Origin of the sequence: Micromonospora sp. DT178, assembly GCF_049841695.1 — a bacterium.
In the GTDB taxonomy this organism is placed as follows: domain Bacteria; phylum Actinomycetota; class Actinomycetes; order Mycobacteriales; family Micromonosporaceae; genus Micromonospora.
In genome coordinates, this window is record NZ_JBNCKV010000003.1 from 1 (window position 1) to 57,054 (window position 57,054).

The window sequence follows — 57,054 nt, forward strand, 5'->3', positions numbered from 1 at the left end:
ACGTCCGAGATCTTGGTAGGTAACGGCCCCCCAAAGGGCGCTTACCTACCAAGATCTCCCGAGCACCCGAGCACCCGAGCACCCGAGCACCCGGGCAGGCGAGCACCCGGGCAGGCGGGCAGGCGGGCGTCGATCATGCAGTTGTGGCGCCCCACAAAAGGCGTAATTCAGGGCACGACGCCCACCACACCCGACGACCCGACCCCCCGACGCCACACCCCGAACACCGGCCGGACCTCCGCAGGACACCCGGCCAGAACCCACCGTCGCCCGCGATCCCGCCCCACCGTGGTACCCGCGGGACTAGCCTCGACAGGAGGGCCGGGCGCGACGCCTGCGGAGGTGATTCGGATGGGCGCAGCCACCGACGCGGCGGTGCTGGTCGGGCTCGGCACGGAGCGCAACCTGCCGATGGTCAGGCTTGCCGCGCAGGAGGCCGCCGCGCACGGCCGTCCGCTGTGCCTGCTGCACGCGTTCAACTGGGCGGCCGCGCTGAAGGCGCCGTCGATCGCAGGACCGCGCGCGGACGCCGAGGAGCTGATCTCCCGGGCCACCGAGATCGCCCACGAGGTCGAGCCGGCGCTGCCGGTCGGCGGCGAGATCGTCGAGGGCGCCCTCGTCGCCACCCTGGTCCGCCGGTCGGAGCAGGCGTTCCTGCTCGCCGTCGGGGACGGCGGCATGGCGACCAGCGGTGAGTGCGTGTCGGTCGACGCGCCGGCGGTGCAGCTCGCCGCCCGCGCCGGCTGCCCGGTGCTGGTGGCCCGCCGGGAGCCGCCCCCGCAGGGGCCGGTGCTGGTCGGCGTGGACGGCTCCGACAGCTCGCGGGACGCGCTGGAGTGGGCGTTCGAGTGCGCGGCCCGGCGGGAGGCGCGGCTGTTGGCGGTCCGCGTCGTCGAGTCGGAGGAGGGCGGGGAGGATCCCGAGCTGCTCGCCGGGTTGGTGGCGCGGTCGGCGCGCCGGTTCCCGTCGGTGGCCGCGGAGTGCCACACGATCCGGGGCGACCCCGGCACCGTCCTGGTGGAGCAGTCCCGCTCGGCGCAGGTGGCGCTGGTCGCCGCCCGGGGCGACGAGCCGTGGCGCGGCATGCTCGGCGCGGTGAGTCAGGCGCTGCTCTACCACTCCCCCGCACCGCTGATCGTCGTGCGCGGGCTGACGGGGATTCCGGGGGACGGGCGCAACGCCCAGCGTCCACAGGACCAACGGCCCTGATCCACACCGACGCCGACCGGCGATGCTGAGGCCGGCCCGGACGAATCCGCGCGCTGAGGATGCAGGATTCCCCTACCCGCGAGAGGCTCATGCAGTATGGACACCGCTCTCGACCTGCACAGCCCCCTGACCGAAGACGAGCTGCGCCGGCTGGACGCCTACTGGCGGGCGGCGAACTACCTGACCGTCGGGCAGATCTACCTGCTGGACAACCCGCTGCTGCGCGAGCCGCTGGCCCCCGAGCACGTCAAGCCGCGCCTGCTCGGCCACTGGGGCACCAGCCCCGGCCTGAACCTGCTCTACGCCCACCTCAACCGGGTCATCGTCGCCCGTGACCTGTCGGCCCTGTTCGTCACCGGCCCCGGTCACGGCGGCCCGGCGATCGTCGCCAACACTTGGCTGGAGGGCACCTGGAGCGAGGTGTACCACCACATCGGCCGCGACGAGGCCGGCATGGCACGGCTGTTCCGCCAGTTCTCCTTCCCCGGCGGCATCCCCAGCCATGTGGCGGCGGAGGTGCCGGGTTCGATCCACGAGGGCGGCGAGCTGGGGTACGCGCTCAGCCACGCCTACGGCGCGGCGTTCGACAACCCCGACCTGCTGGTGGCCTGCGTCATCGGCGACGGGGAGGCGGAGACCGGCCCGCTGGCCGGGAGCTGGCTGTCCAACGTCTTCCTGAACCCGGCCCGGGACGGGGCGGTGCTGCCGATCCTGCACCTCAACGGTTACAAGATCGCCAACCCGACGGTGCTGGACCGGATCGACGAGGACGACCTCCTGGCCATGATGCGCGGCTTCGGCTACGAGCCGTACGTGGTCGCCGGCGACGACCCGGCGACGGTGCACCAGGCCCTCGCCGGCACGCTGGACCGGGCGCTGGACGAGATCGCCGCCATCCAGCGGCGGGCCCGCTCGGGCGGCGCCGTCGAGCGCCCCCGTTGGCCGATGATCGTCCTGCGTACGCCGAAGGGCTGGACCGGGCCGCGCGACGTCGACGGCAAGCAGGTCGAGGGCACCTACCGCGCGCACCAGGTGCCGCTGTCCGAGGTACGCAAGAACCCGGAGCACCTGGCCGAGCTGGAGCGCTGGCTGCGCAGCTACCGGCCGGAGGAGCTCTTCGACGCCACCGGCGCACCGGTCGCCGAGCTGGCCGAGCTGCCGCCCCGCGGCGAGCGGCGGATGAGCGCCAACCCGGTCACCAACGGCGGGCTGGTGCTGCGTGACCTGGCGCTGCCGGACTTCCGCGAGTACGCCGTCGACGTGCAGCGGCCGGGCGAGACCGTGGCCGGTGCGACCGGTGCCCTCGGCCCGTGGGTACGCGACGTGATCACCGCCAACCCGCAGACGTTCCGCCTCTTCGGCCCGGACGAGGTCGCCTCGAACCGGCTCGGCGCGGCGTTCGAGGTCACCGGCCGGGCCTGGATGGCCGGCACCGTGCCCGGCGACGACCACCTCTCCCCCGACGGGCGGGTGATGGAGGTCCTCTCCGAGCACCTCTGCCAGGGCTGGCTGGAGGGCTACCTGCTGACCGGCCGGCACGGCATCTTCACCAGCTACGAGGCGTTCATCCACATCGTCGACTCCATGCTGAACCAGCACGCGAAGTGGCTGAAGGTGACCCGGGGCATCCCGTGGCGCGAGCCGGTGGCTTCGCTGAACTACCTGCTCTCCAGCCACGTGTGGCGGCAGGACCACAACGGCTTCTCCCACCAGGACCCGGGCTTCATCGACCACGTGATGAACAAGAAGGCCGAGGTGGTACGCGTCTACCTGCCGCCGGACGCCAACACCCTGCTCTCCACCATGGACCACTGCCTGCGCAGCCGGCACTACATCAACGTGGTGGTGGCCGGCAAGCAGCCCGCCCCGAACTGGCTGTCGATGGACGAGGCCGTCCAGCACTGCCGGCGCGGCATCGGGATCTGGGACTGGGCCAGCACGGACGCCGGAAGCGAGCCGGACGTGGTGCTGGCCTGTGCCGGGGACGTGCCGACCCTGGAGACGCTGGCCGCCGCGGACCTGCTGCACCGGCACCTGCCGGAGCTGAAGGTGCGGGTCGTCAACGTGGTCGACCTGATGCGGCTCCAGCCGCCGACCGAGCACCCGCACGGGCTGTCGGACAAGGAGTTCGACACCATCTTCACGCGGGACAGGCAGGTCATCTTCGCGTACCACGGCTATCCGTGGCTGATCCACCGGCTCACCTACCGCCGCACCAACCACGCCAACCTGCACGTGCGCGGCTACAAGGAGGAGGGCACCACCACCACGCCGTTCGACATGGTGATGCTCAACGACCTGGACCGCTTCCACCTGGTCATCGACGTGATCGACCGGGTGCCGGGGCTGGCCGACCGGGCCGCCCACCTGCGGCAGGAGATGGTCGACGCGCGGCAGTCCTGCCGTGACTACACCCGCGAACACGGCGAGGACGACCCGCGGGTCGCGGAGTGGCGCTGGGTCCGCGAGACGGACCCGGGACTACGGGGGGACCAGTGAGCGCGAGGAGTGAGTTCGGTTGTCCGGCGGTCGTGAACGAAAGGTGGACCCGATGAGCGGCAACGAGATCCTGGTCGGCTACGACGGCTCCGCCGACGCCACCGCCGCGCTGGAGTGGGCGCTGGAGGAGGCCGGCCGCAGCGGGCGGCCGGTGCGGTTGGCGTACGTCTTCGAGTGGCTCACGGTGACCGGCTGGATCGGCCCCGGCGTCGCTCCCGGCATCTGGCCGGACGACACGGCCCGCCGGCAGGTCGAGGAGCTGGTCCGCAAGGCGGCGGCGGACGCGTCCGCCGCGCATCCGGAGCTGACCGTCACGGGCGAGGTGTTCGACGGGCCGTCCGCGCTGATGCTCCAGGAACGCTCGGCGCAGGCGGACCTGCTGGTGCTGGGCACCCGGGGGCACGGCGGGTTCGGCGGATTGCTCGTCGGTTCGACCGCGGTCGCGGTCACCGCCCACGCGCACTGCCCGGTCGTGGTCGTCCGCGGCGAGGCCGCCGCCGGTGGGCGCACCGGGCACGTGGCGGTCGGCGTGGACGGTTCCGAGTGTTCGCTGCTGGCGCTGGGCTTCGCGTTCGAGCAGGCCGCCGCCCGACGGGTACCCCTGCACGTGGTGCGGGCCTGGCACCCGCCGGCCGGCCAGCGCCCGCCGGCGGGTCCTGACGCGCGGGAGGCCACGGCGGCCGACCGGGCCGAGCTGGACGAGCCGCTGGCCCGGTGGGGCGCGACGTTCCCCGACGTGCCGGTCAGCGTGGAGGTGACGGAGGGCCGCCCGGCGTCCCTGCTGGTCGACGCCAGCCGCGACGCGTGTCTGGTGGTGGTCGGCACCCGGGGCCGGGGCGGCCTGAAGGGGATGCTGCTCGGTTCGGTCAGCCAGCAGCTCATCCAGCACGCGCAGTGCCCGGTGGCGGTGGTCCGGGAACGCTGAGGAACTCAGGGGGACCCCGCCGTCGCGTTGCGGCGCGCGGGGTCCCTCCGTCACGGGTCGCCCTCGGCCGTGCTCACCGGGTCTCGGCCGGTTCGGCCGGGCTGAGCGAGAAGTAGTCCTCCTCCTCCTGGGCGAGGTGCAGCCGCAGGATCGCCTCCAGGCCGTAGAGGGTGGCGAGCAGGTCGGTGAGCTGGTCCCGGCGTAGCGGGCCGTCGCCGGCCTGCGCGAGGTGGGCGCCGAGCCGCTCCACCAGCCGCCGGATCTCCACGTGGGCGCGGCTCATCGTCGAGGTCGCCTCGGCGCTGCCCAGCGGGTCGGCCAGCGCCGGGTAGAGCTGGCGCTCCTCGGCCGCCTCGTGCGGCAGCACCTCCCCGGTCAGCCTGCGGTGCGTCCCGCGCAGCGCCGGCAGGCACTGCGGCGCGTCCGGTGCGGTGGCGACCAGGTCGGCGGTGTCCCGCAGGGCGGCAAGCACGTCGCGGACGCCGCCGTGTTCTGCCGCGTACCGGTCGAGCAGTTCGCGGGTGCCCGGCGGCACGTCGCGCCGGCGCAGCCCGCCCCCGAGGGCGCGCAACGCGTTGAGGATCACCAGCACGTCGATGCCCTCCTGGAGGAAGGCGCCGGCGACCGGGGGCAGCCGGCCGAGGGCGGCGGCCAGCATCGCCAGCACCGCGAGGCCCATCCCGACGGTGGCGCTCTGCACCGCGATCCGGCGGGCGTACCGGGCGATCTCGACCGCGTCGGCGATCCGGTCGAGCCGGTCGACGGTGAGCACCGCGTCGGCGACGTCGGCCGAGGCGGTCGCCCCGGTGGCGCCCATGGCCACGCCGACGTGCGCCTCGGCGAGGGCGGGGGCGTCATTGACCCCGTCGCCGACCATCACGGTGACCGCCCGGTGCGCCTCCTCGCGTACGCGGGTCGCCTTCTCCCCCGGCGAGCACCGGGCCACCACGTCGTCCACGCCGACCACCCGCGCGACCTGGGCGGCGACGTCGGGCCGGTCCCCGGTCACCATCACGATGCGCCGCAGCCCCGCCTCGCGCAGCCGGCGCACGGTGCGGCGGGCGTCGGGGCGTACCGGGTCCTCCAGCAGGATCGCCCCGAGCGGGCCCCGCTCGCCGCTGACCCAGACCACCGAGCGGCCGGCCAGCTCGGCCCGGGACCGGGCCCGCCCCGCCCAGTCGGGCAGGTCGCCGTCGAGCTGACCGACCCGGACCTGCCGCCCGTCGACCGACCCCCGTACGCCCCGGCCCGGCTCCTCGGTCACGCCCGCCGGCTCGGTCAGCGGCAGGCCCCGCTCGCGCGCCTGCGCCACCAGCGCGCGGGCCAGCACGTGCGGGGAGAGCTGCTCCACCGAGGCGGCCAGACGCAGCACGTCGTCGCGGTCGCCGTCGGGGGCGGCCACGACCTCGGCGGCGCGGGGGCGGCCCGCCGTCAGCGTGCCGGTCTTGTCGACCAGCAGGGTGCCGGCCCGGCCGAGCAGTTCCAGCGAGCCGCCGTCGCGGACCAGCACCCCGCGCCGGGCGGTACGCGACAGCCCGGACACGATCGCGACGGGGGTGGCCAGCAGCAGCGGGCACGGGGTGGCGACCACCAGCACGGCCACCGCCCGGACGAACTCGCCGGAGAGCAGCCAGCCCAGTCCCGCCAGGACCAGGGTGAACGGCACGAACGCGGCGGCGTACCGGTCGGCGAGGCGCACCATCGGCGCCTTGTGGGCGGTCGCCTCCTCGGCCAGCCGGACGATCCCCGCGTACGTGCTCCCCGCCGCGTCGCGCGTCGCGCGCATCGAGAAGCCGGCGCCGGCGTTGACCACGCCGCTGGCCACCTGCTCGCCGGCCGCGCGCCGCACCAGCCGGGACTCGCCCGTCACCACGGACTCGTCGAGGGTCACCGGCTCATCGACCTGCCCGTCGACCGGCACCACGTCACCCGGGCCGACCAGCAGCCGGTCCCCCGCCGCCACCCGGTCCAGCGGCACCTCCTCGACGCCCCCGCCCGGGGCGCGCCGCCGGGCGGTGCGGGGGGCGCGGGCGAGCAGCGTACGCAGGTCGCGGGTCGCCCGCCCCTGGGCGTACGCCTCCAGCGCCCGCCCGGTGGCCAGCATCACCGCGATCACCGCCCCGGCCAGGTACTCCCGGACGACCAGCGCGCCGACCAGGGCCAGTACGGCTATCACGTCCACCCCGAACTGCCGGCGCCACAGCTGCCGCAGCACCGACCAGGCGGCGGGCGCCAGGGCGGCCACGGTGGCGGACGCCCACACCACGTCGGCCGCGTCCCGGCGGTCGGCGAGCCACAGCGCCGCCCCGGCCAGCACCAGCACCGTCACCCCGGCCAGGGGCGCCCAGAGCAGCAGGCGCGACCGGTCCCGCCGTACCGGCTGCTCCGGCACGCACTCCCGCGGTTCCGTTCCCACCTGCGGATCGTCCCAGCGTCCACCGCGCCCGGGAGGGCGTCCGCGCGAACCGGCAGGGGCGAGATGTCCTGCCGCGCGGGGACCTGCGTACCGTGCGTCGGCACGGGGGCATGGCGCAGGATGGAGCGGCAACCCCGCCCGGGGCACCGCCGGGCTGGGGCACGATGGGGAGAAACGGAAAGGTCGTAACGATGAGCCACGAGACGCCGGCGACGGGCCGTCCGCTGACCACCGCACTCGCGGAGGCCGCCGCGACTGCCGGGCACGCCCCGTCGGTGCACAACAGCCAACCGTGGCGGTGGCGGGTGCTGCCGGACGCGCTGGAGCTGCGGGTGGTCCGCGATCCCCGGCTCACGGCCACCGACCCGGAGGGCCGGCTGCTGGCGTACAGCTGCGGGGCGGCGCTGCACCACGCGCGGGTCGCGCTGACCGCGGAGGGCTGGACGGCCGTGGTGGAGCGGATGCCCGACCCGGCCGACGAGGACCTGCTGGCCCGGCTGACCGGAATGGCCCGCGCGGAGGCCGACCCGGAGGCCATGCGCCTGGTGCAGTGCATGCAGGTGCGGCACACCGACCGGCGCCCGGTCAGCGACGAGCCCGTGCCGACCGCCGCTCTCGGGGAGATCGCCTCGGCGGTCGCCGCCGAGGGCTGCCAGCTCCAGTTCCTCGACCGCGACAACGTCCTGGAGCTGGCCGCTGTCGCCAGCCGCGCCGCCTCGGTCGAGGCGGAGGACTCGCAGCTGCGCGAGGAGCTGGAGTACTGGACCAGCCGCAGCGGCACCGGCACCGGCCTGCCGCCGGAGGTGCTGCCCGCGGAGGCGCCGCAGACCACCGTGCCTGCGCGCGACTTCGGCCGCCCCGGCACCCTGCCGGTCGGCCCCGGGCACGACCGGGCCGCCGTGTACGGGGTGCTCTACGGCGACGAGGACGAGCCGGACAGCTGGCTGCGCGCAGGCGAGGCGCTCTCGGCCGCCTGGCTGACCGCGACCCGGCTCGGGATCTCCGTGGTGCCGCTGAGCGGGGTGGTGGAGGTCGCGGGCACCCGGCAGACGCTGCGCGGGCTGCTGGCCGGCCTCGGCTACCCGTACCTCGTGATCCGGCTGGGGCTCGCGGACCCGGCACACGCCGGCCCGCCGCACACCCCGCGCCTGGAGGCCACGCAGGTGGTCGACACCTCGGCGGTGCGCTCCACCGGCGCGTAGCGCAGCCGGGACACGGCCACCGGGCGGGGCTACCATCGCCCGGTGGCCGCCAGCGAACCGAACCCCCGCCCCGAAGCGCACGTGACCCCCTCGCTGGGGCTCAGCCCGCTGTCCCGGGTACGGCTCGACGAGCTGCTCCAGGAGATGCTGGACCGGGTCGGCGAGGTGGTGACCAGCCGGGAGCGGCTGCGTGCCCTGCTCGACGCGGTGGTCGGCATCGGCACCGACCTGGACCTGCGCAGCACCCTGCAACGCATCGTGGAGTCGGCCTGCGAGCTGGTCGGCGCCCGCTACGGCGCGCTCGGCGTGATCGGCCACGACCGCCTGCTGCACGACTTCATCACCTACGGCATCGACGCGGAGCTGCACGCCAGGATCGGTGACCTGCCCCACGGGCGGGGCGTGCTCGGCCTGCTCATCGACGACCCCCGCCCGCTGCGGATGCCCGACATCACCCGGCATCCGAAGTCCTACGGGTTCCCGCCGCACCACCCGCCGATGCACAGCTTCCTCGGCGTTCCCGTGCGCATCCGCGACCATGTCTTCGGCAACCTCTACCTGGCCGAGAAGCAGGGCGGCGCGGAGTTCACCGAGGACGACGAGGAGATCGTCGTCGCGCTCGCCGCCGCCGCCGGCGTGGCGATCGAGAACGCCCGCCTCTACGCGCTGGCCCACCGCCGCGAACGCTGGCTCGCGGCGACCGCCGAGATCACCACCGTGCTGCTGGGCGAGGTGCGCCGCACCGACGCCCTGACGCTCGTGGCGCGGCGCGCCCGCGAGGTCGCCGAGGCGGAGGTCGCCCTCGTGCTGCTCTACGACCCCGACGCCGAGAAGTTCACCGTCGAGGTGGTGGACGGGGCCGACGAGCAGGCCGGCGCCCTCGTCGGCACCGCGCTGCCGGCGGCCGAGACAAGCTTCGCCGCCGCCGTCATCGAGGGCCGGCACGACCAGGTGGCGGACCTGGCCCACGCCGCGCCCTGGCCCGCGCTGCTGCGCACCGGCCCGGCGATGGTCGCGCCGCTGGCCACCGCCGACACCCTGCACGGGGTGCTGGTGATCGCGCACCGGGCCGACCGGGCGCCCGTCGCCAACGACGACGACATGGCCCTGCTGGGCAGCTTCGCCGGCCAGGCCGCGCTGGCCCTGGAGCGGGCCCGCGGGCAGGAGGAACGGGAGCTGCTGGTGGTCCTGGAGGACCGCGAGCGCATCGCCCGGGACCTGCACGACGTGGTCATCCAGCGCCTCTTCGCCACCGGCCTGCAGTTGCAGAGCGCCGCCCCGATGACGACGAAGCCGGAGGTCGCCCGCCGGATCAACGCGGCGGTCGACGACCTGGACGCCACGATCAAGGACATCCGCCGCACCATCTTCGAGCTGCGCACCCCGATGAGCGCGGCGCTGCGCACCGAGATCCGGGAGGCGATCGAGGTGGCCGCGGAGTCGCTGGGCCACCGGCCCCGCCTGGAGCTGACCGGGCCGATCGACAGCGCCGTCCCCGACGCGGTCCGCCCCGACCTCACCGCCGTGCTGCGCGAGGCGCTCTCCAACGCCGTACGGCACGCGCGGGCCGACCGCGTGGCGGTGGCGGTGCGCGCCGACGCCGGCCGGGTGACCGTGACCGTCACCGACGACGGGGTGGGCTGCGACCCGGCCGCCGCGCGGGGCGGCCTGGTCAACCTGCGCGAGCGCGCCGAGCGCCACGGCGGCGAGTTCGAGGTACGCCGGGCGGAGCCCCGGGGCACCGAGGTGTGCTGGTCGGTGCCGCTACGCGACTGAGCCCGCAGCCGTCAGTGGGACTTGCCGAGCAGGCGCGTGGCGAGGACGGCCGCCTGGGTGCGCCGCTCCAGGCCCAGCTTGGCCAGCACGCTGGAGACGTAGTTCTTCACGGTCTTCTCGGCCAGGAACATCTTCCCGGCGATCTCCCGGTTGGTCAGGCCCTCGGCCACGTACTCCAGGATCCGCCGCTCCTGCTCGGTCAGTGACTTCAGCTCGCGCGGCTGCTCGACGCCGCTGCGGATGCGCTCCAGCACCCGGGTGGTGATCGCCGGGTCGAGCAGCGACTGCCCGGCCGCCACCCGCCGCACCGCGTCGACGAGGTCGGTGCCGCGGATCTGCTTCAGCACGTAACCGGACGCGCCGGCCATGATCGCCGCGAAGAGCGCCTCGTCGTCCTCGTACGAGGTCAGGATCAGACCCTTGATCGAGGAGTCCACGGCCCGCACGTCGCGGCACACGTCGATGCCGTTGCCGTCGGGCAGCCGCGCGTCGAGGATCGCCACGTCCGGCCGCAGGGCCGGGATACGCCGGGCCGCCTCCTGGGCGAGACCGGACTCGCCGACCACCTCGATGTCCCCGCTGCTCTCCAGCAGGTCGGCCAGGCCACGACGGACGACCTCGTGGTCGTCGAGCAGGAACACGCGGATCATTCCTCGTTTCTACCCGCTGCCGACCCCTTCCCGCACGGGTCGAAGGTCCCGAACCGGCATCACCTGCCCCGACCCACGCCACCCGCGCCGGAGTCCCCGGCCGGCGGCGGGTCGGTCGGGCCCGTGGGATCGGGACGTCCGGCCCTGCCCGGGCCACGCTCCGGTGACGCACCGTGGACACGTACCACTCGCCGGCGCACGACTGCCACGGAAGGAGCACGACCATGGAGACCGGCTTCACCGTCGAGCAGCTACGGGCCGCCGCCACCTACGCCGTACGCGCGCCGTCGCTGCACAACACCCAGCCGTGGCGGTTCCGGCTGCGCGACGGCGGCATCGAGGTGCTGGTCGACCCGGACCGGCGGCTGCCGGCCACCGACCCCACCGGCTGGGGCGTGCGGATCGCCTGCGGGGCGGCGCTGTTCAACCTGCGGCTCGCCCTGGCCGTGGCCGGCACCCCGGCGACGGTGCGGCTGCGCCCCCACCCGGCCGAGCCGGACGTGGTGGCCCGGCTGGTGCCGGACGTGCCGCGCCGCCCCACCCCCGCCGAGCAGGCCCTGCACGCGGCCATCCCCCGCCGGTTCAGCAACCGCGCGCCGTTCTGGCCCGACCCGGTGCCCGCCGACGCCCGCTGGCGCCTCACCGAGGCCGCCCGCGCCGAGCAGTGCTGGCTGGAACTGGTGGTCGGCGTCAGCGCGGTGAACGCGTTCGGCGAGATCGCCCGCAGCGCCCACCGGGTGCTGGAGCGCAGCCCCGAGTACCGGGCCGAGCGCCAGGAGTGGGTACGCACCACGCCCGCCCCGGACGGCATTCCGGCCGCGTCCGGCGGCCCGCAGGGCGAGCCGCAGGACCTGCTGCCCTCGCGGGGCTTCGGCGGCCTGGACCGGGCCCCGGGGCGGGACTTCGAGCCGGAGCCGCTCGTGGCGGTGCTCGGCTCGCCCGGCAACACGGCCGTCGACCAGGTCGTCGCCGGGCAGGCGCTGCAGCGGGTGCTGCTGACCGCGACGGACTCGGGGCTGGCGGCGTCGATGCTGTCCCAGCCGATCGAGGTGCCGTCGGCGCGCGATCAGCTGCGGCTGTCGCTGGGGCGGTTCGGCACGCCGCAGATGGTGCTGCGCGTCGGCTACGGCCAACCGGGCTGGCCGACCCCCCGCCGGGACGTGGCCGAGGTGCTCGATCTGCCCGTTTCCCAAGTCTGAACAACACACGCCCGCCACCAGCCCAGGGGCGTGACTACCGGTAGCTCCAGACCACCGGCCGGGCCTTGTAGATCGCCGCCCCGGCGAGGTAGCGGTTGCCGACGTAGGAACCGTCCAGCCGGTACAGCCAGACGTTGCCGTTGCCGTAGGTGCCGTCGCCGTTCGCGCCGCTGACCTTGGTGGTGAAGACCAGCCCGCCTGAGTGGTTGCCGACACTCTTAATCTTGCTTGTGTCGATGTACCCGGGTGCCCGCTGGAATCGGTTGCGGTTGATGTCATACCGGTAAACGTGGCTGGTGTTGCTCATCCACAGGTTGGCGGAGGTGCCGTAGACCGGTGACAGGTCATGCACGTTCCCGGTGACCTTCCGGCAGGCGGCGTCGGTGAGTTTAGGAGCGGTGGCCGCGCCGCTCACCTTGTAGCTGCACAGCCGGGTGCCGCCGGCGGCCCAGAGGCGCTTGATGGCGCTGTCCCAGTAGACGGCGTGCGCCTTGGCGAACGCCTTCGTGGCGGCCGGGCTGGTCCGGCCCTTGCCGTAGAGGGTGAGCTTGCCGGGGTCGGAGGAGGCGACCACGACAGCGCCGTTGGGCAGCAACTCGATGGCGTGCGGGTTGCCGCCCGGCGTGACCTGGTACCGCACCTTGCGGGTGGCGTAGTCGACGATCCCGGCCCGGCCGCCCGAAGCGGCCACCAGGACCACGTACCGCGAGCCCTGCTTGCGGAACTTGACGTCGGAAAGGTTCTTCCAGCCACTACCGGCGGGTCGCTTCCACGACCACTGGGCCGAACCCGCCGTCCACCGGCTGGCGCCGGCGCTGAAGATCCTCACCCCGTACCGCTGGTCGACCACCGCGACCCGGTCGCTGGCAGCCTGCGCGCCGGTCGGCGCGACCAGCACTCCCACCATGCCCACCGTCGCCGCGCCGAGGGTTGCGCCGATCGCGCGCCACCGCCGTCGCGTCCTGTCTGCCGATCGCATCATCGCCATGCACCCTTCCCTTGACGAGCCCCGTCGGGGGTGTTGACGGGTGCGGCCGACGGAACACCGGCCCGCACCACGACTCATGGTGTTCGAACATATGCGCTAGATGACGGACTGGCAGTGGTTGCGTCGGATGGGCGACGGGCGTCAGGGGGCGGGCCTTCCTTGCGTGTTGGGGCCGCTTCAGCAGTCCACCGCGGAGAGCAGCGCCGCCTCCCGGTCGGGGTCGAGCCCGACGGGGGCGCGCTGCGGTCGGCCCGCCCGGGGCGGGACGGTGCCGACCTGTCGCAGCCACGCCCAGGTGTCGGCGACCGTCTCGGTCACCGGGCGGCAGATCAGCCCGGCCGCGTACGCGCGCTCGACGCCGCGCTCCTGCATCCAGCGGTACTCGTGCCCGGCCGGGATCCAGATCGGCAGGTCGTTCCACGGCTGCACGCCGGCGGCCAGGATCGGCTCCGGGTCGGTCCAGCGCAGCCGGGCGTCGGCGCCGGTGGCCGCGACGCAGGCGTCGAGCAGCTCCCCCATCGTCGCGTGCCCGGGGCGGCTCACCAGGTTGAACGTCCCGGCCGACCGCGCCGCACCCCGGTCCAGCATCCAGCCCGCCAGGTCGCGCACGTCGACGTACTGCACCGGCAGGTCGACCGGGCCCGGCGCCAGCACGTCCCCGCCCCGCGCGATGCGCGTCAGCCACCATGGCAGCCGGCCGATGTCCTCCCCCGGCCCGAGGATCAGCCCGGCCCGCGCGATCAGCGCGCGCTCGCCGAACGCCTCCCGCACGGCCCGCTCGGCGCCGGCCTTGTTGGCCGCGTAGTCGCCGTCGTCGGCGTCCGGCTCCGCGTCCACCACCGGAGCGTCCTCGCCCACGCCTGGGGCGACGGGCGGCGCGTAGACCGAGCCGCTGGAGACGTAGACGTACCGGTCGACCCGGTCGACCAGCGCGCGGGCGGCGTCCCGCGCCGCGCGGGGCGCGCCGTCCCAGGTGTCGACCACCAGGTCCCACTCGCCGTCCGCGAGCGCCGCCAGGCCGTCGGGCGCGGTCCGGTCACCCCGCAGCCGGCGTACGCCCTCCGGCGTCGCGCCGTGCAGCCCGCGGTTGAACACGGTGACCGTCCAACCCCGCCGCGCCCCCTCGGCGACGGTCGCGCCGCCCACGAAACCCGTCCCGCCCAGCACCAGCAGCCTCATGCGCTCCACTGTGCCCGTCGCGGGCGGCGCGCCGGCCCCGTGTTCACGGTCAGCGGATCTGCCCACGGCAGAAACCCCGACCGGGCAGCACGGATCCGGAGGTGGATGCCGGGAACCCCTGGTGGAGCGGCTTTGACAGCCGCGCACCCGGCTCGCCCGACAGGGCAGGGCCGCCCACAGACCCCGTCGGGAACCCGACACCTGCACCCTCGCCGCGCTGTCATTCCGTAGCGTTCCGGGTGCTTTCGGCTTGGGGTGTACGGGGAGGCACGGGTGTCCGAGGTCGTCGTCGAAGTCAGTTTCACGCCGCTGCCGGAGGACGACGACTTCGTCCTCGACCAGCTGACCGACGAGCTCGTGGAGGACCTGCGCGACATCGGCGAGGTGAGCCGGGTCGAGGCGCCCACCGGCCCTGACAGCAAGGGCGTCGGCGAGCTGGTGCTGGCCACCGCGGCCGTGGTCGCCGGCACCGACCCGGGCTACGCGCAGGCACTCGTGGATCTGGTGGTGGGCTTCCTCAACCGCAATCAAGGTCGCAGGGCACACCTGAAGATCGGCGACGTCGAGCTGACCATCGATCAGGCGACCAAGGCGGAGACCTCTCAGCTGATCGACCTCGTCCGTGATGCGATCGAGCATTCCCGCTGATGGGTCGGCATGCCCTGGTGCTCGGCACGGCGACCTATCACGCCGCCGCGAAGCTCACCGCACTGCCCGGCGTCCGTCAGGACGTCGAACAGTTGCGGACCGTGCTGGACAGCGACGGCGACTTCGACAGCGTCGAGGCCCACGTCGACCTGCCCGTAACGCGCATGAAGCAGGTCGTCGAAGAGTTCTACGGCGCTCGACGCACCGGTGATCTGGCCCTCTTCTACTACTCCGGCCACGGCATCCAACATGACGACCGGCAATCCCTCTTCTTCGGCACCATCGACACGGAAACGGCTCTCCTGCACACCACCGCGTTCGATGTCGAGGGCGTCCTCCGTCACATGCTCAACCACACCAAGGCCAGCCAGAAGGTGGTCCTTCTGGACTGTTGCTTCTCGGGCTCGTTCACCGCCCGTCACCGGTTCAGCGGCGGCGTACGCCAGGAGCCCCGGCGTCTCAAGCGCGAGCGTGGCACGTTCATGCTCCAGTCGAGCAGCCATCTGAAGGCGTCCAAGGCGCAGGGCCCGGACCGGCCCTCAGTCTTCACCGAGGTCCTGCTCACCGGTCTCCGCGGTGCGGCTCGAGCGACGTCGGAGGACGGCTGGATCACCGCGAGCGACCTCTCCCGGTACGCGATGACCGAGATGTCACGTCGCCGGGAAGAGAAGCCGGTCGAGTCGAGCGAGGGTGTCACCGACCCGATCCCGCTGGTTGCGGGGTCGGACGAACGGCCACAGCGGAGCCCGGGCACACGGAGAGACGAGCCGGAGGACGCACCCTTCGACACCGACCGGTGGCGTCGTCTGCTCAACTACTACGTCGCCTGCCTGCAACGCTCCGCCGTCCTGCAGTTCTTCGTGAACCTGGCGGACACCGATTCGTACCTCGCTGCGCCCGCAGGTCGGGAGATCATGCTGTCGGCCACCGAGCCGATTCGGCTCAAGGAGCGCGGCCAGCGGCTGGCCGGGCTGGCCGAGGCCGGTGGCCGTTCCCTGCAGTACGGCTACCCGGTCGTGGCGCTGCAGCAGAAGGGCACCCGGCAGGTACGGCTGGCGCCCCTGCTCGTCTCGGACCTGACCGTGGGAGATGACGGGTTGGCGCACCCGGCGCCGCCGCAGCCCAGCCCGGCTCTGATCGACCATTTCCAGCTGGCTGCGGTCGAGGCGGACGAACTGCGGCAGGCGGTGGCTGAACGACTCGTCCCTGGCGAGCGGAGATCCCTCGCCGAGGTCGCCGATCTGGTGGCGAACACGTTCGGTCTGAAGCCGGTGTCCGCCCTCGACCCGGAGAATCTGGTCGGGATGGTCAGCCGTGGGCCCGTCAATCGGGTGCAGAACGCCGGCATGCTGTTCGCCGCGGGCAGCGCGGAGTCGCCTGAGCGACAGCTGATCGAGGACCTGCAGGACATCGCCAAGAACGCGGGGAAGATCGCATCGACCGCACTCGGTACGTTGTCGAGCGGTGTCGTGGACGGGACGGATGAGCAGGATGCCGAAGTCCTGACGGTGGCGTTGAGTTCGGTCAACGAGACTCAGGAGGACATCATCCGGGCGGCGATGAGCCGACCCCTGACTGTCGCGCAGGGACCGCCCGGCACCGGCAAGAGTCAACTGGTGACCGCGTTGCTGGCGACCGCCACGGCGGCCGGTCAGAGCGTGCTGATCGGCTCGACCAACAACCAGGCCGTCAACGAGGTCGTCAAGCGGGTCACCGCCATGGTCGGCCCGGGACTGGTGTTGCGTACCGGGAACAAGGAGTACCGGCAGCAGGAGCCGCAGTACCTCGCCGAGGTGATGCAGGCATGGTCACCGCCGGTGCCGGAGGCTGACGGGCCGTTCCAGGAGCTACGACTCGTGGCACAGGAGATCAAGCGGCTACGCGAGGATCTCGACCAGCGTCGCCGGCTCGAACGGGATCTCGCCGACCTCGCCTTCGAACGGGACGACTCGCTCGCCGACATCGACGACTCCCTCCTGGCCAAGCTGGTCGACCTCACCGACCGGGCACTGGGAAGTCGATGGTTCGGGTGGTGGTACCGCAGGCGACTGCGGTCGCGAGGGGTGTTCGACCGGGACGGGATCACTGCCCTCGGTGAACGGGCGGTCATCGAGCAGTGCTGGCGCGAGCGACAACGACAACTCCGGTCTCGGCCGGGCACCACCGAAGAAGTCTGGAAGCGGCTACGGACTCTGCAACACGACACCAGACCCGAGCACAGCGACCAGCTGCTGCGTGCACAGATCGCCGCCCGGGTGGTCGGCAACACGACCCTGCTCCGGAACCGAGCCGACGAAATGGCGAAGCCGGAAGCACGGAGCTGGACCCACATGGCCGAGCTTCTCGCCGCGCTACCGGGCTGGGCGGTCACCGCGATGTCGGCCCGCCGGCTGCTGCCCAGAGCGGGGCTGTTCGACCTGGTGATCATCGACGAAGCGGCCCAGTGCACCGTCGCTGCCATCCTGCCGATGCTCTATCGAGCGAAACGCGCCCTGATCATCGGCGACCCGCGGCAGCTCACACCAGTCGTCGAGCTCTCCGACGGTGACGACCGGGGCGAGCAGGCCCGCACCGGGCTCGGACACGAGTGGCTGACCAACCGCCGGCTCACCTACCGGAACCACTCGGCCTACGAGGCGTTCGCGACCGCGGCTGGAAGCACCATCCTGCTCGACGAGCACTACCGCTGCCACCCGGAGATCATCGACGCACCGAACCGGGTCGTCTACCAGAACCGGCTGACGGTTCTCACCGACCCGGCTCGGCTGGCCGCACCGGCCGAGTCCGCCACCCGCTGGGTGGACGTGTCCGGCCACTTCACCCGAGGCGCCACAGGTTCCGGCCGTAACGCCGACGAGGTTCATGCCGTGGTGGGCGAGGTGCAGCGGCTGCGTAAGGAGTACCCGGACGCCACGATCGGCGTGGTGACGCCACTGGCCGAGCAGCAGCGGTTCCTGGACCGCGCGCTCCAGGAGGCCGGCCTCGCCAACGACCTGCGGTGCGCGACCATCCACAAGTTTCAGGGCAGTGAGAAGGACATCATGGTCGTCTCGCCGGTCGGCGCTCAGGGCATCAGCGAGCGCACTCGTGGCTGGCTCGTCGAGCAGACGAACCTGTGGAACGTGGCGATCACCCGCGCCAAGTCCCAGCTGATCGTCGTGGGCGACCGTTCGTGGTGGTCCGGGCAACGCGGACTGCTGGCCGATCTTGCCAGTCCGCCCGCGCCGGCAGCCACTGGCGTCGACGTCGACGCGCGACCGGTCGACCGACTGATCACCGGCCTGCGTGACGCCGGGCTGACAGTGCGTTGGGGCACGCCGCTGCCGGGTTATCCGGTCGACCTCACGCTCAGCCTTCGCGAGAGAAGCCTGGCAGTGCTGGTCGACGATCCCGAGGGTGATCCGGACGGGGGGCCGCTACGTCGAATCCTGAGCAGGCTCGACATCATCGGTGCGGCCGTGGAGGTCAGGCGGGTACCGGCCTGGCGCTGTCTCGCCGAACCGGAACGGGTCGTGCAGGAACTGCGCGACGCCGTCGAGGGAGATCTCGCGCGAGACGACGCCTGATCGAGGCCGTGCGGGAGGGAGGACAGCTGGTGGGCGATACTGGGTTTGAACCAGTGACCTCTTCCGTGTCAAGGAAGCGCGCTCCCACTGCGCCAATCGCCCGGGGGTGACCGCCCGGTCCGGCAGGCCGGACCACGAGGGGCGGATCGCGAGCGGACGACGGGATTCGAACCCGCGACCCTCACCTTGGCAAGGTGATGCGCTACCAGCTGCGCTACGTCCGCGTGCCGCCGGTGTTCCTCGGCGACGGGGGAAACTCTACCCGACGGCAAGATCGCCTGGCACGCCGCCCCGCCGACGGCCCGACCAGGCGATGATTGCGCTGGTCAACCACGGGGTACTGAGGTCCATCGACAGCACACCACATCCCCTGACCAAGGAGGCTGTCGTGGGTATCGGCACCAGCATCTTCCTGATCGCGCTCGGCGCGATCCTCACCTTCGCGCTCGACGCGAGCCTCGGCGGCATCAACCTCGACGTCGTCGGGTGGATCCTGATGGCCGCCGGCGTGCTCGGCCTCATCATGACCACGCTCATCTGGGGACGCCGCCGCCAGGTGGTCAGCACGACCGAGCCGGTCGAGTACCGGCGGGTCGAGGAGCGCCGGGACGTCGCTCCGCCGCTCTGACGCGGGTCCCACCGCGGCCGCCGGAGCTGACCGGTCGCGCAACGCACCGTCGTCGTGCCGGTCACCCGGAGCAGGGTGACCGGCACGTCGCGTACCGCAGCCCGTACGACCAGCCCCGGCGCGGCCGGTGCCCCGGGGTCGCCCCTCGACGGGCTCGCTGGCGACCGCTGCCACCGGGTAATAGCGTCTGCTGCCATGCGGACGGAGCCGGACAGGTCGCGGGCGCGCGGACGGCCACCGCCGCGCCCCCGCCCCGAGCGTGCCGAGGCCGTCGTCGCGATGACCCGGCTCGCCGCCGGCCCCGATCCCGTAGCGGCCGTCCTCGACGAGCTGGCCCGCCGGTCGGCCGCCACGGTCGCCCTGATCGGCGTCGACGGCAGGGTCCTGAGCCTCCGGGCGGGTCGACACCCACTCGCCCCGGCCGTGCTGACCGCCGCCGCCCGCGCCGTACCCGATCTGCACGCGCGCGGCACCCCGGCGGCCGTACGCGGCGGCGACGGAGCGCCCACCGTCCACCTCGTCGCCCTCGGTGCCGGTGAGCCCGGGGACGGCGCGGACTGCGATCCCGACGGTGCGACGGACCCGCCACCGTGGCTCGCGGCCATTGAGCCGATCGACCCGGTCCCGGGCGACCTGCTCGCCGACGCCGCGCGCCTCCTCGGGCTCTGCTGGCGGCTGGACCGCTCCGAGCGGGCCCGCCGCCGGGTGGCCGCCGGCGACGGCCGCGGCCGGGAGGCGGTGCTGCACCTGCTCATGGTCGGCGACGTGGCGCCGGCCCGGCGCGTCGCGGCGGCGCTGCGCCCCCACCTGCCGGACGTGGCCCGGGTGTGCGTCGTCGAGTGCGCCCCCGGCCGGCGCGGCGAGGCGGCCGGGCAGGTGACCCGCGCGCTGGGCGGGCGGGCCTGGGTGGTGCCCTGCCCGGTGCGCTCCCGGCACCTCATCGCGCTGGTTCCGCAGCACGGCGGAGCGCCGGGCGCCCACGGCTCCGACGCGGGCGCGGCGGGCCGGCTGATCAGTCAGCGGGTGCCGGACACCCGGGTCGGGGTGAGCGAGCCGGTCCCGCTGCACCGCACCGCCGTCGGCTACGAGCAGGCGTTCCACGCGCTCGCGGTGGCCCGCAGCCGGCCGGAGGGGCACTGCCGCTTCGACCGCCCGGCAGACCTGCGGTCCGCGCTGGGCCCGGCGGGCAACGACTGGGCCTCGACGGTGCTGGCGCCGTGCCTGTCGTACCGGCCGGGCCGACGCACCGACCCCGACGGGCAGGAACTGCTGGCGACGCTCGGCTCGTGGCTCGCCTTCGACGGCGCGGCCCACCGCCACCTGCGGATCCACCGCAACACCCTCGCGGCCCGACTGGCGCTGCTGCGCGACCGCCTCGCCCTGGACCTGTCCCGGGTCTCCGACCAGTCGGTCGCGTGGCTGGCCCTGCGCCTGCTCGCCCCGACCGCGCCCGAAGACGACGGCGACGGCGGCGACGGCGCGGGTCCGGCCGGGACGGTCGGCGACGGCGACGGCGACGGCCCGGGCGGAACGCCTGGGGACGGCCCGGGCGCAACCCGCGGGAACGGGCCGCGCGGAACGCCCGAAGACCAGCCGGGCGGAACCCGCGACGACGGGCCGCGCGGGGTACGCGGCGACGGCCTGGGCGGCGGGGCTCCCGGCGGCGACGAGGACGTCCGGTGGCACGGCCTGGACCGACTGCTGGCCGCCCCGGCCCTTCGCCTCTGGGCGCACGACCAGGTCGCGCCCCTGGGCGCCGACGGGACGGCCGTGGGCCTGGCGACGGTACGCGCCTGGCTCCGCGCCGACGGCCGGCTTCCCGGCACCGCCGCCGCGCTCGGGATCTCGGTGTCCGCCGTACGCAAGCGGCTGAGCCGGGCCGAGCAGGCCCTCGGACGCTCCCTGCTGCGCGGGCCGAGCGCCCGGCACGAGCTGTGGCTCGCGCTGCGGATCATCGACTCCCGGCCGGACTGAGGGTCCCCGCTCGCGCTCGCGCTCGGGCGGCGGCGGGGCGGCGGTCGCTGTGCAGCCCGGCACCCCCGACGCCCTCGCTGTGCGGATCGCTCCTCGCCTTCGCCCGCAGGGCTTCCTACCGTGGGGGTGCAGCCGGTACGGGACGCCGGCCGCCCACCGGCTCGCGTCCGGACGCGCGGCACGGGGAAGCACGTCCGACCGGTCACTCCGGGGGGAGGTGCGACCGCCCCGTCCACGCCTGACGGCCGTGGGCGGGGCGGTCGCCGTCGGTTCGCCGGGCGGCCCTTCGCCGCCGCTGGCTGCGGATCCTCCCCGCCATGGGCTCCGGCCTACGTCACCGCCGGCCTACGTCGCTAGCCGGCCCCACCCCCGAGGGTGCCGTCGCGCGGGCTCGGCGTGGGCGGACGAACGGCGAAGGCCCGTCACCGGATGGTGACGGGCCTTCGTGTTGGTGGGCGATACTGGGTTTGAACCAGTGACCTCTTCCGTGTCAAGGAAGCGCGCTCCCACTGCGCCAATCGCCCTCGCTTGTTACCGAGGTGGGGACGGGATTTGAACCCGCGTACACGGCTTTGCAGGCCGTTGCCTCGCCTCTCGGCCACCCCACCGAGGTTGCCCCCGTCATGCGTGGCGGCAGCTCCGAGCGGACGACGGGATTCGAACCCGCGACCCTCACCTTGGCAAGGTGATGCGCTACCAGCTGCGCTACGTCCGCGTGTCTCCGGCGTTAACCGGTGACGGGTGAGAACTTTAGCCGAGCCGGCGAGCGGTTGCCAAATCGGGGTGGCTCCCGGCGAGTCGGGTGGGACCCGAACGCCACCACCTGCGGCGGGAGGGTGACGTCCAACCCGTCGCCTGAGCTTCCTAGGAGGATGGACCGGACTCCGTGGCCGGCGCGGTCCACGGCCGGGATCCGCCCCCGGAACTGTCCGGCTTCCGACTGTAGTGGGCCGAAGGGACCGTGATCCGTAACTGCCTGTGTTCGATTGGATGGGCTACGGTAACGGCGTGACGAGACGTGCGGCCGAGATCCGCCTGGATGCCCTGCTGCGCACGGCCTGTGACGTGATCGTGGAACGTGGTCTGGCCAACACCCGCACGGCCGACGTGGCACAGGCCGCCGGGGTGAGCCAGGCGCTGGTCTTCTACCACTTCGCCACCAAGGACCGGCTGCTCGCGCAGGCGTTCGCGTACGCGGTGGAGCAGGATCTGGCCCGCCTGGACGCGGTGATGCGCTCCAACGTCCCGCCCCTGACCAAGCTCCGCCGGATCGTGCGGCTCTACACGCCCGCGGGCCGGGCGACCTCCTGGGCCATGTGGATCGACGGCTGGGCGGAGTCGCTGCGTACCCCGGAGTTGGAGAAGGTCTCCCGCCGGCTCGACCTGCGCTGGCGGGAGGACCTGGCGACGGTCATCTCGGACGGGGTCCGCGAGGGCACCTTCGACTGCGCCGACCCGGCCGGGGCGGCGTGGCGGATCAGCGCGGTGGTGGACGGGCTGGCGGTGCAGCTCGCGGTGCACGACCGGGTGATCTCCCGCCGGCAGTTCGCCGAGTGGGTGCGCCTGCTCACCGCCCGCGAGCTGGGGCTCGACCCGGCGCAGCTGGACTGAGCCGGGCAGGGAGCCCAGTGGGGCGGCCGGCGCACGACGCGCCGGTGCCGATCACCGCCCGCGCGGGTCGACGCGCCGGCGGCCGGGGCCCCCGACGAGGCCGCCCGGGCGCGACCGGCGCTCCGTGCGAGGAGCCGCGGGCACGACCGGCCCTCCGCCCGCCCAGGAAGCCGGCAAAACCGCTCGGCTCCCCCAGGCAGCCGGAACAATCGTCGGCATGGACCCGCTGGAGACGTACCGCCGCAGCCTGGCCGAGTTCACCGACCGGGTGGCGCAGGTCGGCCCCGACCAGTGGTCGGACCCGACCCCGTGCCCCGACTGGGACGTCCGGGCGCTGGTCAACCACGTGGTGGGCGAGGACCGGTGGAGCGTCGCGCTGCTCGCGGGGCGGACGATCGAGCAGGTCGGCGACCGCTACGACGGCGACCTGCTCGGCCCGGACCCGGCCGACGCGGCCCGGGAGGCGGCGGGGCAGGCCGAACTGGCCTTCACCCACCCGGGGGCGCTGGAGCGCACCGTCGGGCTCTCCTCCGGCGAGACCCCCGCCGACGAGTACCTGCACCAGCTGACCGCGGAGCACCTGATCCACGGCTGGGACCTCGCCGTGGCGATCGGCGCGGACCCCCGGCTGGACCCCGACGCGGTCGCCGCGTGCGCGCGGTGGTTCGGTCAGCGGATCGGCGACTACCAGCGGGGCCGGCTGGTCCGGCCGCAGTTCGACGTGCCAGCGCGGGCGGACGAGCAGGACCGCCTCGTCGCCGCCTTCGGCCGCGACCCCGACTGGGCGCCGTGAGGTCCCCGACTGGGCGCCGTGAGGGCCCCCGACCGGACGCCGTGAGGGCCCCCGACCGGACGCCCTGAGCGCCCTCCGGACGGACGCCGCGACGCGACCCGGCGGGAGCCGGCCCGGGCAGCGGGCCGGGACGCGACCCGGCGGAGCCACCCCGGCAGCGGGCCGGGACGCGAACCCGGCCGTCAGGCGGCCGCCGGGCCGCGTCGCCGGCGCTCCCGCAGCCGGCGCAGGGCCGGCGGGTGGACGTTGGCCAGCGACAGGTCCCCGTCGTAGTGGGCGAGCACCCGGTGGTCCATCAGCCGACGCCACACCGGCGGCACCAGCGCGGCCACCACCATCGTGGCGTAGCCGGCGGGCAGCTGCGGGGAGGACTCGAAGGTGCGCAGCGTCTGGTAGCGGCGCAGCGGGTTGGCGTGGTGGTCGCTGTGCCGCTGGAGCTGGAAGAGGAAGATGTTGGTCACGCTGCGGTCGCTGTTCCAGCTGTGCCGGGGGTCGACCTTCTCGTAGCGCCCGGCGGGGGTGCGCCGCCGCGCCAACCCGTAGTGCTCCAGGTAGTTGACCACCTCCAGCAGGGAGAACCCGACCACCGCCTGGAGCACCAGGAACGGCAGCACGCCCGGGCCGAAGGCGACGGCCAGCGCCGCGTAGAGCGCGAGGGTCATCGCGAACGCGTTGAGCACGTCGTTGCGCCACGTCCACGGGCTGCGGCCCCGCAGGCGGAACCGGCCGGCCTCCAGCCGCCACGCCGAGCGCAGGCTGCCTGAGACGGTACGCGGCCAGAACGCCCAGAAGCTCTCCCCCAGCCGGGCGCTGGCCGGGTCCTCGGGCGTGGCGACGCGGGTGTGGTGGCCCCGGTTGTGCTCGACGTAGAAGTGCCCGTACGCGGCCGGCGCCAGGGCCACCTTGGACAGCCGGCGCTCCAGCCTCTCCCGCTTGTGGCCCAGCTCGTGGGCGGTGTTGATGGCGATGCCGTCGACCACCCCGATCGTGGCGACCAGGCCGGCCGCGCCGGCCACCGTCAGGCCGCCCCGGGCCCAGACCGCGCAGCAGAGCACCAGGGCCGCGTACTGGGCGGGCAGGTAGAGGTAGGTCAGCCAGCGGTAGTAGCCGTCGGCGGCCAGCCGGGGCACCGCCTCGTCGGGCGGGTTGCGCCGGTCCTCGCCGACCAGCAGGTCGACCACCGGGATCAGGACGAACACGGCGGCGGGGGTGAGCCACCAGGCCCACGCGTCGCCGGTGGCCCGCCAGGTCGCCCAGCCGACGAACGGCAGCGCCGGGACGAGCAACGCCAGCGGCCAGAACGGCCGGCGGGCGTCCCGCCACCCGGCGGCGGTGGCGGGCGCTGTGGGGTCGAGGGCCATGGCCGGCCTCCGATCTCTCGCGGTCCTTCCTCGACTGTGACAGCCGTCACGTCCGTGTACAAGGGACTGTTTTTGTCGAAACCAGCGCGGGGAGTCGGCCCGCCACGGCGTCCGGAGCCGCCTTGAGTAGGCGCGACCCTTGTTCCCGCCCAGGCAGGCTGATATCCACAGATGCACATGCGTAACCGCGCTGCGCGGGCCGGCGGAGGGCCGGCCACCCCGCTCCCACGAGGAGGTCCCGTGGCACAACCGGAGTGGACACCCTGGATGAGCCGGCGGCGACGCCGGCTCATCCCCGTCCTGGCGGCGACCGCGGTGGCGGCCGCGCTGCTGCCCACCGGCCCCACCGCAGCCGCCGGAACCGGTGGTGCCTCCGCCGAGCGGCGCTCCGGCCCGTTCGCCGAGGGGCAGCACCAGCACGCCGACGTCGACAACCGCCCCGGCACCGCCGCCCCCGACGCGCGGCAGCGGGGCCTGGCGCGCAAGGCCGACCCGGACGCCCGCTGGAACCGCCTCGGCACCCCGCACGCGCTCGGCCCCGGCAGCGCGCCCCTCGCCACCGGTCTCCCCGCCGAGCCGGAGGCGGCCGCCCGCGCGTACCTCACCGGTCACCACGACCTCTTCGGCCTGGACGCCGCGGCGGTCGACGCGATGGACCGGGTCCTGGTCCGCCCGATCGGCGCCGGCGCCGTCGTCACCCTCCGGCAGCGCTTCGGCGACCTGCCGGCCGGGCACGACGGCCTGGTCACCGTCGCGGTCGCCGGTGGCAAGGTCCTCGCGGTCAACTCCTCGCTGTCCCGGGACACCGCCGCGCCAGCGCCGGCCACCCTCACCGACGAGCAGGCGTACGCCGCGGCGCGCGCCGACGCCGGCCGGACCGCCGAGGCGGTACGCAGCCACAGCGTCCGCGCCGTCGCCGTGCCCACCCCGCTCGACGGGCCCCGGGCCGCCTACGAGGTGACCCTGATCGGCGCCGACACCGACCACCCGGAGGCGTTCACCACCTACGTCGACGGGATCACCGGTCAGGTGCTGGTCCGCGAGGACCTCGTCGACTTCGACTCGGACAACCCGAGCTGGGCGGTCTTCCCGGCCCACCCCGCCGCGCGACCTGGGCCCCGGGCAGGACCCCCGGGTGCGCTGGTGCGGCGACCCCGCGCCGGGCTGCCAGGCGGCCTTCCGCGACCCGGCCACCGGCCAGCCGTGGGACGTCGACGCGGCCACCGGCACGCCGACCGGCACCGCCCGGGGCAACTCCGCCAACACCGTGCTCTCCTGGGGCGGCGGCACGCCGGCCGTGCCGGCCACGCCCAGCCCGGAGCGCCGCTACGAGTACCCGTTCACCGACCAGTGGCACCAGGCCCGCTGCAACCCGGAGGTGTTCACCTCCGCGCAGCGCAACGACGGCGACGCCGCGATCGCCAACCTGTTCGCCATGCACAACCGGATGCACGACTGGGCCTGGCACCTCGGCTTCACCGAGGCGACCTGGAACCTCCAGGCGGTCAACCTGACCCCGCAGGGGCTGGGTGGCGACGCCGAGCAGGGCCGCGCCCAGCAGGGCGCGCTCAGCGGCAACCGGAACAACGCCAACCAGGGCACGCCGCGCGACGGCCTGCCGCCCACCACCAACATGTACCTGTGGCAGCCGCAGGCCGGCGGGCCGTACCCGCCCTGCGTCGACGGCGACTACGACATGACGGTGATCGGGCACGAGTACACCCACGCCATCACCAACCGCATGATCGCCGGCCCGGACAGCGGCATCAGCGGGCACCAGGGCGGCTCGATGGGCGAGTCGTGGAGCGACCTGCTCGCCGCCGAGTACCTGTTCCAGCACGGGCTGCGCGCCCCCGGCGAGACCCCCTACGTCACCGGCGGCTACGTCACCGGCAACCTGGTCAGCGGCATCCGCAACCACGACTTCAGCCGCAGCCCGCTGAACTACTCCGACGTCGGCTACAACACCGGCGGGCCCGCCGTGCACGCCGACGGCGAGATCTGGAGCGCCACCAACTTCCGGGTGCGCGCCGCGCTGATGAAGCGGTACGGCGTCGGCACCCCGCAGCGGCAGCTCGACTGCGCGCGCGGCAGGGTGGCGGTGGAGCAGTGCCCGGGCAACCGGCGCTGGTCGCAGCTGGTCTTCGACTCGTTCCTGCTCCAGGCCGCCAGCCAGGTGAGCATGCTCGACATGCGGGACAACATGCTCACCGCCGACCTGCTCCGCTTCGGCGGCGCCAACCAGGACCTGCTCTGGGCCGAGTTCGCCCGCTCCGGGATGGGCCGCGACGCCGCCACCAACGGCGCCGCCGACACGGACCCGACGCCGAGCTTCGCCGCCCCCGACGCCGACAACGCCGTGCTCACCCTCCGGCCGAAGGGCGACAGCGCCGACGCGCCGATCCGGGTGTACGTCGGGGCGTACGAGGCGCGGGCGATGCCGGTGGCCGACACCGACCCGGCCACCGCGCTACCGGACACCGTCGAGCTGGTGCCCGGCACGTACCAGCTGCTCGCCGTCGCGCCCGGCTTCGGCCACCAGCGGCTGACCGTGGTCGCCAAGGCCGGCAAGGAGGGGTACGTCGACCTGCGGATGAGCCGGAACCTGGCGTCCACGGCGTCCGGCGCGACGGTCACCGGTGACGGGGTCAACCTGGAGCGCATCGCCGACGACACCGAGGCCACCAACTGGGCCTCCCTGGACGGGGTGGCCGGCCGGCAGGTGACCGTGGCACTTCCCGGGGACGCGCCGCAGGTCGTGAAGCGGGTGAACGTCAGCGCCATGCTGCGCCCGGCGATCACCGGCGACGCCGACCCGGGCAGCCAGAACGCGCTCAGCGCGCTGCGCTCGTTCGCGGTGTCGGCGTGCAACGCGAAGACGACCGACTGCGCGGATCCGGCGAACTGGCGGCGGATCCACACCAGCGCGCCCGACGCGTTCCCCGGCGGGGCGTACCGGGCGTACGTGCGGGACGTCAACCTGCGCGAGTTCGCGGTGCCGACCACGCTGGCCACGCACCTGCGGTTGGAGGTGCTCGCCAGCCAGTGCACCGGCGGCCCCGCCTACGCCGGTGAGCAGGACGACGACCCGGCGACCACCACCGACTGCGCGACCGCCAGCCCGGCGCGTACCCAGGTGCGCATCGCCGAGTTCCAGGCGTTCTCGAAGTGACCGCCCGTCGGGGTCGGTCGGCGCGCCGGCCGGCCCCGACGGACCACCTCCGGTGACCGGTCCCGGTGGCGGCCCCGGTCAGCGGCGGGCGGCCCGCCACCACCCGGGCACGGCGGGCCGTTCCCAGCGCCGGTCCGGTCCGGCGTCGTCGTCCGCGCCGGCAGCCCGGGTCAGGTGGCGCAGCCGCAGCAGCAGGCCGAGGCCGAGCGAGAGCAGCAGCCCGCCGAGCAGGAACGCGGCCTGCACGGCCCCGAAACCACCGGACCCCGCCACCGGCCGCCCCGCGCCGGCCGCCGGCGGTGCCCCGACGGCGGCGGGCTCGTCGGCAACGGGTTCGTCGGTCACCGGCTCGTCGGCGTCGGGCGCCTCCCCGGGCTCCGCCGCTTCTGCGGTCGTCGCGGCCGGTCCGGTCGGATCGGCCGGGGTGGCGCGGGGCGCCGGTTCCTCGGGCGCGGCCGTCCGGGCGGCCGACCCGACCACCGACCGCGTCGCCGTCTGCCGGGACAGCAACCGCAGGTTCGCGTCGTACGCCTCCGCCACCAGGGTGATCCGCCCCCGGGTGACGTCCCCGGCGAAGGCCAACCGGTAGCGGGCGGTGACCGTCCGCCCGGGGCAGAGCGTGCCCGGGTCGAGCCGGCGGTCGGTCAGCCTGGCCACGTCCCCGTCGGCGCGGATGTCCAGCGGGAACGAGCCGGTCTCCTCGACCCGGTCCATCCTGACCTGGTCGAGCCGGATCCCGCGTACCCGCAGCACCATCGACCAGCGGACCTTCACGCAGCCGCCGTCCTCGCGGGACACCACGGCGGAGACGGTCTCCACCCGGCCCCCGGCGGTGAACTCGTCCGGCAGGCCGCTCAGCTCGGTGGTGAAGGCCGCCTGCGCGGGCACGGGCAGCCCCGCCCCGGTCAGGCAGCCGAGCACCACCCCGGCCCGTAGCGCGTACCGCCACACGGTCGCCACCGTTCCCACCTCCCGTCGGTCGCCGCCAACCCGCAACGCTGCCAGCGCCGCCGGCCGGCCGGTAGACGGGCGTGTTCGCACCGGTCGCCAAGCGCGGGGGCCGATTTCATCGACGGTGGTGAACCGGTCACCCCTCCCCCGCGACACGCCCGGCCCCGACGACCGCGCGCCGGCACCCGGGCGGGGGCGACCCGGGGTGGCGCCGGGCGGCGGGTTCGGGCGGCGGGGGACAATCGCCGGCGTGTCCGACCTCTCCGCCGCCTTCGTCCGGCTGCACGCCAGCCTCTCCCCGGTCGCCTTCGTTCCCGAGGTGCGGCTGCACCAGGCGGACGACGCCATCGGGCTGTGGGAGTTGACCGAGGGCGAGTTCCGCAGCGCGCAGCCGCCGCCGTTCTGGGCCTTCGCCTGGGCCGGCGGGCAGGCGCTGGCCCGGTACGTCACCGACCACCCGGAGCTGGTCGCCGGCCGCCGGGTGCTGGACCTCGCCGCGGGCTCCGGGCTGGTCGCCGTCGCCGCCGCGCGGGCCGGCGCCGCCGCCGTGCGCGCCGTGGAGATCGACGAGCTGGCCGTCGCGGCCGTCGCGGTCAACGCCGAGGCCAACGGGGTACGCGTCGACGCCGAACTCGCCGACGTCCTCGACGGCGACGCCGGTGGGGCCGAGGTGGTGCTCGCCGGGGACGTGTTCTACAGCCAGGCAATGGCCAACCGGGTGCTGCGCTTCCTGCTCCGGGCCGCCCGCTCCGGGGCCCGGGTGCTGGTCGGCGACCCCGGCCGGGCCTTCCTGCCGCACGACCGCTTCGACGAGCTGGCCGTCTACGACGTGCCGGTGCCCGAGACGCTGGAGAGCGTACGGGTGAAGCGCACCACGGTGTGGCAGTTGCGGGCGGGGCTGCCGGGGGCGGGCCGCTAGCGTGTCGGCGTGCTGTTCCGGAGCTGGGCGCAGACCGCCGACGCGCACTGGCCGGACGTGGCCCGGGTGGCCGACCACGTGGGGGTCGCTCACCTGGTCGTGACCCGGCACGCCCTGGTCCGCCAGGTGCTCACCGATCCGGCGACGTACCGGCCGGACAACGCGCTGGACGCGGTGACCCCGATGCCGGTGGCCGCGCTGCGGGTGCTGGCCGGGCACCGGTTCCGGCTGCCGCCGACCCTGGCGAACAACGGCGGCGCCAGCCACCCGGCGATCCGGGCGATCGTCGCCGACGCCCTGCACCCGACGCGGGTCGCCGCCCAGCGGCCCTGGCTGACCGGCCTGGTCCGGGAGCGCGTCGGCGGGATCGCCGCCACCCTGGACGCCGGCGGGTCGGTGGACCTGTACGCCGAACTCGCCGCCGACCTGCCGCTGCTGGTGCTGGCCCGGCTGGTCGAGCTGCCGGACGCGCCGGTCGGCGCGGTGAAGGAGTTCGCCCGCGCCGCGCTGGAACTGTTCTGGGCGCCGCTGGACGCCGAGCGGCAGCAGGTTCTCGCCGCCGAGGTGGGCCGCTTCCACCGGGTGCTGCGGGAGTTCGCGGCGACCGGGGGCGGGCTGGCCGGGTCGCTGCGGGCCGCCGGGCACCCGCCCGACGTGGTGGTCGGCGCGCTGTTCTTCCTGCTGGTGGCCGGCCAGGAGACGACCTCGCAGTTCCTCACCCTGCTGCTGCACCGGCTGACCGGCGAGCCGGCCGTGCTGGCCGGCCTGCGCGACGGCACCGTCGCGGTCGCCGACGTGGTCGAGGAGGGGCTGCGGCTGGAGCCGCCGATCGTGACCTGGCGGCGGGTGGCGGCGGTGGACACCACGCTGGGCGGGACGGCGGTGCCGGCGGGCACCAGCATCGTGCTCTGGCTGGCCCGCGCAGGCCGGGACCCGGCCACCGTCGACGCGCCGGACGAGTTCCGGCCCGGGCAACGCGGCTCCCGCCGGCACCTGGCCTTCGGGGCGGGCACGCACCGCTGCGTCGGCGACCAACTGGCCCGGATGGAGGCGGCGGTGGTGGTCGCGGAGACCGCCCCGCTGCTGGACGGGGTGACCGTGCTCCGCGAGCCGTGGTGCCCGGACAACCTGACCTTCCGGATGCCCGACGCCTTCGTCGTCCGCAGGCGCTGAACCGGCACGCCCGCCGCGGTGCGCGCGCCGTGGCACGCCCGCCGCGGTGCGCGCGCCGTGGCACGCCCGCCGCGGTGCGCGCGCCGTGATGCGCGCGCCGAGGCAGGCCAGGAACACCGGCCCAACCAGCGGTGATCAGGACGCCATGTACCTAAAAAGTGCCCGGTAACGTCCATGGCGCCCTGATCACCGACGCTCTCGCGTGACCATGAGGCAGCGGGGCAATCGGACGGGCCACTCGAACGGCGAGCGTCGTGCGTCGCGGCCCCGCAGCGCGTCGCGGCGCCCGTGCGTCGCGGCGCCCGTGCGTCGCGGCGCCGCAGTGCGTCGCGGCGCCCGTGCGTCGTGGTGTCGCAGTGCGTCGTGGTGTCGCAGTGCGTCTTGGTGTCGCAGTGCGTCTTGGTGTGTCGGCTGTTGGGCTGTTGCGGCTGGTCGTCGGCACGGCACCACCGCACGTCGCACCGCACCGCACCAGACCGGACCAGGCCGCACCGGAACGCGTCGCCCGGCGGGAGGGGGTGGCGGTGGGAGGGACCCGACGAAAGTCAGTGGACGGTGGTGCCGTTCGGGCGCGGCCGGGGCCGGGGTGCCGGACCTAGCGTCAGTACATGATCACATTACGTGGGTTGACCAAGCGGTTCGGGGACACGACCGCCGTCGACGCCCTGACCGTCGACATCGGACCCGGCCGGGTCACCGGGTTCCTCGGCCCGAACGGCGCGGGCAAGTCCACCACCATGCGGATGATCCTCGGGCTGGACCGGCCCACCGCCGGGCAGGCGCTCGTGGGCGGGCGGACGTACCGGGAGCTGCGGCGCCCGCTGCGCGAGGTCGGCGCGTTGCTCGACGCCCGGGCCGTGCATCCCGCCCGCTCGGGTCGGGCGCACCTGCTCGCGATGGCCCGCAGCAACGGGATACCGGACCGCAGGGTGGACGAGGTGCTCGCCACCGTGGGGCTGGACGCCCGCGCCGCGGCCAAGCCCGGCCGCACCCTCTCCCTCGGCATGGGCCAGCGGCTCGGCATCGCTGGTGCGCTGCTCGGCGACCCGCCGGTGCTGATGTTCGACGAGCCGGTCAACGGCCTCGACCCGGACGGGGTGCGCTGGGTCCGGCAGCTGATGCGGTCGCTGGCCGACGAGGGCCGGACGGTCTTCGTCTCCAGCCACCTGATGACCGAGATGCAGCTCACCGCCGACCGGCTCGTGGTGATCGGCCGGGGTCGCCTGCTCGCCGACGCGCCGATCGACGAGGTCATCGCCGGCAGCGCGGTGGCCGTGCGGGTACGCAGCCCGCAGCCGGCCGGCCTCGCCGCGCTCGCCGGGCGGCTCACCGCCGCCGGGGCCGCCGTCGAGCCGGCCGGCCCGGACGAGCTGACCGTCACCGGCGCCACCGTCGAGCGGATCGGCGATCTGGCGTACGAGCTGGGGGTGCGGCTGCACGGGCTCAGCCCGCACGGAGCGTCCCTGGAACAGGCCTTCATGGAACTGACCGCCGACAGCGTCGAGTACGCCGGCACCCCGACCCGGAACGAGGCACGATGAACACGATCTCCGCCGAGTGGACCAAGCTGTGGTCCGTGCGTTCCACCTGGTGGTCGCTGCTGGCCGGGGTGCTGCTGATGGCCGCCACCGCCGGTCAGCTGGCCATCTACGCCGCCAACGCGAACACCAACGACGACCCGGCCGACGACGCCGGGATCGTCACCGTCGGCAGCGTCGTGATCGGCTCGGTCGAGCTGACCCAGTACGCCGTGCTGGCGCTGGGCCTGCTCGTCGTCACCAGCGAGTTCACCAGCGGCACGATCCGTACCACGCTGCAGTGCACGCCGTCGCGCGGCCGGGTGCTGCTGGCCAAGGCCGCGGTGACCGGGGCGGTGACGTTCGCGCTCGGGCTGCTGATCGGCGCGGTCGGCGCGCTGGTGGCGCGGCCGGTGCTCGGCCGCTGGGGCGCCGCGCCGGCCGGCGGCACCGTCGGCGACGTCCTCGCGGTGGCGACCTACCTGGCGCTGGTCGGCGTGCTGGCCCTCGGGCTCGGCGCGGCCCTGCGCAGCGCGGTGCTCACCCTGACCGTGCTCGTCGCCACCCTGATGATCGTTCCGCTGTCGTTGCAGGAGCCGGACATCGCCGTGCTCAACCGGATCGCCGACGCCTTCCCGGGGGTCGCCGGCGGGCACTTTCTGGCCGGGGACACCGACCCGTACCCGGCGCCGGTCGGGTTGCTCCTGCTCGCGGGCTGGGCCGGCGCGGCGCTGTTGCTGGGCCGGGCCGCGATGCGCCGCCGGGACGCCTGAGGCATTCGGGACGCGTGCGGTGCGCGGGGCGGGGCGGGTCAGCCGGTCGGCTCGACCAGCCCCGCCTCGTACGCGAGGATCGCCGCCTGCACCCGGTTGCGCACCTCGAGCCGGGTGAAGATGCTCGTCAGGTAGCTCTTCACGGTCCCCTCGACCAGGTGCAGCCGGCGGGCGATCTCGGCGTTCGACAGCCCGGCCCCGACCAGCGCGAGGACCTCCCGCTCCCGGTCGGTCAGCCCGGCCAGCCGGTCCCGGGCCACGGGCCGACGGGCCACCCGGTCACCGCCCAGTTCGATGACCCGGCGGGCCACCCGCGGCGACAGGTACGCGCCACCCTCGGCGACGGCGTGCACCCCGGCGATCAGCTCGCGCGGGTCGCCGGCCTTGAGCAGGAACCCGCTCGCCCCGTGCCCGAGCGCCCGGGCGACGTGGTCGTCCTCGCCGAACGTGGTCAACATGAGCGTCGCCGTCTCCGGCACGAGCCGGCGGATCTCGGCGGCGGCGGTGAGCCCGTCCAGCCTCGGCATCCGGATGTCCAGCAGCGCCACCCGGGGCCGGTGCGCCCGGACGAGTTCCACCGCGGCCCGGCCGTCGCCGGCCTCGGCCACCACCTCGATGCCCGGATCGGTGGCCAGGATGGCCCGGACACCGGCCCGGATCATCGCCTCGTCGTCGGCGAGGACGACCCGCACCGGGCCGGCCGTGTCGGCGTTCATCCGTCGATCCGCTCCTTGCTGACCAGCCGGCCCTCGACGAAGCAGAGCCGCCACGTCGGCTGGGCCAGGGGGAAGTTGCCGTCGGTGTAGTGCTCGCAGCCGGGGCGTGCCGTCCCGGCGGGCGGGGCCAGTTGCCGTCGGGGCAGCCCGGTCAGCTCGGCGCGCTGCGCACCGACGGGCATCCGCGCGAAGGCCCCGTCGTCGAGGACCGTCCCGGCGGTGGCGACCGGGTAGTAGACCAGGGAGAGGACCAGCGCGAGACCCGCCGGGGCGCCGAGCGCCGTCAGCAGGCTGAGCCGGACCCGTCGGCGGGCGTCGCGCAGCCGCCGCTCGGCCTCGGTCGCGGCCTCGGTCACGGCCTCGGACGCGGTCGCGGTCTCGGACGCGGTCGCGGTCTCGGACTTCGACGGCGACGGCCCCGGCCGCTCCCCCGGCGACCCGCCGTCCGACGCGTCCGCGCCCACCGCCGGGGCAACCGGAAACCCCGGCTGGTCCGCCTCGCCCACCGGCCAGCCGGCCACCGCCCACCTGTCGGCGGGGTCGGGCTCGCCCGTGCGCGACGGGAGGGCGTCGACCCCCGGCCGAGCAGCCACGGGCGGGTGGGCGCCGCTCGGCTCGGCGACCGGCAGCCGGGCGCGGACGGCGAAGCCGCCGCCGTCGCGCGGACCGCTCGTCAGGGCGCCGCCGGCGAGCCGTACCCGCTCGGCGAGGGCGAGCAGGCCGGAACCGGTGGACGGCGGGCCCGGCAGCGGACCGGCCGGTGGCGCCGCGTTGACGACGGCCACCTCGACCTGGTCGCCGTCGCGGCCCAGCACGACCGTGACCGCCGCGCCGGGGGCGTACCGGGCGGCGTTGGTCAGCGCCTCGCGGACCACCCGGTGCGCGGCGTGCGCCGCCATCGGGGGCAGCTGCGCCAGGGCGTCCGCGCCGTCCAGGCGCACCGCCATGCCCGCCTCCCGGGCCCCGTCGACCAGCTCGGCGACGCTCTCGTCGGCCGGCCGGGTGGTCGCCGCGCCGTCCGGCTCCCGGAGCACCCGGATGATCCCGTGCAGCCGCTCGGTGGCGGCGGCGACGCTGGCCCGCAGCTCACCGGCGGCGGCCCGGTGCCGGGGCGCGAGGTCGCCGGCGATCTCCAGCGCGGCGGCACGCAGGGCGATCAGGCTCAGGTCGTGCCCGAGCGAGTCGTGCATCTCCTGGGCGATGCGGGCCCGCTCCCGCAGCCGGATCCGCTCGGCGGCGCCCCGCCGCTCCCGGTCCCGCGCCTCGACGTGCCGGCGGCCGGCGTCGGCCAGCACGGCCTGCTGGCGCCGGTACCGCCCGACGAGCCACGGGAACACCCCGGCGAAGAGCAGCACGGAGGCGAGCAGGAACCAGGTGGCCGCGCCGGTGCCGAGCAGCCCCAGGTTGAGCACGGTGCCGCCGGCCGCGAGCACGGCGAAGGCGACGGCGGCCGGGACGGCGGTGAAGCTGCGGCGACCGGTCAGGTAGGCGAACACCGGGATCGCGAAGAGGAAGTTGCCGTCCAGCAGCGACCCGAGCACCACGACGACCAGGGCGGCCACCGGCCACCGCCGGCTGGCCGCGACCGCCGCGGCGAGCAGCAGCAGCGCGCCGGCCGTCAGGGCGGAGGCGTACGCCGAGTGCGGCGGGGTGACGCCCGCGTACCCGATCGGGGCGGCGGTGGTCAGCCACAGGAGCAGATCGGCGCTCCGCCGCCGGACGGCCGCCCGGGACCACCCACCCCCGCCCGCCCGGTCGGACCACCAGCTCTTCACGGCGGCCAGGCTACCCACGCCCGACCTGCGCCGACACCGACGAAAGTCAGGTGCTCAGCTGATCTCCTCGGCCCACGCGCGCCAGTCGTCGAGCACCCCGTACAGCGTCGGGGTGAGCCAGCCGGGCGCGGACCGGCGGAAGACCCCCGGATCCATCGCCCCGGTGCCGGCGGGCAGGGCGCCCAGCAGCTTCGGCACCAGGTCGGTCAGGTTGGCCCAGTGCACCAGTTCCGGCGCGGCCGGCCAGGCGCCGACCACCACGCCGGCCGGCACCGCCCGGCGCTCCAGCGCCTCCAGCGTCAGCGCGGTGTGGTTCAGGGTGCCCAGGCCGGCCCGGGTCACCACCACGGCCGGGCAGCCCAGCGCCACCGCCAGGTCCGCCACCGTCCAGGGCCTGCCCTCCGGCCGCAGCCCCATCGGTACGAGCAGGCCGCCCGCGCCCTCGACGAGCACCAGGTCGTGCTTGTCGGCCTCCTCGCGGACCGCGTCGACGGCGGTGTGCAGCGCCAACGGCTCCAGCTCGGCGACCCGGGCCGCCGCCAGCGGGGCTAGCGGGTCGGGGAAGCTGGCCAGGGTCCGGCCGGTCAGCGGGGCGGCCAGCCGGTTGACCGCGTCGACGTCGCCCGGCTCGCCGCCGGCCGTACCCGTCTGGGCGGGTTTGACCACCGCGACCCGCAGGCCGGCCGCCTGCGCTGCCGCCGCGATCGCCGCCGTGACCACCGTCTTGCCGACGTCGGTGTCGGTGCCGGTGACCAGCACCGGCCCACGCCACGGCCCGGTCACATCGTGACTCCTCGCGCTCACGGGGCACACTCCACGATGGTCTCCAAGGCCCGCTCGAAGTCCGCCCGGGGGGTGCCGGCGCCGATGGTCAGCCGCAGCCGGGACCGGCCGTCCGGCGTGGACGGGGGCCGGAAGCAGCCGACGGCGACCCCCCGGTCGCGGCAGTCGGCCGCCCAGGCGCTCGCCGCCTCGGGCCCGGGGGCGGTGACCGAGACGACCGCGCCGTCGGGGGCGGAGACCGCCAGCCCGGCGGCGCCCAGCCGGCGTACGACCAGGGCGGCCCGGTCGGCCAGTTCCGCGCGCAGGTCGTCGCCGGCGCGGGCCAGCCCGACGGCGGCGTGCACGCCGGCGGCCACGGCCGGCGGCAGCGCGGTGTCGAAGATGAAGGTCCGGCCGGTCTCGATCACGTGCCGGACGAACTCCGCCGGCCCGGCCACCACCCCGCCCGCGCCGCCGAGGGCCTTGGAGAGGGTGGCGGTGACCACCACGTCGGGCTGGCCGGCGAGGCCGGCGGCGGCGACACCCCCGGCGCCGGCCGGGCCGGTCACGCCGAGGGCGTGCGCGTCGTCGACCAGCAGCAGCGCGCCGTGTTCCCGGGCCACGGCGTGCAGCCGGGCCAGCGGGGCGAGGTCGCCGTCGACGGAGAAGACCGACTCGGTGACGACCACCGCCGGCCGGCCGGGCGCGGCGGCGAGCGCGGCGGCGACCGCCGCGACGTCGGCGTGCGGGGTCACCACGGTCTCCGCGCCGGAGATCCGGCAGCCGTCGATCAGGGACGCGTGGTTGTGGGCGTCGGAGACGAGCAGCGTACGGGGCCGCACCAGCGCCCGGACCGCCCCGAGGTTGGCCAGGTAGCCGGAGGAGAAGACGAGTGCCCGTTCGGCGCCGAGCCAGTCGGCGAGGGCGTCCTCGAGCGCGTGGTGGGCGTCGGTGGAACCGCGCACCAGCCGCGACCCGGTGGCCCCCAGCCCGTACGCCGACAGCGCCCGCGCCGCCGCGGCGGTGACCTCGGGGTGGGTGGCCAGGCCGAGGTAGTCGTTGCCGGCCAGGTCGACCACGGCGTCGCCGGCGGCCCGCGGTCGCAGCCGGCGGGTCAGCCCCGCCTTCGCGCGCAGTGCGGCGCGGCGGTCGAGCGCCGCCAGCCAGTCCGCCACCGTCACCCCCACGCCGCCCGCGCCGGCCGCCGTCGGCCGCTTCCGCCGGGCGAAATTACCACCCGCCGGCCAGCGCCCGGCGTGTCCACCCCGCCTCCCGGGTGCCGACACGCGGGCCGTTCATCCCGGCCAGCTGGCCTTGTAGGGTACGAGCCATGCCAGAGATCCTCGACCAGGCCCGAACCCAGGTGCTGGAGAACGGCGTCGGTCTCGACGAGGCCGGCGTCCTCGCCGTGCTGAACCTGCCCGACGAGCAACTGCCCGCCGCCCTCCAGCTCGCCCACGAGGTGCGGATGCGCTGGTGCGGGCCGGAGGTGGAGGTCGAGGGCATCGTCTCGCTGAAGACCGGCGGGTGCCCGGAGGACTGCCACTTCTGCTCGCAGTCCGGCCTGTTCACCTCCCCGGTCCGGTCGGTCTGGCTGGACATCCCCTCGCTGGTCGAGGCGGCGAAGCAGACCGCGGCGACCGGGGCGACGGAGTTCTGCATCGTGGCCGCCGTGCGCGGTCCGGACGCCCGGTTGATGAAGCAGATGCGCGAGGGCGTCGCCGCGATCAAGGCCGAGGTCGACATCCAGGTGGCCGCGTCGCTGGGCATGCTCAGCAAGGAGCAGGTCGACGAGCTGGTCGACATGGGCGTGCACCGCTACAACCACAACCTGGAGACCTGCCGCTCCTACTTCCCCAACGTGGTCACCACGCACTCCTGGGAGGAGCGCTGGGAGACCCTGCGGATGGTCCGCGAGTCCGGCATGGAGGTCTGCTGCGGCGGCATCCTCGGCCTCGGCGAGACGGTGGAGCAGCGGGCCGAGTTCGCCGCGCAGCTCGCCGAGCTGGACCCGCACGAGGTCCCGCTGAACTTCCTCAACCCCCGCCCCGGCACCCCGCTGGGCGACCGGCCGGTCGTGGAGGGCAAGGACGCGCTGCGCGCCATCGCCGCCTTCCGGCTGGCCATGCCGCGCACCATCCTGCGGTACGCGGGCGGCCGGGAGATCACCCTCGGTGACCTGGGCACCCGCGACGGCCTGCTCGGCGGCATCAACGCGGTCATCGTCGGCAACTACCTGACCACCCTGGGCCGGCCGGCAACCGACGACCTGAAGATGCTCGACGACCTGAAGATGCCCGTCAAGGCGCTCTCCGCGACGCTGTGAGCGCCCCGGTGACGACGAGTGACGCGGTGCCGGCAGCCGACACGGTGACGACGAGTGACGCGGCGACGGTGGCCGGCGGGGCGTCGGCCACCTGGTGCGACCGCTGCGGCGAGGCCGTGGCGGCCGGGTCGCACGACGGGTGCGCGGCGGCCCGGGTGCTGGAGCCGCCGCGCTTCTGCGCGCACTGCCGCCGCCGGATGAAGGTGCAGGTGCTGCCGGTCGGCTGGGCGGCGGTCTGCGTCGAGCACGGCGAGATGCGGGGCTGAGGGCGATGCTGCGGGGCCGGGCGGTGACCCTGCGGCCGGCGGTGGCCGGGGATGTGCCGGCGCTCGCCGCGATCCGGGCCGACCCGGAGGTCCGGCGCTGGTGGCGCGGCGGCGACGACCTCGCCGCCGCCGTCCGGGCCGACCTCGACGACGAGGCCCTGTCGGTGTACGCGATCGAACACGACGGCCGGGTCGTCGGCGCGATCCAGTGGTACGCCGAGGACGACCCCGACTACCGGCACGCCAGCATGGACCTCTTCCTCGACCCGGCGGTGCGCGGCGCCGGACTCGGCGGGGACGCGATCCGCACCCTGGTCCGGCACCTGATCGACGAGCACGGCCACCACCGGTTCACCATCGACCCGGCGGCGGCGAACACGGCGGCCGTGCGGGCGTACGCGAAGGTCGGCTTCCGCCCCGTCGGCGTGCTGCGCCGCTACGAACGCGGCGATGACGGGCGCTGGCACGACGGGCTGCTGATGGACCTGCTCGCCGACGAACTGGCCGACTGACCGCCGGGCGACCGGGCACCGGACGGTCCCGCCCGCCGATCACCCGTCCCAGACGAGGTCGCCGTCGGGCAGCCGGCGGGCGCCCTCGGCGGGGCGGTGCGGGGTGAGCCGGCCGTCGGGCATCAGGTGGGACACCGGCACGCCGTGGGCCAGCACGGCGACGTCGGCGATCAGCCGCCGGTGGCAGCGCCACCAGACGCTCTCGCTGCACATCACCGCCGTGGTCCGGGCCGCCGCGTCGGCCAGCACCGCGTCCAGCGCCGCCCGGAAGTCGGCGGTACGGGTGTACGCCGCGTACGCCCGGAAGGCGGCGACGGTCCACCAGGCATCCGGCTCGTCGGTGCCGGCCGGGGTGTGCCGCCGGCCGCCGAGGCACTGCTCCCAGCGGTAGTCCACGCCGGCCGCCGGCAGCCAGCGGGCCAACTCCTCCCGGCGTACGTCGGGGTTGGTCCGGCTCGCCGGGAACCGCCGCACGTCCACCACGAGCGCGACCCCGGCACCCGTCAGCAGCTCGCCCAGCCGTTCCCGGTCCGCCGCCCCGTGCCCCACCGTCAGCAGTGTCACGAGGAGGATATGCCCCGATTCCCGGGCGGCTACCGCTCACGCGAGGCGGAGACGGCCCGGGATCTCCGCGCGGGGCGGCGGGAGTCGGGACCGGCGGCGAGGGTGGTACGGGTGTGTCCCGACCTCCCGGCCGACGAGGCCGACGCGCTCGACTGGCTGGCGTTCGAACAGGCCGGCATCGTCACCACCGCCCAGGTGACCCGGTCGCTGACGGAGGGCACCGTACGCGGACGCGTGCGCTCCGGGCGGTGGCGCTCGATCTGCCGGGGCGTCGTGCTGATGGGCAACGGCCGGCTCACTCGGGACCAGCAGTTGTGGGTGGCGGTGCTCGCCGCGGGTCCCGGTGCCGTACTGGCCGGTCCGACGGCCGCCGCCGAGGCGGGCGTACGCGGGTTGCGGAGCGAGCCGCTGCACGTGCTCGTGCCGGCGCACCGGCGGGCGGGCCGCAAAGTGCTGGGCCGGCTGCCCGTCGACATGCCGGCGGTCGTCGTGCACCGCGCGTCGAAGCTGCCGCCGGAGCACCTTCAGCTCGCCCGCCCGCCGCGCACCACCACCGCCCGGGCGCTGGTGGACGCGGCCGGCTGGGCCCGCACGGTCGACCAGGCGCAGGCGGCGCTGGCGGCCGGCTGTCAGCAGCGACGGGTCACGCCGGAGGAGTTGTCGGCGGTGGTGGAGGCGCTGCCCCGGGCCCCTCGGCGGGCGCTGATCCGGCAGACCGTGGCCGACATCGCCGGCGGTGCCGAGGCGCTCTCGGAGATCGACTTCGTCCGGCTCTGTCGCCGCCACGGCCTGCCCGCGCCCCGGCTCCAGCAGCGGCGCGCCGACGCCTCCGGACGGACGCGGTGGCTCGACGCGTACTGGCGGGAGTGGGGGTTGCACGTCGAGATCGACGGGGCGCACCACATGGACGTCCGGCACTGGGCGGCCGACATGCGGCGCCAGAACGACGTCTGGACCTCGGGCGACCGCATCCTGCGCTTTCCGGCGTGGCTGGTCCGCACCCGCCCCGACGAGGTCGCCGCCTCCGTCCGCCGCGCCCTGACGGCCGCCGGCTGGCGCCCCGGAAAGTGAATCTTGGACAGTTGCCGTCCTCCAGGAACGGCAACTGTCCAAGATCCTCCGGTGGCGCGGACGGTGACGTCCGCGCCACCGGACTGCGCGTCAGGAGACCGTGCAGGGGGTGCCGTTGAGGATGAATGCCGTGGGCTTCGGGTTCGAGCCGGTGTGGGTGCCGTTCAAGCCGAAGCTCGTCGACGCCCCCGGCGCGAGCCGGCCGTTGTAGGAGATGTTGGTGGCGGTGACCGCGGTGCCGGTCTGGGTCCAGGTCGCCGACCAGCCCTGGCCGACCTTCTGGCCGGCGCTGGGGAAGGCGAAGGCGAGCGTCCAGCCGTCGATCGTGGTCGTGCCGGTGTTGGTGACGGTGACGTTCGCGGTGAAGCCGCTGTCCCAGCTGCTGGTCGTCCAGGCCACCGCGCAGCCGCCGGACGCGGGCGGGTCGGCGGTGGTGACGGCGACCGGCGCGGACGCCGCCGAGGCGTTGCCGGCCGCGTCCACGGCCACCACGAAGAACTGGTACGCGGTGGCGGCGGTCAGCCCGGTCACCGCCAGCGTGGTGCCGGTGGGCGTGCCGACCAGCGCGTCGGTCGCGCCGGCCTCGCGGTAGACGCGGTAGCCGGTGACGCCGACGTTGTCGGTCGACGCGGCCCAGCTCAGCGTGAGCCCGGTGGCGGTGACCGCCGAGGCGGTCGGCGTCCCGGGACGGGTCGGCGCGACGGTGTCGGGGGCCGGCGCGACGGGCGTGGTCACCTCGGCCACGGGCGAGGCGGCGGAGCGGTTGCCGGCGCCGTCGCGCGCCCGCACCGTGAACCGGTACGTGCGCTCGGGCAGCAGTCCGGTCACGGCCAGGGAGTTGCTGGCGGCGTTGAGCAGGACGAGCGCGTCGCTGCCCACCTGCGCCTGGGTGACCTCGTAGCCGACCAGCCCGCTGCCGCCCGCGTCGGTGGAGGCGGGCCAGGTCAGGGTCAGCCCGGTCGCGGTGACGGCCGAGGCGACGGGGGCGCCGGGCACGGTCGGCGCGGTGGTGTCCGGGGTGGCCGGCGCGGGCTCCTCGCCCCAGACGCGGGTGGCGCCGGAATAGAGCGTGACCTTCCGGTTCGGCCCCGCCACCGCCTGGTACGACGGGTCGTTGGTCGGGTCCCAGGTGCCGCCCTCGGGCACGCCGATCTTGAACTGCACCTCCATCCGGTGCTGCGACTGCCCGGCGGGCGCGATGGTGTGCCCGGTGCAGTCCACCTCGACGTACCAGACGTCGCCGGAGAACTGCCTGGCGCCCGACGGCGACGGGCAGCCCTGGGTGTAGCCGGGGGTGACGGTGACCGGGCCGGTGCCGTCGGGGCGGAAGTAGTAGCGGAACCTCCCGTCGGTCAGGGCGCGGGCCGGGAACGCGGACTTGTTGTAGACGATGGCCTTGAGGCCGGTGGCGCGCGGCTCAGCCTGCATCACCGTGGTCTCCACGGTCAGCTCGTCGATGTCCGGCGTCTCGGCGCGGGGGAAGCCGGCGAGCGGGGTGCCGCCGTACTCCTGGGTGAGCCGGGCCAGCGCGGAGCTGAAGCCGGCGTTGTAGTCGGTGGCGACCTCGTTCATCACGTAGTCCGACCGGTTGTCGGTGTACGCGTCGTTGGCCGCCGACGGGCCGCCGACCAGCGCGCCGTAGAGGGTGTGCCGGGTCTCGACGGGCACCGTCTGGCTGTCCCACCAGGAGCCGTGCGCGGTGCGGTGGTGCGGGTTCTTCGGGGAGTTGGCCCCGAAGCCGATGACGTAGCTGGAGGCGCGCGGGTTGTCGCCGAGCGCGTAGTCGATCTGCCGCACGGCGAAGTCGTGGTAGCGGGCCTTGCGGGTGGCGTCGGTGGTCTTGTCGCTGTAGACGAGGGCGGCGAAGGCGGTGTTCGCGGCGTAGCGCAGCGCCCCCCACGAGTCGAGCACGGCCATCCCGCCGGGCGAGTACGGCACCCGCTGCCCGTTGACGCCGACGGTCCAGTAGTCGAGCCAGCGGTTGGCGTCGTCGACGTACTTCTGCTTGCCGGTCAGGTTGGCCAGCAGCACGTACGCCCCGAACTGCTTGTTGTCCCAGGCGATGGTCCACTTGTAGGACCGCGTGGTGCTCTGGTTCTCGGTGCCGAGCTTGTCGTACTCGCTCTCGGCCTTGGCGAGGTAGGCGGCGTCGCCGGTGGCCCGGTGCAGCCAGATGGCGGACCAGACCAGCTCGTCCTGCCAGCCGCTCCAGGATCGGTAGAAGCTCGTCGCGTCGGTGATGCACTCGTGGTAGCTCTTGCGCACCGTGTCGGCGAAGGTGTGCAGCTGCTTCGCGTGCCCGAGCAGCCGGTCGGCGTAGGCGGCGTCGGTGGGCCGGAAGACCATCGACGACGCGGCCATCGCCGCCGCCGTCTCACCGGCCAGGTCCGCGCCGCCGCAGCTCGCGTCGATCTTGTACGCGGGCCGCGCCATCGGCATCACCTCGGCCGGGCCCCACCACTTGTGGTCGTCGTCGCCCTTGCCGACCTGGCCGTAGAGGACGTTGGGGGCCGGGTGCGCCCGGATGAAGTAGTCGTTGACGAAGCGCAGGTTGTTGAGCAGGTGGGGCAGCTGGCCGGAGGCGACGTAGCCGGCGCGGTACTCCACGGCGCCCCAGGCGAGCATGGTGGCGCTGAACGCCATCGGGAAGCCGAACTTGACGTGGTCGCCGGCGTCGTACCAGCCGCCGGTGAGGTCGAGCCCGACGTCGGCGCCGTCGGTGAGCGCGGAGTCGCCGCGCCAGGAGACCCGGTTCCAGTCCGGCAGCGGGCCGGACTGCTGCGCCTCGTAGAAGTAGAGGGACTTCTGCAACGCCTCGGCGTAGTTGAAGGCGGCGGCGGTGGGCCCCGCGGCGGGGACGGGCGCGGTCCGCGTGGCGCCCTTGGCGGCGGGCGCCGCGGCGGAGGCGGGCACCGGGGCGGTGACGGCGAGGGCGAGGCCGGCGGCGAGTGCGGTGCCGGCGGCCAGCAGGCGGGGCAGCCAGGGCTGCTCGCCCGGCCGGCGCGGACGTCTCGGGTGACGCATGACGGTGCTCCTGTCGGTGGCGTCGCCGGCGGCACCGGGGACGGCGCGCGGGATCGTGATCGGGGCGTGCCGGCGAAGGTGGTGGGGGTGCGGCCACGGGTCCGGGAGCGCTCCCATGGATGACCGACAATGTAATGCGGCGGTCACCGGTTTGTGAAGACGCCGACAGCGGGGCGCCCGCGCGGGGCCACTGACGGGAAAGCCCTTACCTGTACACCGGACATTCGTCACACCATCGAAAGGCGTGGATCTAATTTCGGCGTACGGGCAGGTCATCGCCGGGACAGGCGGGCGAGGACGCGCGTCGCGGCCGGGCGGGCGGCGGGCCGGGCGTTCCGGCATACGAACGTACTGTTGCCGCACCGCTTTCCGGCGCGCGACAGTACGCCTCACCAGCGGTGCCATCGACGCCGCCGCTCCCCCGGCCAATCCTGAGGAGATCGCGATGGCTCTACGACTCGCCGACGGCACCGCCTGGTCCGACACCCTCGCCCGCGCGGTGGCCGCCGTGCCCGAGGCGTTCGGTTCCCCGGTCGACGGTGTCACCACGCTGCACAACCTCGTCCGCGGCGACTGGCACGCCGTGGGCTCGCCCAGCCCCGTCCGCACGCCGGTGGACAACACCGTGCTGGTCAACCTGGCCCGCCTCGACGCGGAGTCCGCCCGCGCCGCGGTCGCGCACGCCGCCGCCGCGCACCGCGCCTGGGCCGACACCCCGCTCGCCGACCGCAAGGCCAGGGTCACCGACGCCCTGGACGCGCTCACCGCCCACCGCGACCTGCTCGCCCTGCTGCTGGTCTGGGAGATCGGCAAGCCGTGGCGGCTGGCCTGCGCCGACGTGGACCGGGCGCTCGACGGCGTCCGGTGGTACGTCGACGAGATCGACCGGATGCTCGCCGACGGCCGGGAGCCGCTGCCGGGACCGGTCAGCAACATCGCGTCGTGGAACTACCCGATGAGCGTGCTCGTGCACGCTGAGTTGGTGCAGCTGCTCGCCGGCAACGCGGTCATCGCGAAGACCCCGTCGCAGGGCGGGGCGGTCTGCCTCACCGTCGCGCACGCGCTGATGCGCCGGGCCGGGCTGCCCGCCACCCTGGTCTCCGGCGGCGGCGAGGAGCTGTCCGAGGTGCTGGTCCGGGCGCCGGAGATCGGCGCCGTCGCGTTCGTCGGCGGGCGCTCCAACGGCGGCAAGGTCGCCGCCGCGCTGCTCGACTCCGACAAGCGGCACTTCATCGAGCAGGAGGGCCTCAACGCGTGGGGCATCTGGGACTTCTCGCAGTGGGACCTGCTCGCCGGGCACCTGAAGAAGGGCTTCGAGTACGGCAAGCAGCGCTGCACCGCGTACCCGCGCTTCGTGGTCCAGCGGGACCTCGTCGACGAGTTCCTCGACATGTACCTGCCGGTGGTGCGCTCCGTCCGGTTCGGACACCCGCTCGCCGTCGGCGACGACTGGACCGCCGGTGACCCGCTGCCCGAGCTGGACTTCGGCCCGCTGATCAGCGCCGCCAAGGCCGACGAGCTGCGCCGCAAGGTCGACGAGGCGGTACGCGGCGGCGCCGTGCCGCTGCACCGGGGCAAGCTGCACGGCGCGCCGTTCCTCGACGGGCAGGACACCTCCGCGTACGTGGCCCCGTCGGTGCTGCTGGCCCCGCCCGGCCGGTCCCGGCTGATGCACGCCGAGCCGTTCGGCCCGGTCGACACCATCGTCGTGGTCGACACCACCGACGAGCTGCTGGCGGCGATGAACGCCTCGAACGGCGCGCTGGTCGCCTCGCTGGCCTGCGACGACGAGGAGCTGGCCGGCAAGCTCGCGGTCGACCTCCAGGCGTTCAAGGTGGGCATCAACAAGCCGCGCTCCCGGGGCGACCGCGACGAGCCGTTCGGCGGCCGGGGCGCGTCCTGGAAGGGCGCCTTCGTCGGCGGCGACCTGCTGGTGCAGGCGGTCACCCAGGGCGGCGACGGCCGGCTCTACGGCAACTTCCCCGACTACAGCAGCTACCCGACGACCTGAGGCGCGAGGAAGGGCCCTTCCTGCGCGAGAGTCGTCAGCAGGGGCCCCTTCCGTGCACCACGGGCACGCCCACGGTGAGCGGGACGGTGAGGGTGACCAGCGCGCCGTCCCGCTCGGTCGGGGTGAGCCGGCCGAGCCGCCGCACGGTACGCAGCATCGGGGCGTTCTCCGCGTGGACGTGCAGCACCAGGGCCGCGTAGCCGGCCTGCTCGGCGTGCCGGACCAGCCGGCGCAGCAGGGCCGAGCCGAGGCCCCGGCGCTGCCAGTCGTCGCGCACCAGCAGCGCCACCTCGGCCTCGTCGCCCTCGGCGAGCAGGTTCGCCATCGCCACCACCGGCTCCGTCGCCCCGGCGTCACCGGCCGTGGCGAGCAGGGTCACGCCCCGGGCCGGCTCCAGCAGCCGGCGCAGCCGGGCCGGCGGGGGAACCGCCGCACCGCCCAGGTAGCGGCGGTGCCGGCTGTGCGCCGAGCAGGCCTCGTGCAGCTCGATCACGCCGGGCAGGTCGTCGACGCTCGCGGGCCGTACGACCGCCTCGGCGCCGTCGGGCAGCACCAGGGTGACCTGCTCGGCGGCCCGGCGCGCGACGGCGGCCGACAGCTCGACCAGGGCCTGGGCCCGGGCGTACTCGGCCGGGGTGAAGCCCGGCACGGCGCGGCGCAGCGCGTACGACCCGCCGGCCGGGTCGTCCAGCAGCATGGTGGTGTCGGCGAGCCCGCCGCCGGGGCCCGCCGACGCCGGTCGCCAGGTCACCGTGTCGGCACCGAGCAGGGCGCGCAGCGCCTCCCCGGTCGCGTCCGGGTCCCGCACCAGCCGGGTGGCCAGGCCGAGGGCCCGGGTCGGCTGGTCGGCGAGGCCGCGCGCCTCGCTGCGTGCCACCCAGCAGTCCCGGCCCCGCCCCCGCCGCACGGCGGCGACGAGGCCGGCCTCGTCGAGCGTGTCCGGCGCGTCGACCAGGAAGTCGTCGACGGCGCCGCGCTCGGTGGTGTGCACCTGCACGGCGAGGATGTTGACCCCCCGCAAGGCCAGGCTCGCCGTCAGCACCGACAGGTAGCCCGGCCGGTCGTCCACGGTCGCCCGGATCCGCCACAGCGTCATAATTTCGCTCCCTTCCCCGGTACGAGGCTCGCCGGTCGCTGTTGCGGGCCGGTTGCCCCGGGGTGACGGCTCCGGTTCGGCGGCGCGACCTGCGCCACACCGACCGCCGCCCGGCCGGCCCGGCTCAGGGGTTGGCGGCCACCGGCGGGGCCCCGACCAGGTCGAGCCGGTCGCCGAGGATCACCGCGGCGGCCCGGACGAGCTGCGCCAGCCGGTCCACCTCCGTGGCGTGGAAGGCCGCCGCGGCCGGCGCCCCGGCGCACTCCCGGGCCACCACCAGCACCAGGCCGGCCCGGCCGAACGGCGCGACCGCGAAGTGCGCGCCGCCGGGCGTGCTGAGCGCCCGGGCCCGCAACGGGGTCACCTCCGGCAGCGGCGGCGGTACGGGCGCGCGCCAACTCGCGTACCCGACGGTCGCCTCCCCGGCGGCGCCGGTCCGGGCGGCCCAGTCCACCGGCACCACCGCGGCGACCGCCCAGTCGGCGGCGAGCAGCCCGGGAACGGCGTCGACCAGGGTCGCCACGCCGTCGACCGGGTTGGCCGCGACCTGGGCCAGCAACTCGGCGTCCTGCCCGGAGGTGGTGGGCGCGCCGATCGCCCGCCACACCCCGTCCACCCGGACGCCGGGGATCGCCGCCAGCCCGGCGAGCAGCCGCTCGACCCGCGCCGCGCCCGGCCAGACGACGGTGAAGTCGTCCACCGCCCGCCCGCCGAGCCGCTCCAGGACGACCACCTGGACGATGTCCGCACCGGACACGCCCATGGTGCGCGCCACCTGACCGAGCGTGCCCGGACGGTCCGGCAGGGTGACCCGAACTCGCAGCAACATGTCTGAACCCTCCGCTCGGCGGGCCGGCGCCGCTGGCCGGCAGGCTGGGCCCCAGCCTGGGCGATGGCCGTTTCGCCCCTGTTGCCGCGGCATGTCCCGAGGGTCAAATCCCGACCTTGACAACATGGCGGAGCTGCCATCAACTAATCGGATGACCGAGCCGGCCGTCGACGCGCACGGGCCGGGCAGCGCGACTGCCCCCGCCGCCGCCCCCCGCGGGCTGGATCTCGACCGGCTCGCCGGTTACCTGGCCCGGCACCGGCCCGAGCTGGCCGACGGCCCGCTGCGCGCCCGGCTGATCGCCGGCGGCAAGTCCAACCTGACCTACCTGCTGGGCGTCGGCGAGCGGGAGGTGGTGCTGCGCCGCCCGCCGCTCGGGCACGTGCTGGCCACCGCACACGACATGGCCCGGGAGTACCGGGTCATCTCCGCGCTGGCGCCGACCGACGTGCCGGTGCCGGCCGCGCTGCTGCTCTGCGAGGACGCCGAGGTGATCGGCGCGCCCTTCTACCTGATGGAACGGGTGCGCGGCGAGGTGTTCCGCACCCGCGCCCAGACCGACCCGCTCACCGCCGACCAGCGGCGGGAGCTGGCGCTGGCGATGATGGACACCCTCGCCGCTCTGCACGCGGTCGAGCCCGCCTCGGTCGGGCTGGGCGACTTCGGCCGGCCGGAGGGCTACCTCGCGCGGCAGGTCCGCCGCTGGGCCGGCCAGCTCGACCGGTCCCGCAGCCGGCCGCTGCCCGGCATCGAGGAGCTGCGGGACCTGCTCGCCGGCACCGTGCCGGAGGGCGCCAACGCCGGCCGGATCGTGCACGGCGACTACCGGCTGGACAACCTGCTCGCCACCGTCGACCCGGTGGCCGTACGGGCCGTGCTCGACTGGGAGATGGCCACCCTCGGCGACCCGCTGGCCGACCTCGGGCTGCTGCTGACCTACTGGGACGTGCTCGGCGGCAGCGAGTCGGCCGCCGGCAACCCGGTCGCCGACGGGCTCGGCCCGCGCGCCGGGTTCCCCACCGGGACGGAGCTGATCGCGCGGTACGCCGGGCGCGGCGACGTCGACGTCGGGCCGCTGCACTGGCACGTCGCACTCGGCTGCTTCAAGCTCGCGGTGATCTGCGAGGGCATCCACTACCGGCACACTCTCGGGCAGACGCTCGGCGAGGGCTTCGACCGGATCGGCGACATGGTGGCACCGCTGGTCGAACACGGGCTGACCGCCGCCAGGGAGCGTTGATGGACTTCGCCTACGACACCCGCACCGAGCAGCTGCGGGCCGAGCTGACCGCGTTCCTGGACGAGCACGTGTACCCGGCCGAGCCGGTGCACGCCGCGCAGGTGGCCGCCGCCGGCGACCCCTGGGCCCGGCCCCCGGTGATGGCCGAGCTGAAGGCCGAGGCGCGCAAGCGCGGCCTGTGGAACCTCTTCCTCCCCGACCCGCGCCACGGCGCCGGCCTGACCAACCTCCAGTACGCCCCACTGGCCGAGCTGACCGGGCGCAGCCCGCACCTGGCCCCGGAGGCGCTCAACTGCGCCGCGCCCGACACGGGCAACATGGAGCTGCTCGCCGAGTTCGGCTCGCCGGAGCAGCAGGAGCGCTGGCTGCGGCCGCTGCTGGAGGGCGAGATCCGCTCCGCGTTCTGCATGACCGAGCCGGAGGTGGCGTCCTCGGACGCGACCAACATCGCGACCCGGATCACCCGCGACGGCGACCACTACGTGGTCAACGGGCGCAAGTGGTGGTCGTCGGGGGCGATGGACCCGCGCTGCGAGATCTTCATCGTGATGGGCAAGACCGACCCGGAGGCCGACCGGCACCGCCAGCAGAGCATGATCCTGGTGCCCCGGGACACCCCCGGCATCGCCGTGCGACGGGGCATGACGGTGTTCGGCTACAGCGACGCCTCGCACGGCGGCCACGCCGAGATCGACTTCACCGACGTCCGCGTACCGGCGGAGAACCTGGTCGGGGCGGAGGGCACCGGCTTCGCGATCGCCCAGGCCCGGCTCGGCCCCGGCCGGATCCACCACTGCATGCGGCTGATCGGCATGGCGGAGCGGGCCCTGGAGCTGCTCTGCCGGCGGGCGCTCGAGCGGGTCGCGTTCGGCCGGCCGCTCGCCGAGCAGGGCGTGGTGCGCGAGTGGATCGCCGAGTCCCGGGTGCGCATCGAGCAGGCCCGGCTGCTGGTGCTCAAGACCGCCTGGCTGATGGACACGGTCGGCAACAAGGGCGCGCACTCCGAGATCCAGGCCATCAAGATCGCCACTCCCGCCATGGCCGAGTGGGTCATCGACAAGGCCATCCAGGCGTACGGCGGCGCCGGCGTCAGCCAGGACACCCCGCTCGCCGCCCTCTGGGCCCAGTCGCGGACGCTGCGCCTGGCGGACGGCCCCGACGAGGTCCACCGTTCCTCGCTCGCCAAGCGCGAACTGCGCCGCTGGTCGGACTGACCACGGCACCGACCGGCCCCACCCCGCCACACGCCCGCCGGACGCCCGTCCGGCGGGCGGCGGGCGGCGGGCGGCGGTATCGCCGGCTCACCTCGACAGGCACACCGGTCAGGCGGAGGCGCGTTCGATCAGCTGGGTGTCGAGCAGGATGTGGGGCGACGGGAGCTCGTCGCCGCGGATGCGGCTGACCAGCAGGCGGGCCATCTGCCGGCCCATCTCCTCCACCGGCTGGAAGACCGTGGTCAGCGGCGGCTCGGACTGCCGGGCGATCGGGGCGTCGTCGAAGCCGACCACCGCGACGTCCTCCGGCACCCGCCGGCCCGCCTCGCGCAGCGCGCGCAGCGCCCCGAACGCCATCAGGTCGGAGGCGACGAAGACGGCGTCGAGGTCGGGGCAGTCCTCCAGCAGCCGACGCATCCCGGCGGCCCCGCTGCCCTCGCTGAAGTCGCCGTACGCGATCATGGCGGGGTCGACCTCGCCCCCGGCGGCCCGGACCGCCTCCTTGTAGCCGGTCAGCCGGCCCAGGCCGGCGCCCATGTCCTGGGGGCCGGCGATGGTGGCGATGCGCCGCCGCCCCCGGCCGGCCAGGTGTTCCACGGCCCGCCGGGCGCCGCCGACATTGTCCACGTCGACGTAGTACGCCGGCTGCGCGCCGGGTTGCAGCATCCGGGCCGGGCGGCCGCCGAGCACGGTGGGCAGGCCGCGCTCCTCCAGCAGGGTGGGCAGCGGGTCGGAGTCGTGCAGCGACAGCAGCAGGACCCCGTCGACGTGCTGGTTGGTCAGGTGGTGCTCGACCCGCTCCCGCTCGATCGGCGACTGCACCATGGCCAGCCAGAGCTGCAACGGGGTCTCCAGCAGCCCTGAGCTGACGCCCCGGACGATGCCGGCGAAGAACGGCTCGGTGAAGACCCGGTCGCCGGATTCCGAGACCACCAGGGCGATCGAGTCGGTGCGCTGGGTCACCAGGGCACGGGCGGCCCGGTTCGGCACGTACCCCAGCTCGGCGATGGCCTGCTGCACCGCGGCGCGCGCCTCGGGGCTCACCTGGGGTGAGCCGTTGACCACCCGGGAGACCGTCCCGCGACCGACGCCGGCGCGGGCGGCGACGGCGTCGAGGGTCGGGCGCCCGAGCGACCGGGTGCGCTGCGTTGTCATTGTCTGCTCCTCCGACGGCGGACCGGCCCCGGCGCCACCCCGTGCGGGGTGGCGCCGGGGCCGCCCGTTGATGGCTGGCCCTGGCCTATTGTGCGGCCAGACCGTTGCGTCGGATCACCTCGGCGTACCACCTGGCGCTGGACTTGGGAATGCGGACCTGGCTGTCGTAGTCGACGTGGACCATCCCGAACCGCTTGGTGTAGCCCCAGGCCCACTCGAAATTATCCATCAGCGACCAGGCGAAGTACCCGCGCAGGGGCACCCCGGCCTCGATCGCCTCGTGCGCGGCGCGCAGGTGGGCGTCGAAGTACGCCAGCCGGTCGACGTCGTCGACCTGCCCGTCGACCACCTCGTCGACGAAGGCCGAGCCGTTCTCGGTGACGTAGAGCGGCAGGTCGGTGTACTCCTCGTGCACCCGGCGCAGCGTCTCCACCAGACCGGGGGCGTCGATCTCCCAGTTCATGTCGGTGACCGGGACGCCCCGGGTGACGAACCGGACGTCCTCGCTGCCCGGCCAGCACGACGGCGCCCGCCAGTACGGCTCCGGCTCGGCCCCGGGGACCGGCGCGGCGACCACATGGCGGCTGTAGTAGTTGACGCCCACCACGTCCAGCGGGCTCGAGATGGTCGCCAGGTCGCCGTCGCGCACGTGCCCGAAGTCGGTGACCTTGGCGAGGTCGGCCATCAGGTCCGCCGGGTAGGACCCGCGCAGCAGCGGGTCCAGGAAGAAGCGGTTGGCCAGCCCGTCGATGCGCCGCGCGGCGTCGACGTCGGCGGGCGCGTCGCTGGCCGGGGTGACCGGGTAGAGGTTGACCGTCACCCCGACCTCGGCGGTCGGCCGGGCCGCGCGCAGCGCCTGCACCGCGAGGCCGTGGCCGAGCATCAGGTGGTGTCCGGCCCGTACGGCGTCCGCGCCGTCCGAGCGGCCCGGCGCGTGCACCCCGGAGCCGTAGCCGAGGAACGCCGAGCACCACGGCTCGTTGAGCGTGGTCCAGTAGCGCACCCGGTCGCCGAGCGCGTCGGCGACCAGCGTGGCGTAGTCGGCGAACCGCGCGGCGGTGTCCCGGGCCGGCCAGCCGCCGACGTCCTCCAGCGGCTGCGGCAGGTCCCAGTGGTAGAGGGTGAGCCACGGCTCGATCCCGTGCGCCAGCAGCTCGTCGACGAGCCGCCGGTAGAAGTCCAGCCCCTCGGCGTTGGCGGGGCCGGTGCCGCCCGGCTGCACCCGCGGCCAGGAGACCGAGAACCGGTACGACTTCAGCCCCAGCTCGGCCATCAACGCGACGTCGGAGCCCATCCGGTGGTAGTGGTCGCAGGCCACGTCGCCGGTGTGCCCCTCGACCACCCGGCCGGGGGTGTGACTGAAGGTGTCCCAGATCGACGGGGTCCGGCCGCCCTCGGCCGCCGCGCCCTCGATCTGGTACGCGGCGGTGGCCGCGCCCCAGAGGAAGCCGGGCGGGAAGGTCAGCGGCGGACGGTCGTCGACGACACCGACGGCGGGCGGGCTGGCGGGGTTGCTCACGACTTGACGGCACCTTCCATGATGCCGCCCACGATCTGGCGGCCGAACACGATGAACACGATCACCAACGGTAGAGTGCCGACCGCCGTGGCGGCGAACACCTGCGAATAGTCGGTGTAGTAGGCGTACGACAGGAAGGCCAACGAGACCTGGAGCGTCGGGTTCTCGGAGGTGAGCACCGCGTACGGCCACAGGAACGAGTTCCAGGTCTCCATGAAGGTCAGCAGGCCGAGCACGGCGGCGGCCGGTCGCAGCGCGGGCAGCACGATGTTCCAGTAGATGCGGAAGGTGCTCGCCCCGTCCACCCGGCCCGCCTCGATCAGCTCGTCGGAGATGGCCTGGGTGGCGTACTGCCGCATCATGAACACGCCGAACGCGCTGACCAGGAACGGCACGGTCACCGCGTAGAGGGTGTCGAACCAGTTGAGGTCCTGGATCATGCCCCAGAGCGGGATGAGGCCGAGCTGCGTCGGGATCATCATGGTGACGATGATCGTCAGCAGCAGCGCGTTGCGGCCCCGGAAGCGCAGCTTGGCGAAGGCGAAGCCGGCCAGCGAGCCGGTGATCACCACGGAGACCGTCACGATGCCGGAGACGATCACCGAGTTGAGCAGGCCGGTGAGGAAGTTCGCCGCGTCGTTGTCGAGCACGCGGCCGAAGTTGTCGCCGAACGACCCGGCCGGCGTGACCGGCGGCGGGACGTCGTTGATCGAGTCCAGGCTGCGGGTGGCGATGACCACCATGTAGTAGAACGGGTAGATCGAGAAGAGCGTCGCCAGGACGAGCGCGACGTAGGTCAGCGGGCTGGTGCGCCACAGGCGCCGGGATGCCGAGTTCATCAGGGCGTTCCTCACTTCACCGTGCGGCGGACGAGCAGGAAGTTGATCCCCGAGACGAGGGCGATCATCAGGAACATCGCCCAGGCGACCGCGGCGCCGTAGCCGGCGGTGTTGAGGTTCTCGATGCCCAGCTCGTACATGTACATGGCCAGGGTCTGGAACTCGCGCTGGTCGCCGCCGATGATGTTGCCGTTGGCGAAGACGAGCGGCTCGGTGAAGAGCTGGAGCCCGCCGATCGTGGAGAGGATGACCACGAAGACGAAGGTCGGCGTGAGCATCGGCAGGGTGATCCGCCAGAACTGCTTCCACTGGCTGGCGCCGTCGAGCGCCGCCGCCTCGTACAGGTCGCGCGGGATGGCCTGCATGCCCGCGAGCAGGATCAGGGTGTTGTAGCCGGTCCACCGCCAGTTGACCATGGAGGCGATGGCGGTCCAGGAGCTCCAGCGCTCGGCGTCCCAGTCGACCGCGTCGATGCCCACGAAGCTCAGCAGCCAGTTGATCACGCCGAAGTCGCGCTGGAAGAGCATGCCGAAGACGATCGCCACGGCGGCCACCGAGACCACGTTCGGCATGAAGATCGCCATCCGGAACAGCGTGCGCGCGCGCAGGAAGGTGCGGTTGAGCAGGTTCGCCAGGAACAGGGCGAGCAGCAGCTGCGGGATGGTCGACAGCAGGAAGATGCCGAAGGTGTTGAGCGTGGCGTTCCAGAAGTACTCGTCCTTGACCAGGGCGACGTAGTTGTCGAACCCGATGAAGCTGTGGTCGCCGATCAGGTTCCAGTCGTGCAGGGACATCCAGGCGGTCCGCAGCATCGGGTAGAGCCCGAAGATGCCGAAGATCACGAAGAACGGCGCGATGTAGAGGTACGGCGAGTACTTGAGGTCCAGCCGGGTCAGCGAGTGCGACCGGGACCGGCGCCGCGCGGGCGGGCGGGGTGGCGGTGCGGCGGGCGACGGCGGAGCCGTCGTGGCCGAGAGGCTCATGCGGGGTCCTTTCCCGGCGTCGGCACGGGCGCGCGCCGACGCCCAGGCGCTCTTACGCGAAAACGGGACGGCGCCGATGGCGTCCGGGGCGGAACGGGGACGGCGCCGGTGGCGTCCGGGTGTGTGGACCCGGACGCCACCTGGCGACGAGGTGGGTCAGAAGGCGCCCTGCGTCTTGGCGTCCTTGGCGAACTGCTCCCAGGCCTTGTCCTTCGTGGCCTGTCCCTGTTCGTACGAGCGCAGCGCCGGCTCGAACGCGTTCTCCTTCACCGCCTGGTGCTTCGGGCCGAGGTGCAGCGGCTGGATCTTGGCGACGCTCTCACCGAAGATCTTGCCGGTCGGCGCGTTGTTGAAGTACTCGTTGGTGTAGGCGAGGAACTCCTGGTTCTTCAGCGCCTCCAGGTTGGTCGGCAGCGGGCCCTTGAGCTTGAACGCCGCCACCTGGCTCTGCGCGTTGGTCAGGTACTCGGCGAGCTTCGCCGCCTCCTTGGGGTACTTGCTCTGGGTCGGCACGCCGAGCCAGGAGCCACCCCAGTTGCCGGCGCCGCCGGGCACCGGTGCGACGTCCCACTTGCCCTTGTTCTCGGGGCCGGAGTTGTCCGCGACGATGCCGAGCATCCAGGACGGGCAGAAGGTCGCCGCGAAGGTGCCCTGCTTGAAGCCGGCCGACCACTCCGGCGACCAGGTGGCCGTCTCGGCGGTGATGTTGGCGTCGGCCATCGCGACCGCGGTGTCCCAGGAGGTCTTCACCGCCGCGCTCTTGTCGGCGACGACGTTGTCGTCCTTGTCGTAGAACAGCTCGCCGCCCTGCTGGAACATGACCGCGCTGGCAGCGGTGGTGACCGAGTCGAGCAGGCCCTTGCCGGTGGCGGTGCGGTACTTCTTGCCGGTCTCGATGAAGGCGTTCCAGTCCGGCCAGAGGGCGGCGACCTGGTCCCGCTCGACCGGCAGCTTGGCGGCCTGGAAGAGGTCCCGGCGGTAGCAGACGGCGAGGCTGCCGACGTCGGTCGGCAGGCCGATCAGCCGGCCGTCGGGCGCCTTGCCCAGCTCCCACTTCCAGGGCAGGTATTCCTTGCTGTGGTCGGCGACCAGCGGGGCGAGGTCGGCCCAGTTGGCCGGGTTGGCCTTGAACTCGTTGAGGATGCCCTCCTCCAGGGCGACCACGTCGGCCGCGCCCTTGCCGGTGGCGAGCGCCCGCACGATCTTCGGCCGGTACTCGTTGAGCTGGGCGGTCTTGCGCAGCTCGACCTTGATGCCGGTGTCCTTCTCGTACTGCTTGATGATCTCGTCGTAACCGAACTCGCCGAACGTGTCGACGACCAGCTTGGCGGGCTTCTCGCCGGCCGCGGGCGCGTCGTCGTCCTTGCCGCAGGCCGCGAGACCGCCGATGGCGGTTATCGCGGCCAGGGCGGCAGCCGCCATGCGGGTGCGCCGCGTGGTGAGGCTCATCGGAGACCCCTCTTTCGGTGGTGAGGCTGACTGGGTGTGGTGGGGGGTGCCGTGCGCGCCGTCGGCACCGGTCGGGGCCGGCGGTCGACGTCCGGAGCGGGGCGCGGGTGAGTCGTGCCACGTTCGCGGGAGCGCTCCCATGAGATTGCCGGCGGGTGTCGGGGGTGTCAATAGGCCCTTGGGAGCGTTCCCAGATCGTTACCGCGAGTGCGCGCGCCCCGACCGCCGCACGTCGCGGGGCCGACCCGCCGAGCGGCACCACCTGGGCATCCGCCGCGTTGAAGCGGTTCAGTGCGCCCGGCCAGGGTCGACGGACACGCTGAGCAGCCCGTCGAGCACCCCGAGTGTCGACGGGAGGCGTCTCAGCAGAAGCGGTTCAGCAGAAGCGGCGCAGCAGGGTGCCGGCCCGGCCCGCGTCGAAGGCGGCCGGGTCGAACCGGTCGCCCACCCGGTCCCGCGCCTGGAGGTGCTCCGGGTGACCCGGGTCCGCCAGCGCGGCCAGCAGCGCCTGGTAGCCGGCCGGGCCACCGACGTCCTCCGGCGGGCACGCCCGCTCGCCGTCCAGGCAGGACGG

The 57,054-nt window shown here is 74.5% G+C and carries 44 protein-coding genes and 5 tRNA genes (1 of these 49 only partly in view); 24 read left to right on the forward strand and 25 right to left on the reverse strand.

Translation table 11 applies throughout. The features are described from left to right. The first annotated feature begins 351 nt into the window (after window positions 1-351). From ACLQ22_RS06645 to ACLQ22_RS06655, 3 genes are all read left to right on the forward strand, one after another. The gene (locus tag ACLQ22_RS06645; RefSeq protein ID WP_425691484.1) at window positions 352-1,209 is read left to right on the forward strand and encodes a universal stress protein; all 858 of its coding nucleotides are present in this window, start codon (window positions 352-354) and stop codon (window positions 1,207-1,209) included. A gap of 96 nt (window positions 1,210-1,305) precedes the next feature. Further along, window positions 1,306-3,708 (forward strand): phosphoketolase family protein, encoded by a 2,403-nt coding sequence (locus tag ACLQ22_RS06650; protein WP_425691485.1) that lies wholly within the window; start codon window positions 1,306-1,308, stop codon window positions 3,706-3,708. 52 nt (window positions 3,709-3,760) lie between these two features. Beyond that, entirely contained in the window at window positions 3,761-4,633 is an 873-nt protein-coding gene (locus ACLQ22_RS06655) for a universal stress protein (protein ID WP_425691486.1), read from the forward strand. Between the two features lie 73 nt (window positions 4,634-4,706). Here ACLQ22_RS06655 and ACLQ22_RS06660 read toward each other — a convergent pair whose 3' ends face one another. Next, window positions 4,707-7,049 (reverse strand): heavy metal translocating P-type ATPase, encoded by a 2,343-nt coding sequence (locus ACLQ22_RS06660; protein WP_425691487.1) that lies wholly within the window; start codon window positions 7,047-7,049, stop codon window positions 4,707-4,709. A gap of 191 nt (window positions 7,050-7,240) precedes the next feature. Between ACLQ22_RS06660 and ACLQ22_RS06665 the strand changes: the two genes are divergently transcribed. After that, on the forward strand, window positions 7,241-8,251 hold the full coding sequence (locus ACLQ22_RS06665; RefSeq protein ID WP_425691488.1) for an Acg family FMN-binding oxidoreductase: 1,011 nt from the start codon (window positions 7,241-7,243) through the stop codon (window positions 8,249-8,251). Window positions 8,252-8,395: 144 nt separating this feature from the next. Beyond that, window positions 8,396-10,027: a GAF domain-containing protein gene (locus ACLQ22_RS06670; RefSeq protein ID WP_425691782.1), complete on the forward strand. Its 1,632-nt coding sequence runs from the start codon at window positions 8,396-8,398 to the stop codon at window positions 10,025-10,027. 11 nt (window positions 10,028-10,038) lie between these two features. Here the strand turns inward: ACLQ22_RS06670 and ACLQ22_RS06675 are convergent, their stop codons facing one another. Continuing rightward, on the reverse strand, window positions 10,039-10,677 hold the full coding sequence (locus ACLQ22_RS06675; protein WP_132233210.1) for a response regulator: 639 nt from the start codon (window positions 10,675-10,677) through the stop codon (window positions 10,039-10,041). Between the two features lie 224 nt (window positions 10,678-10,901). Here ACLQ22_RS06675 and ACLQ22_RS06680 point away from each other — a divergent pair, with 224 nt between their 5' ends. Then, window positions 10,902-11,876: an Acg family FMN-binding oxidoreductase gene (locus ACLQ22_RS06680; RefSeq protein WP_425691489.1), complete on the forward strand. Its 975-nt coding sequence runs from the start codon at window positions 10,902-10,904 to the stop codon at window positions 11,874-11,876. Window positions 11,877-11,910: 34 nt separating this feature from the next. Here ACLQ22_RS06680 and ACLQ22_RS06685 read toward each other — a convergent pair whose 3' ends face one another. Beyond that, the gene (locus ACLQ22_RS06685; protein WP_425691490.1) at window positions 11,911-12,864 is read right to left on the reverse strand and encodes a DUF6528 family protein; all 954 of its coding nucleotides are present in this window, start codon (window positions 12,862-12,864) and stop codon (window positions 11,911-11,913) included. Window positions 12,865-13,041: 177 nt separating this feature from the next. Beyond that, window positions 13,042-14,043 carry an NAD-dependent epimerase/dehydratase family protein gene (locus ACLQ22_RS06690; RefSeq protein ID WP_425691491.1) on the reverse strand — a complete coding sequence of 334 codons (1,002 nt, stop codon included), beginning with the start codon at window positions 14,041-14,043 and terminating at the stop codon, window positions 13,042-13,044. A gap of 273 nt (window positions 14,044-14,316) precedes the next feature. Between ACLQ22_RS06690 and ACLQ22_RS06695 the strand changes: the two genes are divergently transcribed. Together ACLQ22_RS06695 and ACLQ22_RS06700 are read left to right on the forward strand one after the other, a co-directional pair. Then, a complete protein-coding gene (locus tag ACLQ22_RS06695) occupies window positions 14,317-14,691 on the forward strand; it encodes a hypothetical protein (RefSeq protein WP_425691492.1) in 375 nt (124 codons plus the stop codon). Further along, window positions 14,691-18,257: an AAA domain-containing protein gene (locus tag ACLQ22_RS06700; protein ID WP_425691493.1), complete on the forward strand. Its 3,567-nt coding sequence runs from the start codon at window positions 14,691-14,693 to the stop codon at window positions 18,255-18,257. Before ACLQ22_RS06695 ends, ACLQ22_RS06700 begins: the two co-directional genes overlap by 1 nt. A gap of 27 nt (window positions 18,258-18,284) precedes the next feature. On the opposite strand, the gene ACLQ22_RS06705 is transcribed toward ACLQ22_RS06700, so the two are convergent. Then, window positions 18,285-18,359, reverse strand: a tRNA-Val gene (locus ACLQ22_RS06705). Between the two features lie 49 nt (window positions 18,360-18,408). Beyond that, window positions 18,409-18,481, reverse strand: a tRNA-Gly gene (locus ACLQ22_RS06710). A gap of 164 nt (window positions 18,482-18,645) precedes the next feature. Between ACLQ22_RS06710 and ACLQ22_RS06715 the strand changes: the two genes are divergently transcribed. Together ACLQ22_RS06715 and ACLQ22_RS06720 are read left to right on the forward strand one after the other, a co-directional pair. After that, a complete protein-coding gene (locus ACLQ22_RS06715; RefSeq protein WP_091620076.1) occupies window positions 18,646-18,885 on the forward strand; it encodes a DUF6458 family protein in 240 nt (79 codons plus the stop codon). Between the two features lie 195 nt (window positions 18,886-19,080). Then, on the forward strand, window positions 19,081-20,859 hold the full coding sequence (locus ACLQ22_RS06720) for a helix-turn-helix domain-containing protein (RefSeq protein WP_425691494.1): 1,779 nt from the start codon (window positions 19,081-19,083) through the stop codon (window positions 20,857-20,859). A 449-nt stretch (window positions 20,860-21,308) separates the two neighbouring features. Here ACLQ22_RS06720 and ACLQ22_RS06725 read toward each other — a convergent pair. From ACLQ22_RS06725 to ACLQ22_RS06735, 3 genes are all read right to left on the reverse strand, one after another. Next, a tRNA-Val gene (locus ACLQ22_RS06725) sits at window positions 21,309-21,383 on the reverse strand. Window positions 21,384-21,396: 13 nt separating this feature from the next. Further along, window positions 21,397-21,467 (reverse strand) — tRNA-Cys (locus ACLQ22_RS06730). Window positions 21,468-21,501: 34 nt separating this feature from the next. Continuing rightward, window positions 21,502-21,574 (reverse strand) — tRNA-Gly (locus tag ACLQ22_RS06735). 293 nt (window positions 21,575-21,867) lie between these two features. Here ACLQ22_RS06735 and ACLQ22_RS06740 point away from each other — a divergent pair. Together ACLQ22_RS06740 and ACLQ22_RS06745 are read left to right on the forward strand one after the other, a co-directional pair. Beyond that, on the forward strand, window positions 21,868-22,470 hold the full coding sequence (locus ACLQ22_RS06740) for a TetR/AcrR family transcriptional regulator (protein WP_366638745.1): 603 nt from the start codon (window positions 21,868-21,870) through the stop codon (window positions 22,468-22,470). Window positions 22,471-22,687: 217 nt separating this feature from the next. Next, window positions 22,688-23,263 carry a TIGR03086 family metal-binding protein gene (locus ACLQ22_RS06745; RefSeq protein ID WP_425691495.1) on the forward strand — a complete coding sequence of 192 codons (576 nt, stop codon included), beginning with the start codon at window positions 22,688-22,690 and terminating at the stop codon, window positions 23,261-23,263. Between the two features lie 182 nt (window positions 23,264-23,445). On the opposite strand, the gene ACLQ22_RS06750 is transcribed toward ACLQ22_RS06745, so the two are convergent. Then, window positions 23,446-24,624 (reverse strand): alkane 1-monooxygenase, encoded by a 1,179-nt coding sequence (locus ACLQ22_RS06750; RefSeq protein ID WP_425691496.1) that lies wholly within the window; start codon window positions 24,622-24,624, stop codon window positions 23,446-23,448. 1,135 nt (window positions 24,625-25,759) lie between these two features. Here ACLQ22_RS06750 and ACLQ22_RS06755 point away from each other — a divergent pair. Next, window positions 25,760-27,796 carry a M36 family metallopeptidase gene (locus ACLQ22_RS06755; protein ID WP_425691497.1) on the forward strand — a complete coding sequence of 679 codons (2,037 nt, stop codon included), beginning with the start codon at window positions 25,760-25,762 and terminating at the stop codon, window positions 27,794-27,796. Between the two features lie 78 nt (window positions 27,797-27,874). On the opposite strand, the gene ACLQ22_RS06760 is transcribed toward ACLQ22_RS06755, so the two are convergent. After that, complete coding sequence (locus ACLQ22_RS06760) at window positions 27,875-28,756, reverse strand: hypothetical protein (RefSeq protein WP_425691498.1); 882 nt, start codon at window positions 28,754-28,756, stop codon at window positions 27,875-27,877. A 241-nt stretch (window positions 28,757-28,997) separates the two neighbouring features. On the opposite strand from ACLQ22_RS06760, the gene ACLQ22_RS06765 reads away from it, so the two are divergent. From ACLQ22_RS06765 to ACLQ22_RS06780, 4 genes are all read left to right on the forward strand, one after another. Next, window positions 28,998-29,666 carry a class I SAM-dependent methyltransferase gene (locus tag ACLQ22_RS06765; protein WP_425691499.1) on the forward strand — a complete coding sequence of 223 codons (669 nt, stop codon included), beginning with the start codon at window positions 28,998-29,000 and terminating at the stop codon, window positions 29,664-29,666. Between the two features lie 9 nt (window positions 29,667-29,675). Next, window positions 29,676-30,839: a cytochrome P450 gene (locus tag ACLQ22_RS06770; protein ID WP_425691500.1), complete on the forward strand. Its 1,164-nt coding sequence runs from the start codon at window positions 29,676-29,678 to the stop codon at window positions 30,837-30,839. Window positions 30,840-31,447: 608 nt separating this feature from the next. Next, on the forward strand, window positions 31,448-32,380 hold the full coding sequence (locus tag ACLQ22_RS06775) for an ABC transporter ATP-binding protein (RefSeq protein WP_425691501.1): 933 nt from the start codon (window positions 31,448-31,450) through the stop codon (window positions 32,378-32,380). Beyond that, window positions 32,377-33,129: an ABC transporter permease subunit gene (locus tag ACLQ22_RS06780; RefSeq protein WP_425691502.1), complete on the forward strand. Its 753-nt coding sequence runs from the start codon at window positions 32,377-32,379 to the stop codon at window positions 33,127-33,129. Before ACLQ22_RS06775 ends, ACLQ22_RS06780 begins: the two co-directional genes overlap by 4 nt. 38 nt (window positions 33,130-33,167) lie before the next feature. Here ACLQ22_RS06780 and ACLQ22_RS06785 read toward each other — a convergent pair whose 3' ends face one another. From ACLQ22_RS06785 to ACLQ22_RS06800, 4 genes are read right to left on the reverse strand one after another with little or no spacing between them, the layout of a single operon-like run. After that, on the reverse strand, window positions 33,168-33,845 hold the full coding sequence (locus tag ACLQ22_RS06785; RefSeq protein WP_425691503.1) for a response regulator: 678 nt from the start codon (window positions 33,843-33,845) through the stop codon (window positions 33,168-33,170). Beyond that, on the reverse strand, window positions 33,842-35,620 hold the full coding sequence (locus ACLQ22_RS06790; RefSeq protein WP_425691504.1) for a sensor histidine kinase: 1,779 nt from the start codon (window positions 35,618-35,620) through the stop codon (window positions 33,842-33,844). Before ACLQ22_RS06790 ends, ACLQ22_RS06785 begins: the two co-directional genes overlap by 4 nt. Window positions 35,621-35,674: 54 nt before the next feature. Next, the gene (bioD, locus tag ACLQ22_RS06795; protein WP_425691783.1) at window positions 35,675-36,379 is read right to left on the reverse strand and encodes a dethiobiotin synthase; all 705 of its coding nucleotides are present in this window, start codon (window positions 36,377-36,379) and stop codon (window positions 35,675-35,677) included. A 41-nt stretch (window positions 36,380-36,420) separates the two neighbouring features. Continuing rightward, on the reverse strand, window positions 36,421-37,557 hold the full coding sequence (locus ACLQ22_RS06800; RefSeq protein ID WP_425691505.1) for an 8-amino-7-oxononanoate synthase: 1,137 nt from the start codon (window positions 37,555-37,557) through the stop codon (window positions 36,421-36,423). A gap of 155 nt (window positions 37,558-37,712) precedes the next feature. Here ACLQ22_RS06800 and bioB point away from each other — a divergent pair, with 155 nt between their 5' ends. The 3 genes from bioB to ACLQ22_RS06815 are packed head-to-tail and all read left to right on the forward strand — an operon-like array spanning window position 37,713 to window position 39,486. Next, window positions 37,713-38,708, forward strand: a complete 996-nt coding sequence (gene bioB / locus ACLQ22_RS06805) for a biotin synthase BioB (RefSeq protein WP_425691506.1) — start codon at window positions 37,713-37,715, stop codon at window positions 38,706-38,708. Window positions 38,709-38,752: 44 nt separating this feature from the next. Next, window positions 38,753-38,974: a hypothetical protein gene (locus ACLQ22_RS06810; protein ID WP_425691784.1), complete on the forward strand. Its 222-nt coding sequence runs from the start codon at window positions 38,753-38,755 to the stop codon at window positions 38,972-38,974. A 5-nt stretch (window positions 38,975-38,979) separates the two neighbouring features. Next, window positions 38,980-39,486: a GNAT family N-acetyltransferase gene (locus ACLQ22_RS06815; protein WP_425691507.1), complete on the forward strand. Its 507-nt coding sequence runs from the start codon at window positions 38,980-38,982 to the stop codon at window positions 39,484-39,486. Between the two features lie 39 nt (window positions 39,487-39,525). On the opposite strand, the gene ACLQ22_RS06820 is transcribed toward ACLQ22_RS06815, so the two are convergent. Then, a complete protein-coding gene (locus ACLQ22_RS06820) occupies window positions 39,526-40,050 on the reverse strand; it encodes a DUF488 family protein (RefSeq protein ID WP_425691508.1) in 525 nt (174 codons plus the stop codon). Between the two features lie 111 nt (window positions 40,051-40,161). Between ACLQ22_RS06820 and ACLQ22_RS06825 the strand changes: the two genes are divergently transcribed. Then, window positions 40,162-41,121 carry a hypothetical protein gene (locus tag ACLQ22_RS06825; protein WP_425691509.1) on the forward strand — a complete coding sequence of 320 codons (960 nt, stop codon included), beginning with the start codon at window positions 40,162-40,164 and terminating at the stop codon, window positions 41,119-41,121. A gap of 90 nt (window positions 41,122-41,211) precedes the next feature. On the opposite strand, the gene ACLQ22_RS06830 is transcribed toward ACLQ22_RS06825, so the two are convergent. Beyond that, complete coding sequence (locus tag ACLQ22_RS06830) at window positions 41,212-44,145, reverse strand: glycoside hydrolase family 9 protein (RefSeq protein ID WP_425691510.1); 2,934 nt, start codon at window positions 44,143-44,145, stop codon at window positions 41,212-41,214. Between the two features lie 445 nt (window positions 44,146-44,590). Here ACLQ22_RS06830 and ACLQ22_RS06835 point away from each other — a divergent pair, with 445 nt between their 5' ends. Next, complete coding sequence (locus tag ACLQ22_RS06835) at window positions 44,591-46,156, forward strand: aldehyde dehydrogenase family protein (protein WP_425691511.1); 1,566 nt, start codon at window positions 44,591-44,593, stop codon at window positions 46,154-46,156. Between the two features lie 34 nt (window positions 46,157-46,190). Here the strand turns inward: ACLQ22_RS06835 and ACLQ22_RS06840 are convergent, their stop codons facing one another. Next, entirely contained in the window at window positions 46,191-47,252 is a 1,062-nt protein-coding gene (locus ACLQ22_RS06840; RefSeq protein WP_425691512.1) for a GNAT family N-acetyltransferase, read from the reverse strand. Window positions 47,253-47,376: 124 nt separating this feature from the next. Next, window positions 47,377-48,081, reverse strand: a complete 705-nt coding sequence (locus ACLQ22_RS06845; RefSeq protein ID WP_366638712.1) for an amino acid-binding protein — start codon at window positions 48,079-48,081, stop codon at window positions 47,377-47,379. Window positions 48,082-48,232: 151 nt separating this feature from the next. On the opposite strand from ACLQ22_RS06845, the gene ACLQ22_RS06850 reads away from it, so the two are divergent. Both ACLQ22_RS06850 and ACLQ22_RS06855 read left to right on the forward strand, forming a co-directional pair. Continuing rightward, entirely contained in the window at window positions 48,233-49,321 is a 1,089-nt protein-coding gene (locus ACLQ22_RS06850; protein WP_425691785.1) for a phosphotransferase family protein, read from the forward strand. After that, complete coding sequence (locus ACLQ22_RS06855) at window positions 49,321-50,535, forward strand: acyl-CoA dehydrogenase family protein (RefSeq protein ID WP_425691513.1); 1,215 nt, start codon at window positions 49,321-49,323, stop codon at window positions 50,533-50,535. Before ACLQ22_RS06850 ends, ACLQ22_RS06855 begins: the two co-directional genes overlap by 1 nt. A 108-nt stretch (window positions 50,536-50,643) precedes the next feature. Here ACLQ22_RS06855 and ACLQ22_RS06860 read toward each other — a convergent pair whose 3' ends face one another. The 6 genes from ACLQ22_RS06860 to ACLQ22_RS06885 all read right to left on the reverse strand — a co-directional run. Then, window positions 50,644-51,690 carry a LacI family DNA-binding transcriptional regulator gene (locus tag ACLQ22_RS06860; protein ID WP_425691514.1) on the reverse strand — a complete coding sequence of 349 codons (1,047 nt, stop codon included), beginning with the start codon at window positions 51,688-51,690 and terminating at the stop codon, window positions 50,644-50,646. 85 nt (window positions 51,691-51,775) lie between these two features. Further along, entirely contained in the window at window positions 51,776-53,209 is a 1,434-nt protein-coding gene (locus ACLQ22_RS06865) for a GH1 family beta-glucosidase (protein ID WP_425691515.1), read from the reverse strand. Further along, complete coding sequence (locus ACLQ22_RS06870; protein WP_121395889.1) at window positions 53,206-54,048, reverse strand: carbohydrate ABC transporter permease; 843 nt, start codon at window positions 54,046-54,048, stop codon at window positions 53,206-53,208. Before ACLQ22_RS06870 ends, ACLQ22_RS06865 begins: the two co-directional genes overlap by 4 nt. A gap of 11 nt (window positions 54,049-54,059) precedes the next feature. Beyond that, complete coding sequence (locus ACLQ22_RS06875; protein ID WP_121395890.1) at window positions 54,060-55,031, reverse strand: carbohydrate ABC transporter permease; 972 nt, start codon at window positions 55,029-55,031, stop codon at window positions 54,060-54,062. A gap of 156 nt (window positions 55,032-55,187) precedes the next feature. Further along, window positions 55,188-56,480 carry an ABC transporter substrate-binding protein gene (locus tag ACLQ22_RS06880; protein WP_425691516.1) on the reverse strand — a complete coding sequence of 431 codons (1,293 nt, stop codon included), beginning with the start codon at window positions 56,478-56,480 and terminating at the stop codon, window positions 55,188-55,190. A 376-nt stretch (window positions 56,481-56,856) separates the two neighbouring features. After that, window positions 56,857-57,054, reverse strand: partial view of a plasmid pRiA4b ORF-3 family protein gene (locus tag ACLQ22_RS06885; RefSeq protein WP_425691517.1) — the 3' end only. 348 nt of this gene lie beyond the right edge of the window; only the last 198 of its 546 coding nucleotides appear in the window; its start codon lies off the right edge, out of view; it ends in the stop codon at window positions 56,857-56,859.

Bases quoted from the DNA above. Each gene is read 5' to 3' on its own strand.
- ACLQ22_RS06675 (WP_132233210.1), bottom strand. From the start codon at position 10,677: ATGATCCGCGTGTTCCTGCTCGACGACCACGAGGTCGTCCGTCGTGGC.
- ACLQ22_RS06680 (WP_425691489.1), top strand. From the start codon at position 10,902: ATGGAGACCGGCTTCACCGTCGAGCAGCTACGGGCCGCCGCCACCTAC.
- ACLQ22_RS06720 (WP_425691494.1), top strand. From the start codon at position 19,081: ATGCGGACGGAGCCGGACAGGTCGCGGGCGCGCGGACGGCCACCGCCG.
- bioB (WP_425691506.1), top strand. From the start codon at position 37,713: ATGCCAGAGATCCTCGACCAGGCCCGAACCCAGGTGCTGGAGAACGGC.
- ACLQ22_RS06650 (WP_425691485.1), top strand. From the start codon at position 1,306: ATGGACACCGCTCTCGACCTGCACAGCCCCCTGACCGAAGACGAGCTG.
- ACLQ22_RS06830 (WP_425691510.1), bottom strand. From the start codon at position 44,145: ATGCGTCACCCGAGACGTCCGCGCCGGCCGGGCGAGCAGCCCTGGCTG.
- ACLQ22_RS06835 (WP_425691511.1), top strand. From the start codon at position 44,591: ATGGCTCTACGACTCGCCGACGGCACCGCCTGGTCCGACACCCTCGCC.
- ACLQ22_RS06685 (WP_425691490.1), bottom strand. From the start codon at position 12,864: ATGGCGATGATGCGATCGGCAGACAGGACGCGACGGCGGTGGCGCGCG.
- ACLQ22_RS06870 (WP_121395889.1), bottom strand. From the start codon at position 54,048: ATGAACTCGGCATCCCGGCGCCTGTGGCGCACCAGCCCGCTGACCTAC.
- ACLQ22_RS06860 (WP_425691514.1), bottom strand. From the start codon at position 51,690: ATGACAACGCAGCGCACCCGGTCGCTCGGGCGCCCGACCCTCGACGCC.
- ACLQ22_RS06875 (WP_121395890.1), bottom strand. From the start codon at position 55,031: ATGAGCCTCTCGGCCACGACGGCTCCGCCGTCGCCCGCCGCACCGCCA.
- ACLQ22_RS06775 (WP_425691501.1), top strand. From the start codon at position 31,448: ATGATCACATTACGTGGGTTGACCAAGCGGTTCGGGGACACGACCGCC.
- ACLQ22_RS06880 (WP_425691516.1), bottom strand. From the start codon at position 56,480: ATGAGCCTCACCACGCGGCGCACCCGCATGGCGGCTGCCGCCCTGGCC.
- ACLQ22_RS06785 (WP_425691503.1), bottom strand. From the start codon at position 33,845: ATGAACGCCGACACGGCCGGCCCGGTGCGGGTCGTCCTCGCCGACGAC.
- ACLQ22_RS06850 (WP_425691785.1), top strand. From the start codon at position 48,233: ATGACCGAGCCGGCCGTCGACGCGCACGGGCCGGGCAGCGCGACTGCC.
- ACLQ22_RS06845 (WP_366638712.1), bottom strand. From the start codon at position 48,081: ATGTTGCTGCGAGTTCGGGTCACCCTGCCGGACCGTCCGGGCACGCTC.
- ACLQ22_RS06670 (WP_425691782.1), top strand. From the start codon at position 8,396: ATGCTGGACCGGGTCGGCGAGGTGGTGACCAGCCGGGAGCGGCTGCGT.
- ACLQ22_RS06815 (WP_425691507.1), top strand. From the start codon at position 38,980: ATGCTGCGGGGCCGGGCGGTGACCCTGCGGCCGGCGGTGGCCGGGGAT.
- ACLQ22_RS06840 (WP_425691512.1), bottom strand. From the start codon at position 47,252: ATGACGCTGTGGCGGATCCGGGCGACCGTGGACGACCGGCCGGGCTAC.
- ACLQ22_RS06745 (WP_425691495.1), top strand. From the start codon at position 22,688: ATGGACCCGCTGGAGACGTACCGCCGCAGCCTGGCCGAGTTCACCGAC.
- ACLQ22_RS06700 (WP_425691493.1), top strand. From the start codon at position 14,691: ATGGGTCGGCATGCCCTGGTGCTCGGCACGGCGACCTATCACGCCGCC.
- ACLQ22_RS06690 (WP_425691491.1), bottom strand. From the start codon at position 14,043: ATGAGGCTGCTGGTGCTGGGCGGGACGGGTTTCGTGGGCGGCGCGACC.
- ACLQ22_RS06855 (WP_425691513.1), top strand. From the start codon at position 49,321: ATGGACTTCGCCTACGACACCCGCACCGAGCAGCTGCGGGCCGAGCTG.
- ACLQ22_RS06750 (WP_425691496.1), bottom strand. From the start codon at position 24,624: ATGGCCCTCGACCCCACAGCGCCCGCCACCGCCGCCGGGTGGCGGGAC.
- ACLQ22_RS06655 (WP_425691486.1), top strand. From the start codon at position 3,761: ATGAGCGGCAACGAGATCCTGGTCGGCTACGACGGCTCCGCCGACGCC.
- ACLQ22_RS06665 (WP_425691488.1), top strand. From the start codon at position 7,241: ATGAGCCACGAGACGCCGGCGACGGGCCGTCCGCTGACCACCGCACTC.
- ACLQ22_RS06780 (WP_425691502.1), top strand. From the start codon at position 32,377: ATGAACACGATCTCCGCCGAGTGGACCAAGCTGTGGTCCGTGCGTTCC.
- ACLQ22_RS06645 (WP_425691484.1), top strand. From the start codon at position 352: ATGGGCGCAGCCACCGACGCGGCGGTGCTGGTCGGGCTCGGCACGGAG.